Source organism: Serratia sp. CY29653 (genome assembly GCF_052169255.1).
GTDB classification, from domain to species: Bacteria; Pseudomonadota; Gammaproteobacteria; order Enterobacterales; family Enterobacteriaceae; genus Serratia; species Serratia sarumanii.
In genome coordinates this window covers 170,670-228,340 of the sequence record NZ_JBJNLC010000006.1, presented here as the reverse complement: position 1 = coordinate 228,340, position 57,671 = coordinate 170,670, and the positions used below count along the sequence as shown (strand labels likewise).

The following is a 57,671-nucleotide window of genomic DNA, read 5'->3' as shown; positions in this document are numbered from 1 at the left end:
TCCGGCACCAGCGCCTTCTCGGTCAGACCTTCCTCCATCGACGGCTGCACGCTGAAGTGCGCGCTGAACGTCAGGAATACCGGCTCGCCGGCGGTCTTGTATGCTTTGGCGTAACCTTGCTCCAGCGCGATGTTGTTGTCCACCGGGAAGGTTTTGCCGGTAGCGCAGTCCTTGAAGACCGCCGCGTCCGCCATATAGGTGTAGCTGCCTTTCAGCGTCATCGGCGTTTTAGGCAACGGCTTCTCAACCGGATCCAGACGGTAATTCAGCTTGGACTCGATCGGCACGCCGCTGCGATCCAGCATTTCCAGGCTCTTGCCCACCGGGCGGAAATAGCGTTTCTCGCCGTTGCTGTCGGTCAGCACCAGCTTATCCGCGGTGCGCGCCCATTTGCCGTAGTCGGCAAAGGTCTGATCGCCGTCTTTGGTGCCGCGATAGGTTTCCTGCAGCACGAAGGTGCCGTCCTCATCCAGGAACAGCGCCGTCTCCAGACCGCCGCAATCGGCGCAAGGCAACACCCCTTGATAGCTCTGCGGCATTGGCTGCAGCGGTTGTTCCTTCGGTTGATAATGATTGTTGCATCCCAACAACGAGAGTGCGCCTGCCGCGAGGAACAGGGCTACCGTAATTTTTTTCACAGTTATTCTCCTACTGTGTTCATGTATTCCTAAGTGCGAACCTTGCCACGCAGCGCCTTGGTGGCGCCTTTACGCGCCTTGCCTTCCAGGCGACGCAGTTTGGCCCCTTTTGTGGGCTTGGTCGCCTTGCGCGTTTTTTCCACCACCATCGCCTGCCGAATCAGCGCGGCCAGCCTGGCCAACGCCGCTTCGCGATTCAATTCCTGACTGCGATACTCTTGCGCCTTGATAATCACCACGCCATCGGCGGTAATGAGATGATGATTCAGCGCCAGCAGCCTTTCCTTATAATACTCTGGCAGGCTGGATGCCCGGATGTCAAAGCGCAAATGGATCGCCGTTGAGGTTTTGTTCACGTGCTGGCCGCCCGCGCCCTGCGCGCGGATCGCCGTCAATTCCAGCTCATTATCCGGTATGGCGACGTTTCTTGACAGTTCCAGCACCGGTTACACCTGCGCCAGCTGCCACTCGGCGAACTGGATTTCCAGACTATTCTGAGCATCGGACAGCCAAATAGTTCCCTCCTGCAACGTCGCCTGCAGCGTCATGGTGCGGCTGGCCAGCGCCGTCAGGCGCGCCAACTGCTCGTCGTCGAGGAAACGCACGCTCAGGTTCTTGTAGCCGGCCACCTTGCCCTGCATTCCCTGCCACCACACGTGCGCGGCGCGCTCGCCGTAGGCGTACAGCACCACGCGCGGCGACTGGTTGCAGGCCTTGCGGATGCGTTTTTCGTCGGGCAACCCCATCTCGATCCACATTTCCAGCCCATTGTGGTCGTTGCGCTGCCAGATCTCCGGCTCGTCGTCGGCGCTCAGCCCTTTGGTGAACACCAGCCGCTCGTCGGCATGGCAGATCCAGGCCAACAGGCGCAGCATCATGCGCTGCTCGTTTTCGGACGGGTGTTGCGCCAGCGTCAATGCGGCGTCGTGGTAGAAGTGACGATCCATATCAGCGATATTGACCGCGGCTTTATAAATGGTTGCTTTCAGCGCCATGGGTGACCTCGTTATTATCCGGCGACAGTGTACTTGATCAGGGCCGAACGCCGCCAGCGCGGCCCGGCCGCGGCAGTGCGAAAGGCATGCCGGGGTGCTGATAACTCCATAACAGCTGTGCTATAGTCGTCTGGGATAGGATAAAACTCCAAGAGCCTGCGCCTCATCGCGATAGTAGTCTTGATGATGCAGAGGTTCTTAAGGGAGGAAACTGTGCAACAATACTGTGAGTTAGTACGCCGTACTTACGCCGAGATTGGCAGTGGAGATCTTGGCTACGTGCCCGATGCGCTGGCTTGTGCGTTAAAGGCATTGGACGATGTCGCAGCGAACGATGCGCTACCGTCCTCCGTTAGGGAACAGGCGGCCTTTGCCGCCGCTAACTTATTGGTGAGCGACTATGTTGATGAATGATGAGTACCAACCCATCAATTGCGATGACTACGACAACCTGGAACTCGCCTGTCAGCATAAACTTATTCTGAAGCTGGAGTTACGCGACGGAGAAGTGATCGAGGCCAAGGCGATCGACCTGCTGCAAAAGAAACGCGTTGAGTATCTGACCATCGAACAGAATGGCCAACAGCGCGACCTGCGTCTGGACCATATCAGCAGTTTCAGTCATCCGGAAATCGGTACCGTGGTCGTCAGTCTGTCGGACTGAGCAGCGGTAACCCCATCCCAACAGGGCAGCCCAACGGCTGCCCTCGTCATTTACGGCTTCAGGCTGGCGTAAAAGGCCGCCAGATCGGCGATATCGTCATCCGACAGCCCCGACACGTAGGCCTTCATCACCTCGGCCTGGCCGCCGTTGCGCTCCCCTTTTTTGTACGCCTGCAGCGCGTGCTGCAGGTACATGGCGTTCTGCCCGGCCAGATTCGGGTACATCGGCACCGTCACCTTGCCCTGCGCGCCGTGGCACGCAGCACAGGCGGCGGCTTTCGCCTGGCCGGCCGCCGCATCCCCCGCCGCCAACGCCGGCAGGCTGAACAGGCCGGCGGCCAACAGCGTGATCCCCACAAACTTCATTATTGCTCCTCGCGATTATGATTTTTTTCCCAGCGCAGCCGCCACGGACGTTCGCCTTCCGGCACCTGCCCCGCCTCACAGACGAATACGCCCAGCGCGGCGATCAGCTGCTCATCATAATAAATCAACGGGATGCGTTCACGCTGCCAGGGCGGGATCCCCAGCTCCTGCCACAATTTTTTTATCGGCCGCGAATGGGCGCGCCCCACGATGCGCACCACGCCCTGCACGCCGCCGAAACGAATGCTGATCCGCTGCGACGGCTGCGGCGCGCGCAGCGCCAGCTCGCCCTCACCCGCGACAAGCCGCCCCAGCCCGTCCGGCAGCGCCAGCGGCTCGTCAGGCAGCCAGGGCAGATGCACATCGCGCAGCGCCGCCAGCGGCGGCAACAGGTGCAACCGGCCGCGGAAACGGCGAATCTGATAGGCACCGAGCTGCAGCTGCGGTTCGGCATCCTCCCGGCTGCGCGCCACCTCCTCCCACAGGCGCTGAAGCTGCTCACGCGCCGGCATGGTGACGTTAAACAACGCGATCCAGCGCCGCAGCAAGGCGAAGCGCCGCACCGGCGAACAGTCCGTCAGGCCGTCGATCGCCAATGAGCGATCCGCCGCCAACAGGCTTTGCAGCGGTTCCGCCAGCAGTTCGTCCAGCAGCTGCTCCTGCTCGGCGCACAGGCCGGCGCTGCGCGCCACCGCCGAGGCGAAGTGCGGCCAGCGCTGGTTGAGCTGCGGCAACACCTGCAAGCGCAGGAAATTGCGATCGAAGCGCGTATCCTGATTGCTGTCGTCATCTATCCAGGTTAGGGCGTGGCGTTGCGCGTAGTTTTCCAACGTCTGGCGTGAGCAACCCAACAGCGGCCGCAACAGCAGGTGCTCGCCCAACGCGGCGCGCGCCGCCATCGCCGACAGCCCCGCCGGCCCGCTGCCGCGCTTGAGCGCCAGCAGGAAGGTTTCGCTTTGATCGTCGAGGTGTTGGGCGGTGAGCAGCGCTTCGCCCTCCGTTAGCGCGGCGCTGAAGGCGGCATAGCGCGCCGCGCGCGCCGCCGCTTCGATGCCGCCCTGGCGGGCGTCCACCTGCACGTGCGTCACCGTCAGCGGGATCTGCCAGTCGGCGCAGCGGCTGCGGCAATGCTCAACCCAGCGGTCGGCGAAGGCGCTCAGGCCGTGATGCACATGCAGCGCGCGCAGTTGCATTCCCGGACGCCGGCGGCGCAACGCCGCCAGCACATGCAGCAGTACGCTGGAATCCAGGCCGCCGCTGAACGCCACCAGCAGCCGCTGCTGCGCGCCCAACTGGTCTGCCACCCGCGTCGTTAATTGATCAGTATTCATCGGTCGGCTTTGTCACTTCTACATAGCTGCACGTTAACCCCGCCTACCGTCATCAATCAAGCATTAACCGTCCGTGCCTGGCGCCGCGTCAGCAGCCACCAACCGCCCAGCACCGCGATCACCGCCAGCGCGCATCCGGCCGCTCCCCAGCCAATCTGGGCGAAAATGCGGCCATACGCCTGCATCGCCGCCCCCTCGATGTGATCTTCGGCGGTCTGATTGGCGATAATGCCCGCCAGGTAGTTGGCGATCGAGCCGGTCGCCAGCATATAGATGCCGGTCAGCACGCCGGTGGCGCCGGGGATATTCAGCCGGGTGATCTGCGCCATCGCCACCGGATCGATAAACAGTTCGGCGAAACCCATCACCGCCAGACCGGCGATCATCAGCCCCATCGATCCCGGCCCGTGCAGCCGCGTATTGAGTGCCATCAGCGTAAAGCCGACGCCGATCAACAGCAGACCGAAGGCGAACTTGCACCAAATGCGCAGCGTGCGATCGCCCGCACCGTCGCCGTTCGCCAGCCATGCCAGCGCCACGCCGCCCAGCATCACCGCGCAGGCGTTAACCGACTGGAACAGCGCGGTCGGCACCGTCCAGCCGAACCAGCGCCGATCGACGAAGTGATCGATAAACAGGCTGATGGAGCTGCCGCCCTGCTGGGCGAAAGCCCAGAACAGCGTGCCCAGCAGCATCAGCACAACAATCTGCCACAGCCCCCGGCGCTGGCCGGCGTCCGCACGCAGCATAATGCGCGCCACCAGCACCACCGCCGCCACGCACACCAGCCCGAGCAAATAGCCGGCCCAGTCGTGCACAAACAGCAGCGTGAAGAACAGCGGCGATGCCAGCAGCGCCGCCAACAGCCAACCCCAGTGCGGCAAGCCCAGGCTTTTGGCGCGCATCAGCGGTGCATTCACGCCGCGGGTATGGCGGAAGTGGCGCCCGCCGAGCAGGAAGATCGCCAGGCCGGCGAACATGCCGATCCCGGCCAACGCAAAGCCGACGTGCCAGCCATAGCGCTCGGCCGCCAGCCCGCAGGCGATCGGCGCCAAAATGGAACCGACGTTACCGGCGGCGTACAGCAGCGAGAAGCCCCCTTCGCGGCGCGAGTCGTGCGCCGGATACAGTTCGCCCAGCAGGCAGCTGATATTGGATTTGAACAGGCCGTAGCCGCAGATGATGATGGCCAGCGCCAGATAGAGCGACTGGGCGGAGACCGCGCTCAGGCCGAGCACGATATGCCCCAGCGTCATCAGCGCCGCGCCGGCAATCACCGCGACGCGATTGCCCAGCAGGCGGTCGGCGAGCCAGCCGCCCAAAATAGGAGTGACGTAAACTAACGAAGCGTAAGCGCTGTAGAGATCGATGGCGTGGCTGTCGGTATAGCCGAGTTGGTGGGTCAGATAGAGAATCAGTAACGCACGCATGCCGTAAAAGCTGAAATATTCCCAAATTTGTATGGCTACGACATAGTAGATTGCGCGCGGCTGTGAGGGTGTTTTCATGGAGGTCTCCCATCAGTCGGTGAACGGCAAAGGGGAAGCGCGAGCGCCTCCCCTGTTATTGGCTGCGGTTATTTCGCCTTCAGCACTTTCACCCGATAACGTCCGTCCGCCTGACGATAGGCGCCGTGAATGTCGGTTTCAAAGCCCGGATAATGCGCGCCGATTTCGCACAGCATCTGCAGGAACTCCAGCACCGGCCGGCTCTCCTCGGTCAGCATTTCGCCCGGCATCACCAGCGGCACGCCCGGTGGGTATGGGAGGATCATATTGGCGTTGACCTTGCCGACCATCTCTTCCAGATAGACTTCTTCCACTTCGCCGTGCAGCTCTTTCTGGAACGCCTGGTATGGGTTCATCACCATGGTTGGCAGCACTTCGAACGCGCGGTACATCAGGTCCGGCAGGTTGTGCTGCTCCACCAGGCGGTGAATGTTCTGCGCCAGATCCTGAATGCGCATGTTTTCATAGAAATCAGGCGCTTCGTGATACAGCGAAGGCAGCATGTTTTTCACCCGCAGGTTCAGATCGAACGAGCGTTTGAAGTCGGTCATCGCGCGCAGCAGGCTGAGCGCCTTGGTTTTGTCAATGCCGATGCTGAACAGGAACAGCAGGTTGTACGGCCCGGTTTTCTCGACGATGATGCCGCGTTCGTCGAGGTATTTCGCCACGATGCTGGCCGGGATGCCGAACGGCTGCATCTCGCCTTCCTTGCTCATCCCCGGCGTCAGAATGGTGACCTTGATCGGGTCGAGATACATGTGTTCGTTATCGATGTTCTTGAAGCCGTGCCAGGCGCTGTCGGAACGCAGCGGCCAGCATTCCGGCTCATCGATATGCTCCGGCTGCCAGACGTCGAAGAACCAGCCGTCGGACTCGACTTTCAGGCGTTTGATCTCTTTGCGGAACTTGATCGCGCGCTCGATAGAGCCGTTGATCAGGCGCTTGCCGGCGTTGCCTTTCATCATCGCCGCGGCGGTTTCGGTCGACGCCACGATGCCGTAGTGCGGCGAGGTGGTGGTGTGCATCATGTAGGCTTCGTTGAAGGTTTCTTCGTTGATGTCGCCCTTCACATGAATCATCGAAGCCTGCGAGAAGGCCGCCAGCAGTTTGTGGGTGGACTGGGTTTCATAGATCACCTTGCCCTCCACGCGGCCGCCGCTCATGCCGCACTTGCCTTTATAGATCGGGTGGAAGTTGGTGTAAGGCACCCAGGCGGAATCGAAGTGGATAGACTTCACGTCCAGGGTGTTCTTGATAAAGTCGGTGTTGTACAGCAGGCCGTCATAGGTGGAGTTGGTGATCACCGCGTGTACCGGCCAGGTGGCGTTCGGGGTCTCCTTCACGCGTTTGGCGATGGTGGCGCGCTGGAACTCGCTCTGCGGAATGCCGCCGAGGATGCCGTAGGCGTTGCGGGTCGGGCGGAAGTAGATCGGCGTGATGTCGCTCATCATCATCAGGTGAGTCAGTGACTTGTGGCAGTTACGGTCAATCAGCACCGTGCTGCCCGCCGGCGCCGAATACATGCCGACGATCTTGTTGGCGGTGGAGGTGCCGTTGGTGACCATGTAGCTGCGTTCGGCGTTGAACACGCGGGAAATGTACTCTTCCGCCTCTTTGTGCGGGCCGGAGTGATCCAGCAGCGATCCCAGTTCGGACACCGAAATCGAGATATCCGACTTCATGGTGTTCGGGCCGAAGAAATCGTAGAACAGGCTGCCCACCGGGCTTTTCTGAAACGCGGTGCCGCCCATGTGGCCCGGCGTACAGAAGGTGTATTTGCCTTCGCGCACGTATTTGAACAGCGCCTTGGTCAACGGCGGCAGGATGGTGTCGATGTACTCGTCGGTGTTCTGTTTGATCTTGGCGGCGATGTCGGTTGCCGCGCCGAGCGCATATTCGAAGAAGCGCACCTGCATGCGCAGATCGTTCAGGCTGACGTCCAGCGTCGAATAGGTGTTAGCGAACGCGTACAGCGGCATGTATTCGTTCAGCTGGCTGATCTCTTCGCACAGCTCCAGGTTGTATTTGTCCCAGTCGAAGATCACCCCGCACAAGCGGGCGTTGTTCTCGATCAGTTTCAGCAGGTCTTCGCGATCGTTAGGGTAAACGATGCGGAAATCCAGACTTTCCAGCGCCTGATGCAGTTCACGGATAGGCTCTTCTTTGAAGTAGACACCCATGTGATTCATGATGGCGATAACGTTCATATGCATTTCTCCTGGCAAAGCAAGCCCCTTCCCGTCGCGGCTGACAGGTCGGAAAGAAAGGGGCTGGGTAAATTCAGTCGGTCAGCGGACGCGAATCAGTGCGCTTTGGCCGTGGTGTTTTCATCGACCGCCGCTGCGTTGGCAGCCTGGCGGGTATTCATTTTCCGGGCGTAGAACATCAGGATAATCAGGCTGATGATAAAGGTGCCGGACAGTTCGAATGAGTTGGCGCCCATCAGCGCGATGAAGCAGAAGCCGCAGCCGCACACCGAAGCGATCAGGCTCAGCAGGTTGCGCACGTTGACCCCTTCGAAGCGGATCAGGTCTACGCAGGAGTAGAAGTAAGGCAGCATGGTCAGCAGCACCGCGATGCCGGTCAGTTCGCCGAACAGGTCGGACGCTTTGCCGCCGGCGGAGCTCATCAGGGTGATCAGCACCATTAGCGCAGTCATTTTGCAGCCGGCCAGCAGCAGGCCTTTCTTCGGAATGCCGTTTTTATCCAGCTCGCCGTACACTTTCGGGAAGTTGCCGTCGTTGGCGGCGCGTACCCCGGCCTGGCCGACCAGCATCATCCACGAACCGAGCGACGTCAGGCAGGCGAAGGCAGTGAAGGCGGAAACCATCGGTGCGGCCCAGTTGCCCATAATCGCCGAGGCGCTGATGGCGAACGGCGCGCCGCTGGCGGCCATTTCAGACGCCGGGAACATACCGCTGATCACCTGAGTGGCGGCGATGTAGATAATGCCCGCCAGGCCGGTGCCGAGCATGGTCGCCAGCGGCACGGTGCGTTTCGGATTTTTCACCATGCCGGTGCTGACCGCTGCGGATTCCACACCGATAAACGCCCACAGGCACAGCAGGATACTTTTAATCACCGCATGGCTGTCGGTGGTGCCGGAGGTATTCCAGTTAGCCTGGTAGGTGGCGGCGTCAAACCAGTGCCAACCGAGGGTGGCAGTCACGATCACCGGGATCAGCACCAGCACCAGGCCCAGGGTGGTCAAACGGCTGACCCAGGTTCCGCCCAGCATGTTGACGAAGGTGAAGATCCACACGATGGCGATACAGGCGATGCCGGCAGGTACCGGGTTATTCAGCGCCGGGAAGAAGGTGGAGAGATAAGAAACGGCGGTAATGCCGATGGCCAGGTTACCGATCCAGTTGGCATGGTAATAAAGCACGCCGGTCTGGAAACCGAAGGCCGGGGAAATTTCACCCGCATAAGCGATAGGGCCGCCCTGCTGCGGGTTTTTGGTGGCGAGGCGGGCATACACATAGGCCAGCGACATCGCCCCGATAATCGAGATCACCCATCCCCAAATGGCGATAGATCCGAGACTCGCCAGGTTGGCGGGCAATAAGGCAATCCCGCTCCCCATCATATTACCGGCGACGACGCCGGTGCAGGCAATAAGCCCTATTTTCTTGGGTGAAGCCATGGTCAGTTTCTCCTGATTTACGTTTCTTATAAGCCACACCCATAAATGAAAGATTTTAATGAGCCGGCTTGATAGTCAGGATGCTAACCATCGGGGGGAATAAAGTCCTAAAGATAAAGTGAGATTACGCTCATGATTATACAAATGATAACCTGAGGTTTTTCATTAACACATCAAGATAAAAAGGTAAGCTAAAGAAAAGATAAACATCATTTAAAAACAGCAAAATAGCGAGGTTAATCACGCATAACAAACGGCAAAAAAAGAGCAATATTGCGCAGAAAAATAATACATTCATGCAACATGACTTTACCAATAAATAACGCCACCATGATCCCCGGAGAATAATGGCGGCGTGATAGCGGTTAATTATTGGCGCTGATAGTTATTTAAATAAGGCACCACGTTGGTCAATGACGTCTGGAATACGCCATTGGTGATCCAATGCAATGTGTCTTCGCCGGGGCGAAGATTGAATGCGGTAATATAAGAATCCGCCGCCAAATGGTTCTGCCCCTGCATTTCATACACTTTCCCCAGCAGCACATAATTCAGCCACGACATTTGCAATTCAATCCCCAGATCGATCGCCCGGTGCGCCTCGTCAATGCGCCCCTGCGTCAATGCATCTACCGCCAGAACTTGCTGCATGATTGGCGTGTTTTTCAATTCCGGGATGGTCGCCAAATGACTGATATCGGCGCGCAGTTGCGCCAAGGCCTGGCTGTCGAACGGTTGATAAGAATTGCGCAGCAGGTCCACCAGCGCTTTTTCCGCCAGCAGGTAGTGGAAGTTCGGCGCGCTTTTAATCAACTCGCTCAGCTGGGCGCTGGCGCGGGTCAACGAATCGGCGTCGCCGTGGATCAGCAACTGATGCGCCTGGTAGAAACGCTGCAGCAGCGGCCCGTTGTCGGGCAGCAGCTGCGCCAGACGCTGCTCCAGCTGTGGCGGCCAGGGCTGCTTCAGCGCTGCGGACAGGCTGGTGAGGAAGTCGGTCTGGATCTTCAGCTGGTTATCGGCGGTAATGAAGTAACGCTTGTCCAGCATGACTGAGCTGTCGGCGTTATCCACCAGCCGCACGGACAGGAAACACTGCTGGGCGCGGTAGTGGCGCTGATTGACGAACTCGATATACAGCGACTTGCCCGAGTTGCTGGGGCCGGAATAGTTGTAGTTGGTCTGGTCGTGCACCAGGAAGGTCGAGTAGGTGTTCAGCGAATCGGTGATCAGCTCGCTGACGCCCACCACATAAGAGAGCTGCGGCATCCAGTTGCTGCAGCTCTCGCCGCCCTGGATGCGAATATCGATATCGCGCGGGTTGAGCAGCACCGGCATGGTCGATACCGGCACGCGCTGCGACAGCGTGGCGATGCCGACAAACGCCACGCAGACGCTGAGCGCCGCCAGAAACGCCAGCCACACCCAGAAGGTTGAGCGGCGATAAAAGCGCGGCTTCTTTTCGCCGGGCGCGGCAACCGGCGCGCTTGCCCGGCGCGGCGGCACATACGGCGTTTCGTCTTCCTCGCTGCCGTCTTCCGGTTCATGCATGATCACCGCAATCTGCGGCGCCGGTGCGGGAGCGGGTTGCGCCTCCCCTTCTTCACACCAGATCACCGACGTCGCCAGCTTATACCCGCGCTTAGGCACGGTGATAATGTATTCAGGGCTGTCGCTGTCGCCGTCTTTCAGGTATTTGCGCAGTTCCGAAATACATTGGGTCACCACGTGGTTGGTGACGATATTGCGCTTCCAGACGTTGTCGATCAGCTCGTCGCGGCTCAGCACCACGTCGGGATGGCGGGCGAAATAGCACAGCATGTCGATCAGGCGCGGTTCCAGCGTTTTTAGGCGTCCGTCGCGGCTGATGGTGTTGTCGGCAGGGGTAACCAGCCACTCCCCGACGCGAAAAGCAGGCTCTTGCATGGCGGAAATAACTCTGTAGGCATGTAGGGCAAGGGCGCGATCATAGCATAACCGCCCCCGGCTGTGGCCGCCGGGAGGCGATTAAGCCGTTAACTCTCGTATAATTCTAACGGTAAACCATCGGGATCGCTGAAAAAGGTAAAGCGGGATTGGGTGTAAGGATCGACGCGTACCGGTTCGCAGGCGACGCCGGCCGCCTGCAGATGGGCGATGGCCTGGTCAATGTCGTCAACGCTGAACGCCAAATGGCGCAGGCCGCAGGCCTCCGGGCGGCTGACGCGAGCCGGCGGCGAAGGGAAAGAAAACAGCTCGATGGCGTATTGCCCGTTGAGCGCCAGATCCGCTTTCCAGGAGTCGCGCTCCTCGCGGTAGACCTCGCTCAGCAGGGTGAATCCGAGAATGTCGCAGTAAAAATGCTTACTGGCGGCGTAATCCGCGCCAATGATCGCGATATGGTGTACCTGACGTAACGCCAGCATGGTGGCCGCTCCTGTTCGGTCTGATGAGGCAAGGTATCCGGCGGCGGTGATGCCGTCAATGGGAACGCCCGGCATATCTTTCCAAACCGCCGGGCGTGTTATGCATTATGGCTGTGGGGCTTTCAACACCTTCACCAGATAGCGCCCGTCCTCCGTCAGCCTGGCGCCGTGGATGTCGGTTTCAAAACCGGGGTAACGTTCGCCGATCGAGCACAGCATCAGCAGAAAATCGAGCACCGCCCGGCTCTCTTCGGTAATCATTTCCCCCGGCATCACCAGCGGCACGCCCGGCGGATACGGCAGGATCATATTGGCCGCCACCTTGCCCACCAGCTGATCCAGCTCACAGGTTTCCACGTTGCCCCGCACCTGCTCCTGGAACATCTGGTGCGGCGTCAGCTTCATTTCCGGCAGCACGTCGAACGCCCGCTGCATCAGGCGCGGCAGATCGTGCTGGCAGATCAGGCGATGAATGCCGGCGGCCAGATCCTGAATGCGCATGTTGCGATAGAAATCCGGATCCTCGGCGTACAGATCCGGCAGCATGTTCTTCACCCGCAGGTTGAGATCGTAGGCGCGCTTGAAGTCGGTCAGGCCGCGCAGCAGGCTCATCGCCTTGGTTTTGTCGATGCCGATGCTGAACAGGAACAGCAGGTTGTACGGCCCGGTCTTCTCCACCACGATGCCGCGCTCGTCGAGGTACTTCGCCACCAGCGCCGCCGGGATCCCCTCCTCCTCCAGCGCACCCAGCTCGTTCATGCCCGGCGTCAGGATCGTCACCTTGATCGGATCGAGGTATATGTGATCGCGATCGGTCTGGCCGAAACCGTGCCAGTTGTCGTCCGGATCCAGTGGCCAGCATTGCGCCTCATCGATCTCTTCCGGCTGCCAAATGTCGAAGAACCAACTGTCGCTCTCCTCGCGCAGCCGCTGCACTTCACGGCGAAAATGCAGCGCGCGCTCCACCGAGCGGTTGATCAAGCGGCGCCCCGGGTTGCCGCGCAGCATGGCGGCCGCGGTCTCCATCGACGCCACGATGCCGTAGTGCGGCGAGGTGGTGGTGTGCATCATGTAGGCTTCGTTGAAGGTGCTCTCGTCGTAGTCGCCCTTGATATGAATCATCGAGGCCTGCGAGAAGGCCGCCAGCAGCTTGTGCGTCGACTGGGTCTCGTAGAAAACCTTACCGGGCACCCGCTCGCCGCTCATGCCGCTCTTGCCGTCGTAAATCGGATGGAAGTTGGTGTAAGGCACCCAGGCGGAGTCAAAGTGGATCGATGGCACCTCCAGCGTCTGCTTGATGTAGTCGGTGTTGTACAGCAGGCCGTCATAGGTGGAATTGGTGATCACCGCGTGCACCGGCCAGGTGGCGTTCTCGGTCTCCAGCACCCGGGCGGCGATGCTTTCGCGGGTGAACTCGCGCTGCGGAATGCCGCCGAGGATGCCGTAGGCGTTGCGCAGCGGGCGCAGATAGATCGGCACGATATCGCTCATCATCAGCAGGTGGCACAGCGATTTGTGGCAGTTGCGGTCGATCAGCACGGTGCTGCCGGCCGGCGCCGAATACATGCCGACGATCTTGTTGGCGGTGGAGGTGCCGTTGGTGACCAGATAGCTCTGCTCGGCGTTAAAGGTGCGCGCGATATACTCTTCGGCCTCCAGGTGCGGCCCGGTGTGATCCAGCAGCGAACCGAGCTCGGTAACCGAAATCGAGATGTCGGCCTTCAGGGTATTGGCGCCGAAAAAGTCATAGAACAGGCAGCCCACCGGGCTTTTTTGAAACGCGGTGCCGGCCATGTGGCCCGGCGTGCAGAAGGTGTACTTCCCTTCACGCACATAGTTGAACAGCGCCTTGGTCAGCGGCGGCGTAATGGTGTCGATGTATTCCGCAGTGTATTGCTGGATGCGCTGCGCGATATCGTCCGCCGCATTCAGGCCATACTCGAAGAAATAGAGCACCATGCGCATTTCATGCAGGCTGACGTCGAAGGTGGAATGGGTATTGATAAAGGCGTACAGCGGCAGGTATTCATTCAGCTCGTTGATTTCGCTGCACAGCTCCAGGCTGTAGTCGTCCCAGTCGAAGATCACCCCGCAGATGCGGGCGTTGGCTTCGATCAGCTTCAGCAGATCACCGCTGTTTTTGGGGTACACCAGTTGGAATCCCATGGCGGCCAGCGCCGCGTGGAGCTCGCGGATCGGCTCATCTTTGTAGTAGACGCCCGTCGGGCCCATGATGGCGATGATATTCATCGGCAGCTCCTGTCAGTTAACGGCCAAGTCTCTATAACACCACGAAAATCCGGTGGTGTGTAGCCAAAAAAAAACCGCCCGGAGGCGGTTTCTTGCAGCGAAGCACAGAACTCAGCAGTAGCCGTAATTCATCAGACGCTGATAGCGGCGGTTGAGCAACTCTTCGTCGTTCAGGCCGTCCAGATCTTTCAGATCGGCCAGCAGCTGCGCTTTCAGCGCGGCGGCCATTGCCGGCACGTCGCGGTGCGCGGAACCCAGCGGCTCCGGGATCACCGAGTCGATCAGCTTCAGCTCTTTCAGGCGCGGCGCGGTGATGCCCATCGCTTCTGCGGCCAGCGGCGCCTTATCGGCGCTCTTCCACAGGATGGAAGCACAGCCTTCCGGCGAAATCACCGAGTAGGTGCTGTACTGCAGCATGTTTACCTTATCGCCCACGCCGATCGCCAGCGCGCCGCCGGAGCCGCCTTCGCCGATGACGGTGCAGATGACCGGCACGTTCAGGCGCGACATCTCACGCAGGTTGCGCGCGATGGCTTCGGACTGGCCGCGCTCTTCCGCGCCCACGCCCGGATAAGCGCCCGGGGTATCGATAAAGGTGATGATCGGCATCTTGAAGCGCGCGGCCATTTCCATCAGGCGCAGCGCCTTGCGGTAGCCTTCCGGCGCCGGCATGCCGAAGTTGCGGCGGATCTTCTCTTTGGTTTCACGGCCTTTCTGGTGCCCGATGATCATCACCGGGCGGCCATCCAGGCGCGCAATACCGCCGACGATCGCTTTGTCGTCGGCGTAAGCGCGATCGCCCGCCAACTCTTCGAAGTCGGTAAAGATGTGTTTGATATAATCCAGGGTATAAGGACGGCGCGGGTGGCGTGCCAATTGGGCAATCTGCCAGGCCCCAAGATCGGCAAAAATCTTGCGCGTCAGCTCAACGCTCTTTTCACGCAGGCGCTGAACCTCTTCGTCCAGATTAATATCTAATTTTTCGTCTTGACGGCTGACTGCAGTCAGCGAGTCAATTTTCGCTTCCAGCTCTGCAATCGGCTGTTCAAAATCAAGAAAATTCAGACTCATAGCATTCCTATTTTAGTCAAATTCCAAGTCCACCTGCTCATTGCCTACCAACGTCCGCAAGTCGATCAACAAGCGGTCGGTGGGCGTCACGCGCCAGGTTGCGCCAAAACGCAGCTTGGCTCGCGCATCTTCCCGTTGATAGTAGAGATGCACTGGAATCGTCCCCGAGCGATGGGGTTCCAACGACTGACGGAGACGGTTCAAAAGCTGGTCATCAATTTGCCTGTCAGTCAGCGAGATAGCAAGCCCGCGAGCGTATTTTTCCCGGGCTTCACTGATGTCCATTACCTCGCGGGCCATCATTTTAAGCCCGCCGCTAAAGTCATCAAAGCTGACCTGTCCACTGGCGATAAGGATACGGTCTTTTTCCAACAAATGCTGGTATTTTTCTAACGCTTCGGTGAATAACATCACTTCCAGGCGGCCCGAACGGTCATCCAATGTACAGATGCCGATGCGGTTGCCGCGCTTGGTCACCATCACCCGCGCGGCGACCACCAGCCCGACGGCGGTGGTCATTTTGCCCCGATCCGTCGGGTGCATGTCTTTCAAACGCTGGCCACCGGCGTAACGTTCGATCTCCTTCAGGTACTGGGTGATCGGGTGGCCGGTCAGGTACAGCCCCAGCGTCTCCCGTTCCCCGTCCAGCACCACCTGCTCCGGCCAGGGCGCGATATTGGCGTAGGATTGCTCCACCTGCTCCGGCGCTTCCGCCAGCACGCCAAACATATCCACCTGGCCGATCGCTTCGGCTTTCGCATGCTGATCCGCCGCTTTCAACGCGTCGCCGAGCGAATTCATCAGCGCGGCGCGGTGCGGCCCGAGGCGATCGAACGCGCCGGACATGATCAGTTTTTCCAGAATGCGGCGGTTCAGTTTCTTGATGTCTGAGCGCGCGCAGAGATCGAACAGGTCTTTGAAGTAACCCTGCTCGCCGCTGTTGCGCGCCTCGATGATGGCTTCGATCGGCCCTTCCCCCACGCCCTTGATGGCGCCGATGCCGTAAACGATCTCGCCGTCGTCGTTGACGTGGAAGTGATACAGGCCGCTGTTGATGTCCGGCGGCAGGATCTTCAGCCCCATGCGCCAGCATTCGTCCACCAGCCCCACCACCTTATCGGTGTTGTCCATATCGGCGGTCATGACCGCCGCCATAAACTCGGCCGGGTAGTGCGCTTTCAGCCACAGCGTCTGATACGACACCAGCGCATAGGCGGCGGAGTGCGATTTGTTGAAGCCGTATCCGGCGAATTTCTCCACCAGGTCGAAGATTTTCACCGACAGTTCGCCGTCGATGCCGCGCGCTTTGGCGCCATCTTCAAAGCCGCCGCGCTGCTTGGCCATCTCGACCGGGTTCTTTTTACCCATCGCACGGCGCAGCATGTCCGCGCCGCCCAGCGTATAGCCCGCCAGCACCTGGGCAATCTGCATCACCTGTTCCTGATACAGGATGATGCCATAGGTGGGTTCCAGCACCGGCTTGAGCGACTCGTGCTGCCACTGGATGTCCGGGTAGGAGATCTCTTCGCGGCCGTGCTTGCGGTCGATGAAGTTATCCACCATCCCCGACTGCAGCGGCCCCGGACGGAACAGCGCCACCAGTGCGATCATGTCTTCGAAGCAGTCGGGCTTCAGACGTTTGATCAGGTCTTTCATGCCGCGCGATTCAAGCTGGAACACCGCCGTGGTTTCCGAGCGCTGCAGCATGTCGAAGCTTTTCTTGTCGTCGAGCGGAATGGCGGCGATGTCGATCGGCTCCAGCCCGGTCTTGGCGCGCCGGGCGTTGATCATCTCCAGCGCCCAGTCGATGATGGTCAGGGTGCGCAGACCGAGGAAGTCGAACTTCACCAGCCCGGCGTATTCCACGTCGTTCTTATCGAACTGGGTCACCGGGTGCTGCCCTTCGGCGTCGCAGTACAGCGGCGCGAAGTCGGTGATTTTGGTCGGCGCTATCACCACGCCCCCGGCGTGTTTACCGGCGTTACGCGTCACCCCTTCCAGCTTGCGCGCCATGTCGATCAGCGCCTTGACCTCTTCGTCTGCCTCGTAAATTTCCGGCAGCTGCGGTTCGGCAGCGAAGGCTTTTTCCAGCGTCATGCCCGGATCCGGCGGCACCAGCTTGGAGATGCGATCGACGAAGCCGTACGGGTGCCCCAGCACGCGGCCCACGTCGCGGATAACCGCTTTCGCCGCCATGGTGCCGAAGGTGATGATCTGCGATACCGCTTCGCGGCCGTACATCTCCGCCACGTGCTCAATTACCTGATCGCGCTTCTCCATGCAGAAGTCGACGTCGAAGTCGGGCATCGAGACACGTTCCGGGTTCAGGAAACGTTCGAACAGCAGGTCGAACTCCAGCGGATCGAGGTCGGTGATTTTCAACGCATAGGCCACCAGCGAACCGGCGCCGGAACCGCGCCCCGGGCCCACCGGCACGTTGTTGTCCTTCGACCACTGGATAAACTCCATCACGATCAGGAAGTAGCCGGGGAACCCCATCTGGTTGATCACCTTCAGCTCGACGTCCAGACGCTCGTCGTATTCCGGGCGGCGCTGCGCGCGCACTTCAGGATCGGGGAACAGGAACTCGAGACGCTCTTCCAGCCCCTCTTTCGATTTGAGTACCAGGAAGTCCTCGGTGCTCATGTCGCCGGTCGGGAACTGCGGCAGGAAGTATTCGCCGAGGCGAATGGTGACGTTGCAGCGCTTGGCGATTTCGACGCTGTTCAGCAGCGCTTCGGGGATGTCGGCGAACAGCTCGCACATCTCGTCTTCGCTGCGCATGTATTGCTGCGGGCTGTAGTTGCGCGGCCGCTTGGGATCGTCCAGCGTAAAGCCGTCGTGGATGGCGACGCGAATTTCATGGGCGTCGAAGTCGTCTTCCACTAGGAAGCGCACGTCGTTGGTGGCCACCACCGGCAAACCGCGCTCGGTGGCCAGCGCCACCGCCGCATGCAGGTAGTTCTCTTCGTCCGGGCGGCCGGTGCGGATCAGTTCCAGGTAGTAACAGTCCGGGAAGTACTGCTGGTAGAAGTCCAGACACTGATCCACCTGCGCCTGGTTGCCGCGCAGCAGAAACTTGCCGACGTCGCCCTGACGCGCGCCGGAGAGCAGAATCAGCCCTTCGCGATGTTCAATCAGCCAGTCGCGATCGATGATCGGGCCGGCGGCGCCGTAGCCGCGCTGATAGGCGCGGGAAATCAGCAGCGTCAGGTTCTGGTAGCCTTCGTTGTTGCTGGCCAGCACCGTCAGCTGAGCCAGCTCGTCGCCCAGCTCTTCGCTTTGCACATGGAAATCCGCGCCGATGATCGGTTTGATCCCGGCGCCGTGCGCGCTGCCGTAGAACTTCACCAATCCGCACAGGTTGGTGAAATCGGTGATTGCCAGAGCAGGCATGGCTAACGCGGCGGCTCTTTTCACCAGCGGCGCCGTCTTGGCCAATCCATCAATCATGGAATAGTCACTGTGGACGCGCAGGTGAATAAAACGAGGTTCGGCCATCTCCAGATACCTGATTGAAGGGGCTCAGCAGGCTGAACCCGGGTTAATGCTATCGTCGGGCCTGGTCAACCAGGCCCGCAGGCTACAGCGCCAGCGCCCTTTTCACCGGCGCGAAGCTGCGGCGGTGATGCTCGGTGGCGCCCAGCGCGGCCAGCCGCTCCAGGTGGAAGGCGGTCGGGTAACCCTTATGCTGCGCGAAACCGTAGTCCGGGAACTCGCTGTCCAGCGCGGCCATTTCACGATCGCGCGTGACCTTCGCCAGAATGGACGCCGCGCTGATCTCCGCCACGCGGCTGTCGCCCTTCACCACCGCCTGCGAACGCATCGGCAGGTTCGGGCAACGGTTACCGTCGATTAAAACCATGTCCGGCGCGATATGCAACCCGGCCACCGCGCGCTGCATCGCCAGCATGGTGGCGTGCAAAATGTTCAGCTGGTCGATTTCTGCCGGCTCGGCGCGCCCCAGGCTCCAGGAGAGCGCCTTGGCGACGATTTCGTCATACAGCGCCAGGCGGCGTTTTTCACTGAGTTTCTTGGAATCCGCCAGCCCGACGATCGGCTGCGCCGGATCGAGGATCACGGCGGCGGTGACCACCGCACCGACCAACGGCCCGCGGCCCACTTCGTCCACGCCGGCAATCAGCGTGGCAGCGGGATAGATAAAGGGTTCAATCATGCTTTCGCCAGCTCCAACACAGCCTGAGCGGCCTGTTCGTCCGCACCGCAACGGATGCTTTGGTGCAAGGTAAGGAAAGTCTGTTTCAGCGCTTCGGTTTGCGGGCTCTCTTCCAGCAGCGGCATCACGGCGGCGGCCAGTTTGTCCGGCACGCAGTCATGCTGCAGCAGCTCGGTAACGAGCTCCCGCCCCGCCAGCAGATTCGGCAGCGAAACGTAAGGCGTTTTCACCAGTTTCTGCGCCAGCCAGAAAGTGAACGGCTTCATGCGATAGCCCACCACCATCGGGCACTTGGCCAGCATGCACTCCAGCGCCGCCGTGCCGGATGCCAGCAGCGCCGCGTCGCTGGCGATCATCGCCTCGCGCCCCTGGCCGTTCAGCAGGTGTACGGTCAGATCCGGCGCCACTTCCGCCTTGATGCGCTCAAACTGCTCGCGCCGTTTGGCGTTGACCAGCGGCACCACCACTTCCAGCTCGGGATAACGGGTGCGCAGCAGCTGCGCGGTCTTGAGGAAGTCGGCGCTCAGCATCTCGACTTCGGCGCCGCGGCTGCCCGGCAGCAACGCCAGGCAGCGCGCCTGCGGATCGATGCCAAGCTGAGCGCGCGCCGCCAGCCGATCGGGCTGCAACGGCATGGCGTCCGCCATGGTGTGGCCGATAAACCGGCAGGGCACGTTGAAACGATCGTAAAACGCTTTTTCGAAAGGGAGAAAGGCCAGCACCAGATCGGTGGCTTTGCCAATTTTGAAAACGCGCTTTTGCCGCCAGGCCCACACGGAAGGGCTGACGTAGTGAATGGTACGGATACCGCGCTGCTTGAGGCGGCCTTCCAGCGTGATGTTGAAGTCCGGCGCGTCGATGCCGACAAACACGTCCGGCCGCAGCTCGCCGAAGCGGCGGGTAAGATCCTTGCGGATCTTCAACAGGCGTGGCAAACGCTCGAGCACTTCCACCACGCCCATTACCGCCAGCTCTTCCATTTCGTACCAGGCTTCACAGCCTTCGGCCTGCATCAGCGGGCCGGCGACGCCAACAAAACGCGCGTCGGGGATCTGCGCCTTGAGCGCGCGGATCAAACCGGCGCCGAGAATGTCACCGGAGGTTTCTCCGGCGACCAATCCGATAGTCAATGGACGATTCGACATAACTCAGCGAATGATACCGCGGGTGGAACGGGTAAAGAAATCGAGGTATTGCTGCACCACCGGCTGTTCTTTGGCCAGGGCTTCGATTTCCGCTTTCGCTTCATCCAGCGTTTTCTCGCTGCGATACAGGATCTTGTAGGCGTTGCGGATCGCCTGCATTTCATCCTTGTCAAAACCGCGACGCTTCAGGCCGACCGCGTTGACGCCGAACGGCGTCGCGTGGTTACCCTGAGCGATGACGAAGGGAGGCACGTCCTGAGCGACGCCGGAACAACCGCCTACCATCACATGCGCGCCGATAATGCAGAACTGGTGGATCGCCGTCATGCCGCCGATGATGGCGTGATCGTCGATTTCCACATGCCCCGCCAGCGTGGCGTTGTTGGCCAGCACGCAAGCGTTGCCGACCACGCAGTCGTGGGCGACGTGCACGTTGACCATCAGCAGGTTGTCATTGCCCACCTTGGTCAGGCCGGTGCCCTGCGCGGTGCCGCGGTGAATGGTCACGCTTTCGCGGATGCGGTTGCGATCGCCCACTTCAACGCGCGTCGGTTCGCCCGCGTATTTCAGATCCTGGTTCACTTCACCGATGGAAGCGAACTGATAAATCTGGTTATCGCAGCCAATCTTGGTAATGCCGTTCACCACCACGTGGGATTTCAGCACCGTGCCGGCGCCGATTTCCACCTGGGAGCCGACGTAGCAGAAAGGGCCGATATGCACGTTGGCGCCGATCACGGCGCCTTCTTCGACTATCGCGCTAGGATGGATAAAGGCGGTTTGGTCAATCACGGATTAAGCCTCCCGGCTGCGGGCACACATCATGGTTGCTTCGCAGACAATTTTACCGTCAACGGTCGCCACGCCTTTGAAGCGAGTCAGGCCGCGGCGAGTTTTCTCGAAGGTGACTTCCATGACCATCTGATCGCCTGGCACCACAGGGCGTTTGAAGCGTGCTTCGTCGATACCGGCGAAGTAATACAGCTCGCCCGGCTCCAGTTTGCCGACGCTTTTAAACGCCAGGATACCGGTGGCCTGCGCCATGGCTTCCAGAATCAATACGCCTGGGAAAATCGGTTTGCCAGGGAAGTGGCCCTGGAAAAACGGTTCGTTCACCGATACGTTCTTCACCGCACGCAGATATTTGTGCTCTTCAAACTCGAGGACGCGGTCGACCAGCAAGAACGGGTAACGGTGAGGAAGCAGATCCAAAATTTCTGCAATATCCAGAGTATGAGTGTCAGTAGTCAAAATACTCTTCCTGTCTCTAAAAACTGATGGCATCAACAACACGGCCTGCGCTGACCCCAAAAGGAGATCATTATGCAGGCCGCAAATTAACATCTCTTTGCGCTTTTGGTCTCACGACCAACGCGTTTCGTTTTGTACCCGCGAAGGCAGGCGGCAATGATTAGTCTTTTCCGACTTTACGTTCGACAGCTTTCAAGCGTTTGCTGATCTCATCGATATTCATCACCAACGCAGCGGTTTTACGCCAAACCTTGTTAGGCTGCAACGGAATGCCCGAAGAGTATACCCCAGGTTCGGTGATTGGTCGCATAACCATTCCCATTCCGGTAACAACAACCTTGTCGGCAATTTCCATGTGACCGTTGATCACGCTGGCACCGCCGATCTGGCAGTAGCGGCCGATTTTCAGGCTGCCGGCCATGATCACACCGCCGGCGACGGCGGTATTGTCGCCAATCACGACGTTATGTGCAATCTGGCATTGGTTGTCGATGATAACACCATTCCCGATTTGGGTGTTATCCAAAGCGCCGCGGTCGATGGTAGTGCAGGCGCCGATTTCGACGCGATCGCCGATAATCACCGTGCCCAACTGAGGGATTTTGATCCACTCGCCGCGCTCATTGGCATAGCCGAAACCGTCCGCGCCGATCACGGTGCCGGACTGGATCAGGCAGCGCTGGCCGATTTCAACCGCATGATAAATCGTGACGTTCGCCCACAGACGCGTTCCCGCGCCGATGCGTGCGTGTTTGCCGATGAAGCAGCCCGGGCCGATAACCACGTTATCGCCAAGCACCGCACCCGACTCAATCACCGCGTTCGCCCCAATGGCGATGTTCTGCCCCAGTTGCGCTTCAGGCGAGACAACCGCGCTTGGCGCAATATCCTGCGCCGGCGCCGGCGTGGTGTCCATCAGCTGCGCCATGCGCGCGTAGGTCAGGTAAGGGTTTTTAACCACCAGCGCCGCAGTACGGCAGTGTGGTAAATCCGCTTCGGTAAGCACCACGGCGCTTGCCTGGCAGGAAGACAGCTGCTCTTGATAGCGGCTGTTTGACAAAAACGTGATTTGGCCAGGCTGTGCCGAATGCATAGAAGCAATGCCGGTGATGACGAGATCGCCATCACCGTGCAATTGTGCATCCAACTGCTGCGCTAAATCAGCCAGTCGAATTGAAAGCATGTGTTATTTAACCTGTTTCAGCACGTCAGCAGTGATATCTTTGGAAGAGTCTGCATAGGCAACGGCGTTGGCGTCGATCACCACGTCATAACCGCCTTTGCTGGCGACAGATTTCACAGCGTCCTGAATGCGGCTCAGGATCTTGTTACGCTCTTCCATCTGGCGACGACGGTTGTCCTGCTCGAAAGCCTGGGCTTTCTGAGAGAACTGCTCGCGCTGCGCCATCACGTCTTTTTCCAACTTGCTGCGATCGCTGGCTTTCATGGTAGCGCCGTCACGCTGCAGACGTTGCATTTTGGTCTGCAGGCTACGTTCCATGTTCTGGAGTTCGCTTGCACGGCCTTTAAACTCGTTTTCCAGCTGTTTAGCGACCGCTTCGCGGGCCGGCAGCTGTTGGAAAATGCTGGAGACGTTAACGACAGCGATCTTATCTGCTGCCTGAACGCCAGTTGAAGCAGCCATTGCTAAACCGAGGCCTGCGGCACACAACCACTTTTTCACTATAAACTCCTTACCATCACCCATTTGTGTCATATGACACTGAAGTACACAATTTGCCAGACTTATCCCACCAAACAATGAGAATCATCTCCCTCTGCCGGCGGGCGCCTGGCCATTGCGATTCTTAATAACTTTTATGCCCAGAGGCGAGACCCGTTACCAGGTCTTACCGATGTTAAACTGGAACTGTTCGGACTTGTCGCCTTCGTATTTCTTGATCGGATTGGCGTAAGAGAACACCAACGGCCCCAGCGGCGACATCCACTGCAGCGCGATACCGGCGGAAGAACGAATATTGCTGGCCTTGCTGTAGTCCGGCACGCCGTACATCAGCGTTTCGTTGGTATTCTTCCACTTGGTATCCCACACGGTACCGGCATCGATGAACAGCGACGTCCGCACTGAGTTGGCGTATTTCTCGCTGATGAACGGCGTCGGGGTGATCAGCTCCAGGCTGGCGACCGCCATGGCGTTACCGCCCACCGCGTCATCCGAGCTACAGATGTTCTGACGCGTGGTCGTGCTGCCGGCGTTGAACTGACACTGGTACGAGTTGGAATTGTAGTACACCGCCTTCGGACCAATGGTGTTGGACTGGAAGCCACGCACGGTGCTAGAACCACCGGCGTAGAAGTTCTCGTAGAACGGCATTTCCTTGCCGCCCAAGCCATCCGCGTAACCCAGACGGCCACGGCCCAACAGCACCCAGGTGCGATCGTCGTTGATCGGCACGTACTGTACGCTGTCCAGCGTCACCTTGTAGTATTCGTTGTCCGAGCCCGGAATGGTGACCTTGCCGTTCAACGTGGTGCGGTTACCCGACGTCGGGAAGTAGCCGCGGTCCAGGTTGTTGTAGGTCCAACCCAGGTTCAACGTAAAGTCGTCCGTCGAGTAGCTGGCGCGGTCGGTCTTGTTCGCATCCACGCCCATCGAGTCGAGGTAACGCCACATGGCGATCTGCGGCTGCATGTTCGACAGGCCGTTGTGGACGTAGCCCAGGCCGGTACGCAACGAGTTGTTTTCGTTGATCGGGAAGCCCAGCGTGCCGTCGATACCGTAACTCTTGTTGGTATAGTCCGACAGATCCGCGTCATCCGCCTTAAAGTCGTTGTAGAAGATGCGGCCGCCCAGGCTCACACCGTCAACGGTGAAGTACGGGTTGGTGACCGACAGTTCCGTATAAGTCTGGTAGTCGTTCTTGGTGCCGCTGATGCCCACCGAGTAGCCGGTACCCAACCAGTTATCCTGCTGCACGCCCGCCTGGAAGCTGACACCGCTCTCGGTGCCGTAACCGACGCCGAAGTTGAAGGTACCGGTGTTGCGCTCTTTCACCTTGTAGGTGACGTCGACCTGATCGGCGGTGCCCGGCACGCGCTGGGTTTCCACGTCAACCGTTTCGAAGTAGCCCAGACGGTTCAGACGCTCCTTGCCCTGCTCGACCTGCTCGTTGCCGAGCCAGGCGCCTTCCATCTGGCGCATTTCGCGACGCAGTACGGAATCCTTGCTGGTGTCGTTGCCTTCGAACTTGATGCGACGCACGTAGAAGCGGTTGCCCGCGTCGACGTTGACGTGCAGTTTGACGGTTTTATCCGCGTCGTTGATCTCAGGCTGAGTGCCGACGCGCGGGTAAGCGTAACCATAACGGCCCAACATCGTTTTGATGTTGTCTTCCATTTTGGTCACCTTGCTGCCGTTGTACAGCTCGCCCGGTTCGATTTTGGTGATCTGAGCGACTTCCGCCGAGTGGCCGGCCAGGTTGCCGTTCACGACAACATCGGAAAGCTTGTACTGATCGCCTTCGGTGATGTTGATGGTGATGTAGATGCCTTTTTTATCCGGCGTCAGGCTCACCTGGGTAGAATCGATGTTAAAGCGGGCATAGCCGCGATCCAGATAGAAGCTGCGCAGGGTTTCGAGATCGCCCGCCAGTTTCTGCTTCTGGTATTTGCGATCGCCGACCAGGTTCCACCACGGCACTTCGTCACGCAGCTGGAAGCGCGAGATCAGTTCGTCGTTGGTGAAGGCATGGTTGCCGACGATGTTGATTTGTTGAATCTTGGCGGAGACCCCTTCCGTGAACACCAGTTTCAGGTCGACACGGTTGCGCGGCAGCGGCGTGACTACGGCTTTCACCGAGGCGCTGTATTTACCGACGCTGTAGTAGAAGTCTTCCAGCCCTTTTTCAATGCTGGAGATCGTGGTGCGGTCGAGCGCCTCGCCCACCCGGACGCCGGAGGCTTCCAGGTTCTGCTTGAGCATGTCATCTTTCACCGACTTGTTGCCGGAGAAAGTGATGCTGGCGATGGTAGGACGTTCCTTCACCTGCACGATCAAGGTATTACCATCGCGCAGTACGCGCACGTCCTCGAAGTTGCCGGTGGCAAACAAGGCACGGATGGTATTACTGATGTCATCGTCAGTGACGGTATCGCCGACGCGAACCGGCATGTTGAGTAACGCCGCACCGACGGCGACTCGCTGCAGGCCTTCGAAATGAATATCTTTCACTACGAACCCGTCTGCACCGTATACGGTGGCGCTGCCAAACAGCAGCGACGCTATGAGCAACTTTTTCATCGCCATCGTTGTTATGCGTTCTTCCTAACCTATCCCCGCCCCTAGAGGCGGGAAAAATCATTGAAAAGTGCAAGACCCATCAACAACACCAGCACGATCGAACCTATGCGGTAGCTGTAGTCCTGTACTCGCTCGGAAACCGGCCCACCCTTCAGCTTTTCTATCGCCAGGAAGAGGAGATGCCCACCATCTAACACCGGTAATGGGAACAGGTTGATGATACCCAGGTTGACGCTAATCAACGCCAGGAACATCAGATAATACACGAACCCGACTCCGGCTGACGCCCCTGCTCCCTGTGCAATCGAGATCGGGCCACTCAGGTTGTTCAGCTTTACATCACCGGTTATTAATTTGCCCAGCATGTTGACCGTCAGCCGCATCAGCTGCCAGGTCTTGTCGCCGGCCTGATACAGCGCCGGGAACGGTCCATACTGGCGAATCGTTTTATACTCGTCCGGCAGCGGCAGCACCTTTGGAATGATGCCTGCAAACCCCACCGATTTGTCTTTTCCCACCGGCTTTGTATCCGGTATCAGCGTCAAAGACAAGGGGGCGCCGTTTCTTTCAATCTCCAAAGCCAGCGGTTGCCCCGGGCCATCGTGGATACGCTTCACCAGCGTCTGCCAACGACCCAACGGCTGACCATCGACTTTAACGATCCTGTCCCCCGCTTGTAAACCCGCCTTTTGCGCCGCCGAGTTAGGCTGCACTTCCGCCAACACGGATTCTATCTGCGGGCCGCGCGGCATAATGCCCAACGCGACAACGGGATCCTGCTTGTCCGGTTCAAAGTTCCACTGGCGCAAATCCAGGGTTTTGGTCACCACCTGCGAAGAGCCGAACGGCGCGACGCCGACTTCGGTTTGCGCATCGCCAATCTTCGCCACCAGCGCCAGACGAACTGACTCCCAATCAGGCGTTTCGATACCGTCAACCGACTTTAGTTCCATGCCAGACGAAATTTCAGCCTTGGCGGCAATGGATTGCGGCGCGATTTCACCGATCACCGGACGGAAACTCGGCACGCCGATGATGAACACCAGCCAATAGGCAAGGATAGCAAACAGGAAGTTGGCGATGGGGCCGGCGCTGATGATGGCCGCGCGCTGCCAGACGGTTTTGTTGTTGAAGGCCTGATGGCGCATTTCCGGCGCCACCGACTCCACGCGCTCGTCCAGCATCTTCACGTAGCCGCCGAGCGGAATCAAGGCGATGACGTACTCGGTGCCCTGGCGATCGGTGCGGCGCCACAGCGCCCGGCCGAAGCCGATGGAGAAGCGTTCAACGCGCACGCCGCAACGGCGGGCAACCCAAAAGTGTCCGAACTCGTGCACGGTGATCAAAATACCGAGCGCAATCAGAAACGCCACCAGGTTCCAAAGCACGCTGACCATCATCCCTCACTTTCCGTCATCGACGGATTAAAACACCAACAGCATCAGGCAGGCAAACACCGGCACCGCCGCGGTCAGGCTGTCGATACGATCCAGTATGCCGCCGTGACCGGGGATCAAGTGACCGCTGTCCTTGATGCCCGCTTCGCGTTTGAACATGCTTTCGGTCAAATCGCCCAGCACCGAAGCCAGCGCGGCGATCACCGAACAGGCCAACAGCGTGGTCGGCACCACGTTCAGCGGCGCGTAGCGGCCGAACAGCCAGGAAATGACCGCCGACGTCAGCAGCCCGCCAATCAGCCCTTCCCAGGTTTTACCCGGAGAGACCTTCGGCGCCAGCTTATGCTTGCCGAACAGCTTGCCGAACATATAGGCGCCGGAATCCGCGCCCCACACCAGCAGCATCACGTACAGCAGCCACCAGGCGCCGGTAAACGGGTTTTGCTCGTAGCCGAACTGGCGCAGCGCCAGCATGCCCCAGAAGAACGGCACGATGGTCAGCAGGCCGAACAGCAGGCGCAGCGGGCGCGAGTTGCGCCAGATGGCGGCCGAGCCGGGGTAGAACAGCACCAGCAGCAGCGCCGCCAGCCACCAGGCCAGCGACAGCCACAGCGAGCCGCTCACCTGCGGCACGGATTGATGGTACGCGGGAACGCTGAGCATCATCAGCGCCAGCAGAAAACCGCACAGTATCGCCAGCCAGATGCGCTGCGAACGGGAGGTAAAACCGGCCAGTTGGCCCCACTCCCAGGCTGCTAACATGCACACGACGAGCGTTACCAGAGCAAAGGCCAGCGGCGGCAACAGGAACAGCGCCGCGATAACGATCGGGATTAAAATCAGAGCAGTTATGAGGCGATACTTCAGCAAAAGTTCTCCCTAGGACGCATCGGCGCCGATAGGTGTTGTTCCCCCGAAGCGGCGCTCACGTTGTGCAAATGCATTCAGCGCACCTTCAAAGACAAGTTCATCGAAATCAGGCCAGAGCACATCAGTAAAGTAAAGTTCAGCATAGGCGATTTGCCACAGCAGGAAGTTACTGATGCGATGCTCGCCACCGGTGCGGATAACCAGATCCACCGGCGCCAGGTCGCTCATGCAAACCCGCTCGTTCAATAATTCCTCGCTGATCTGATCCGGGTGCAACTCCCCCACCCGTACCCGTTCGGCCAGTTCCCTTACTCCCTGAATGATATCCCAACGGCCACCGTAGTTGGCAGCGATATTGAGCGTCAGGCCATCGTTATTTTCCGTCAGTGCTTCAGAGCGGCGGATCCGCTCCTGCAAACGCGAGCTGAAGCGGCTGATATCGCCGATCACCCGCAGCCTGACGTTATGTTTATGCAGGCTTTTTACTTCACTATCCAGAGCACGGACAAAAAGCTCCATCAGGGCGGAGACTTCCTGCACCGGACGGTTCCAGTTTTCGCTGCTGAAGGCATAAAGCGTGAGCGCATCTAAATGGTGGCTGGCGGCAAAACTGACCGCGCGGCGAACCGATTTCACCCCTGCTTTATGACCGAAGACACGTAACTTGCCCTGACGTTTGGCCCAGCGTCCGTTACCGTCCATGATAATGGCGACATGGCGCGGCCCCGGGGAAGATGGATTAGCCTCTTGTTGGTTTGCGGACGACATAACTCGTACTTATTTCCTCAATAGAAATATAACTGCCTTTCCGGAACATCAGGCCCTTACGCGCAAAAAAAGCCGTGTGCCCGACACGGCTTTCAGCCAGCCCTCGCGATGCCCGGCGCAGCCGGGCCGCCATTGGCGCACAAGGCGCCAATCAGGCCATAATTCAACGGTATAACCGCTGACAGGTGGCGCAGACTATACCACCTCAGCGGGGCATGAACAAACGGCCCCGCTGCGGCACGCGTGAATTACGAGCAAAATCGGATAATCGCCGTCCTCAACCGCGCAACGCGCGAACGCGCTCCTCGGCGGCGGCGCGCGCCTGGCGGTCAATGTCTAAGACCGCTTCGATGCTGGTCGGTTCCTGCAGCGCAAGGCGCTCCACCACCTGGCGGTTGACCGCCGCAATGTCGGTGAAGCGAATCTGCTGCTGCAAAAATGCCGCCACGGCGATTTCGTTGGCCGCGTTCAGCGCAGTGGTCGCCGCCTGGCCGGCATCGAACGCTTCAATCGCCAAATACAGGCAAGGATAACGCTCGCGCTCCGGTTCGGCGAAGGTCAACGAACCGATGCGACAGAAGTCCAGCGCCTCCACGCCGGAGTTCACGCGCTGCGGATACGCCATCGCGTGGGCGATCGGCGTGCGCATATCCGGCGTACCCAGCTGCGCCAGCACGCTGCCGTCGGCATAGCGCACCATCGAGTGAATCACCGACTGCGGATGCAGGATCACTTCCATTTGCTCGGCCGAGGCGTTAAACAGCCAGCGGGCCTCAATGTATTCCAGACCTTTGTTCATCATGGTGGCGGAATCCACCGAGATCTTGCGCCCCATCGACCAGTTCGGGTGGGCGCAGGCTTGATCCGGGGTCATCGCGGCGAACTGCTCCAGCGGCGTGGTGCGGAACGGGCCGCCGGAGCCGGTAAGCACGATGCGCGAAACACCATGACTGTCCAGGGAAGAGTATCCCAACTGACGCTGAATGCTCTCAGGCAAACTCTGAAAAATCGCGTTGTGCTCGCTGTCGAGCGGCAGCAACTGCGCCTGGCTTTGGCGCACCGCATCCATAAACAGACGGCCGCAGGTGACCAGCGACTCTTTGTTGGCCAGCAGCACCTGCTTGCCTGCACGGATCGCCGCCAGCGTCGGCAACAGCCCCGCGGCACCGACGATGGCCGCCGTCACTTGATCGACGTCGTCCAACGCCGCCAGTTCGCAGGCCGCTTGCTCCCCGGCCAATACCTCGGTAGCGACGCCGTTTTCCGCCAGAATGGCGCGCAGCTCGCGCGCGGCGCTTTCATCCGCCATCGCGGCGAAGGCGGGCCGAAATTCCATGCATTGCTGCGCCATGACCGCGACGTTGCGGCCGGCCACCAGCGCTTTGATCGCAAAAAGGTCGGGATTTGCCCTGACCACGGCCAGGGTGCTGGTCCCTACCGAGCCGGTCGAGCCAAGAATGGTCAGTTGCTTCATGAGTTCACTCTGAATAACTGTCTGATGAGATCGGAGGTGTTCCAGTGTGGAACCTTGGACACCGCTTGTCCATGATCTTTCAGTACGATGAAACGGGATCTGCGCCACAAAAAACAAAGCGCCGCCCAGGCGACGCTTTTTTTCTGCGCGATGCTGATTAGAAATCCATCAGCTCTTTTTCTTTCTCCGCCAGCGCGGCGTCGACCAGCTTGATATAAGCGTCGGTCATTTTCTGAATCTCGTCTTGTGAACGACGTTCTTCGTCTTCGCTGATCTCTTTGTCTTTCAGCAGCGCCTTGACCTTGTCGTTGGCGTCGCGACGCACGTTACGCACCGCTACGCGGCCCTGCTCAGCTTCGCCGCGCACGATCTTGATCAGATCCTTACGACGTTCTTCGGTCAGCGGAGGCAGCGGAACGCGAATGTCAGAACCCGCGGAAGACGGGTTGAGGCCCAGATCGGAGCTCATGATCGCTTTCTCAACGGCCTGGCTCAGGCTGCGGTCGAACACGTTGATTTTCAGCGTGCGGGAGTCTTCCACGGTCACGTTGGCCAGCTGGCGCAGCGGCGTAGCGGCGCCGTAGTATTCCACCATGATGCCGTCCAGAATGCTTGGAGAAGCGCGGCCGGTGCGGATCTTGCTGATTTGGTTTTTGAATGCTTCTACGCTTTTTTCCATGCGTGAATCAGCATCTTTTCTGATTTCATTAGTCACGTTGCAAACCCTTGGAAGCTGGTTACTTGGCAGGCGATACTCAAGTATAGCCCGTAATCGTACTCGGAGAGCGCGCGGCGCATGGCGTCACGCGCACCGAAAAAGGGGTGTGAACAGCCTTATTTGCTGATCAGCGTACCTTCGTTCTCACCCATCACCACGCGGCGCAGCGCGCCAGGCTTGTTCATGTTGAACACGCGGATCGGCAGACCGTGATCGCGGGCCAGCGTAAACGCAGCCAGATCCATCACTTTCAGCTCGCGCTCCAGCACGTCCTGATAGGTTAATTGTTCATACAGCGTCGCATCCGGGTTTTTCACCGGATCGGCGGAGTATACGCCATCCACTTTGGTGGCTTTCAGCACCACGTCCGCTTCGATCTCGATGCCGCGCAGGCAAGCGGCGGAATCGGTGGTGAAGAACGGGTTACCGGTACCGGCGGAGAAGATCACCACGCGGTTGTTGCGCAGCAGGCTGATCGCCTCTGCCCAGCTGTAATTGTCACACACGCCGTTCAGCGGGATCGCCGACATCAGGCGGGCGTTCACATAGGCACGGTGCAGTGCATCACGCATAGCCAGGCCGTTCATCACGGTAGCCAGCATTCCCATGTGGTCGCCCACTACGCGGTTCATGCCGGCTTGCGCCAGGCCCGCGCCGCGGAACAGGTTCCCGCCGCCAATAACTACACCGACCTGAATTCCCAGTTCGACCAGCTCTTTCACTTCCTGAGCCATGCGATCCAAAACGCTGGCGTCGATACCAAAACCTTCTGCACCTTGCAGGGCTTCGCCACTCAGTTTAAGCAGAATACGCTGATATACGGGTTTTGCATTGGTTGCCATGGTGTTCTGTCCTAAGAAGCAGTATTAGTATTGGGGATTTCAGCCGATGAAACGCGCCTGAGGTGAGCATCACGCTGCAGGGCCTGCCACCGGTGTAATTCTGGCTGGATAGTATGGAACCGCCAGACGGCGGTTCCATCGACAGTCATTAAGACTGTTTGCTCATCGCGGCAACTTCAGCAGCGAAGTCGGTCTCGACTTTCTCGATGCCTTCGCCCACTTCGAAGCGAATGAAGTTGGTCACGTCAGCGTTGTGCTCTTTCAGCACCTGAGCAACGGATTTGCTCGGATCCATAACGAAAGGCTGACCGGTCAGAGAAACTTCGCCGGTGAATTTCTTCATGCGGCCTTCAACCATTTTCTCTGCGATTTCTTTCGGCTTGCCGGACTGCATGGCGATGTCCAGCTGAACCTGGTACTCTTTTTCTACCACTTCAGCAGACACGTCTTCCGGCTTCACGAACTCTGGCTTGCTTGCCGCAATGTGCATTGCGATTTGCTTAACCAGCTCTTCGTCAGCGCCTTTAGCCGCAACCAGAACGCCGATACGCGCGCCGTGCAGGTAGCTGCCCAGCACTTCGCCTTCCAGGGAAGCAACGCGACGAATGTTGATGTTTTCGCCGATTTTTGCCACCAGCGCTACGCGCTCTTCTTCGAACTGTGCTTTCAGCACGTCAACGTCAGTGATTTTGCCGGCCATGGCCGCATCCAGCACTTTGTCGGCGAACGCCTGGAAACCGGCGTCTTTCGCTACGAAGTCAGTCTGGCAGTTAACTTCCAGAATGATGCCGTAGTTGCCTTCGATCTTGGTTTTGATCACGCCGTCAGCAGCTACGTTGCCTGCTTTTTTAGCGGCTTTGATCGCACCGGACTTACGCATGTTTTCGATTGCCAGTTCGATGTCGCCGTTGGATTCAACCAGCGCCTTCTTGCAATCCATCATGCCAGCGCCGGTACGCTCGCGCAGTTCTTTTACCAGGGCAGCGGTAATATCAGCCATTTATTTTTCCTCGGTTATCTCGCGTGGAGACAGTTCTCATTCAGATAAGCAAAGGGGGCCTTAACAGGCCCCCCTAACCAACATATGTCAATACCTGGTTAATAAGGGCTCAGTGACGAGCTTGCCTTATTATTCAGCTTCTACGAAGCCTTCTTCCGCCTGAACGGCCAGATCTTGAGAACGACCTTCACGCACAGCGGCAGCAACGGCAGTCAGGTACAGGTTTACTGCACGGATTGCGTCGTCGTTACCAGGGATGATGAAGTCAACGCCGTCTGGGTTGGAGTTGGTATCAACGATAGAGAATACCGGGATACCCAGGTTGTTGGCTTCTTTGATCGCGATGTGCTCGTGATCGGCATCGATAACGAACAGTGCGTCTGGCAGACCGCCCATATCTTTGATACCGCCCAGGGAGTTTTCCAGCTTGGCCAGTTCACGAGTGCGCATCAGCGCTTCTTTCTTGGTCAGCTTGTCCAGGGTGCCGTCTTGAGACTGGATTTCCAGATCTTTCAAACGCTTGATGGACTGACGAACGGTTTTCCAGTTAGTCAGCATGCCGCCCAACCAGCGGTGGTTCACGAAGAACTGGTCACAGCTGTTAGCAGCGTCTTTTACCGCTTCGCTTGCTGCGCGCTTGGTACCTACGAACAGGATCTTGCCTTTACGGGAAGAGATCTTGCTCAGTTCAGCCAGAGCGGCGTTGAACATTGGTACGGTCTGCTCCAGGTTGATGATGTGAACCTTGTTACGAGCGCCGAAGATGAAAGGCTTCATTTTCGGGTTCCAGTAACGGGTCTGGTGACCGAAGTGAACACCAGCCTTGAGCATGTCGCGCATGGAAACAGTTGCCATGATTAAACCTCTATAGATTAATTGGGGTTATGCCTCCACGTATCCCATAACGCCGACCCTGGCGGCGACAAGTCACCTCAGGGCACCCCGGCGGATGTGCCGATACGTGTGTGTTATTTACACAAAATGAGTGCAGTTAAAGTATTTTCGGCCAATTCCTGCCAGGTCACAAGAACCAAGTCGCGGATCGCCGGCGCGCTTTATACCATAAACCCGCAGCCGACACCAACTTTTGTTGCTTTGCGCCGGGCATCGGGAAATGAAATTTGGCAGCCCCCGGCCGGGCTGATACCATAAGTCACTGCTTCTTATTGTCGACGATAACGACACCTGCGGACGAATTTCATGGCAATCTCAATTAAAACACCTGATGACATCCAAAAAATGCGCGTGGCCGGCCGCCTGGCCGCCGAAGTGCTGGAAATCATCGAGCCGCACGTCAAACCTGGCGTGACCACCGGCGAGCTGGACCGTATCTGTCACGAGTACATCACCAACGAGCAGCAGGCCATCTCCGCCTGCCTCGGCTACCACGGCTTCCCGAAATCCGTGTGCATCTCGGTGAACGAAGTGGTGTGCCACGGCATCCCGAGCGACGACAAAACGCTGAAAGACGGCGACATCGTCAATATCGACGTGACCGTGATTAAAGATGGCTTCCACGGCGACACCTCGAAGATGTTCATCGTCGGCAAACCGACCATTCTGGGCGAGCGCCTGTGCCGCGTCACTCAGGAAAGCCTGTATCTGGCGCTGAAGATGGTCAAGCCGGGCATCCGCCTGCGCACCCTGGGCAAGGCTATCCAGCAATTCGTCGAGGCCGAGAAATTCTCCGTGGTGCGCGAGTACTGCGGCCACGGCATCGGCGAAGTGTTCCACGAAGAGCCGCAGGTGCTGCACTATGATGCCGACGATGGCGGCGTGGTGCTGCAGGCGGGCATGGCCTTCACCATCGAACCGATGGTCAACGCCGGCGACTACCGCATCCGCACCATGAAAGACGGCTGGACGGTAAAAACCAAAGATCGCAGCTTGTCGGCGCAGTATGAGCATACTATTGTGGTCACTGATAACGGCTGCGAGATAATGACGTTGCGCAAGGATGACACCATCCCCAACATCATTACGCACGAGATGTAAGCACCGCGGCGCACGCCGCGTGCAGAATATCACCAGGCCGGCTTTTGCCGGCCTTTTTTATGGGCTGCGCACTATGTCTGACAATCTCCTTCAACAGGCGGCCCCGGCCGTGCCGATGCCGCCCGCCTCCCCCAGCACCTACGGCGACGAAGAGCTCACCTGCCCGATGCTGAAACAGCGGCTGGAGCAGTTCCAGCTGTGGCTGGCGGCGGCGTTCGACGCCGGCTCCAGCGCCGAAAGCCTGGTGGCGGCGCGCAGCGACTTTATCGATCGCCTGCTACGCCGGCTGTGGACGTTCTACGGCTTCGAAGATATCCCGGAAACGGCGCTGGTGGCGGTCGGCGGCTACGGCCGCGGCGAACTGCACCCGCTGTCGGACATCGACGTGCTGGTACTCAGCCAGCGCCGGCTGACGGAACAGCAGTCGCAGCGGGTCGGCGAATTCATCACCCTGCTGTGGGATCTCAAGCTGGAAGTGGGCCACAGCGTGCGCACTCTGGAAGAGTGCCTGCTGGAAGGGTTGGCGGATCTGACCGTGGCCACCAACCTGATTGAATCGCGTATGATCTGCGGCGACGTCGCGCTGTTCCTGCAGATGCAAAAACATATCTTCAGCGACGGCTTCTGGCCTTCGCCGCAGTTTTTCCACGCCAAGATCAACGAGCAGCAGGAGCGCCATCAGCGCTACCACGGCACCAGCTATAACCTGGAGCCGGATATCAAAAGCAGCCCCGGCGGCCTGCGTGACATCCACACGCTGCTGTGGGTGGCGCGCCGCCACTTCGGCGCCACCTCGCTGGACGAAATGGTCGGCTTCGGTTTCCTCACCCAGGCCGAGCGCAACGAGCTGAACGAGTGCCAGAGCTTCCTGTGGCGCATCCGCTTCGCGCTGCACCTGGTGCTGCCGCGTTACGACAACCGCCTGCTGTTCGATCGCCAGCTCAGCGTCGCGCAGCTGCTGCGCTATGAAGGCGAAGGCAACGAGCCGGTCGAACGCATGATGAAAGACTTCTACCGCATGACGCGGCGCGTCAGCGAACTGAACCACATGCTGCTGCAGCTGTTCGACGAGGCCATTCTGGCGCTGGACGCCACCGAGAAGCCGCGCCCGCTGAACGACGATTTCCAGCTGCGCGGCGATCTGATCGACCTGCGCGACGAAACGCTGTTTATCCGCGAGCCGCAGGCCATCATGCGCATGTTCTACCTGATGGTGCGCAACCGCGAGATCAAGGGCATTTATTCCACCACCGTGCGCCAGCTGCGTCACGCGCGCCGCCACCTGAAGCAGCCGCTGTGCACCATTCCGGAAGCGCGCGATCTGTTTATGGCCATCCTGCGCCATCCCGGCGCGGTATCGCGCGCACTGGTGCCGATGCACCGTCACAGCGTGCTGTGGGCCTATATGCCGCAGTGGGGCAAGATCGTCGGGCAGATGCAGTTCGACCTGTTCCACGCCTATACCGTCGATGAACACACCATCCGCGTGCTGCAGAAGCTGGAGAGTTTCGCTGACGACCAGACTCGGCCGCGCCATCCGCTGTGCGTGGAGCTGTATCCGCGCCTGCCGCACCCGGAACTGCTGCTGCTGGCGGCGTTGTTCCACGATATCGCCAAAGGGCGCGGCGGCGACCACTCGATCCTCGGCGCGGAAGACGTGGTGGAGTTCGCCGAACTTCACGGCCTCAACTCGCGTGAAACCCAGCTGGTGGCCTGGCTGGTGCGCTGCCACCTGCTGATGTCGGTCACCGCGCAGCGCCGCGATATCCAGGATCCGACGGTGATCCAGCAGTTCAGCAGCGAAGTGCAGAGCGAAACCCGCCTGCGCTATCTGGTATGCCTGACGGTGGCCGACATCTGCGCCACCAACGAAACCCTGTGGAACAGCTGGAAGCAGAGCCTGCTGCGCGAGCTGTATTTCGCCACCGAGAAGCAGCTGCGCCGCGGCATGCAAAACAGCCCGGATCTGCGCGAACGCGTGCGCCATCACCGCCTGCAGGCGCTGGCGCTGCTACGCATGGACAACATCGACGAAGAGGCGCTGCACCGCATCTGGAGCCGCTGCCGAGCCGACTATTTCCTGCGCCACTCGCCGAATCAGCTGGCCTGGCACGCCCGCCACCTGCTGGCCCACGATTCCACCCAGCCGCTGGTGCTGGTCAGCCGCCAGGCGACGCGCGGCGGCACCGAGATCTTCATCTGGAGCCCGGACCGCCCTTATCTGTTCGCCGCCGTCGCCGGGGAGATGGATCGCCGCAATCTGAGCGTGCACGACGCCCAGATCTTCACCAACCGCGACGGCATGGCAATGGACACCTTTATCGTGCTGGAGCCGGACGGCAGCCCGCTGGCGCAGGATCGCCACGCGGCGATCCGCCAGGCGCTGCTGCAGGCCATCACCCAGCGGGAGTATCAGCCGCCGCGCGTGCGCCGGCCCTCTTCCAAGCTGCGTCACTTCAGCGTGCCGACCGAGGTCACTTTCCTGCCGACCCATACCGATCGCCGCAGCTACCTGGAGCTGACCGCACTCGACCAGCCCGGCCTGCTGGCGCGGGTGGGCGAAGTGTTCGCCGACCTGGGGCTGTCGCTGCACGGCGCGCGCATTTCCACCATCGGCGAGCGGGTCGAGGATTTGTTTATCCTGGCCGACGGCGAGCGGCGCGCGCTCGACCAGGAAACGCGCAGAAAGTTGGAGCAACGGTTGACAGAGGCCCTCACCCCAAACGATAAAATGTGATACAAGTAACTTTTTACCGACAACATCAGGAAAGAGAACAGCATGCAGCAATTACAGAACGTTATTGAAAGCGCCTTCGAGCGCCGTGCGGACATCACCCCGGCGAACGTAGACACCGTAACGCGCGAAGCGGTAAACCAGGTGATCGGCCTGCTGGACAGCGGCGCCCTGCGCGTCGCCGAGAAGATCGACGGTCAATGGGTCACCCATCAGTGGCTGAAGAAAGCCGTGCTGCTCTCTTTCCGCATCAACGACAACAAGGTGATGGACGGCGCGGAAACCCGCTACTACGACAAGGTGCCGATGAAGTTCGCCGACTACGACGAAGCGCGCTTCCAGAAGGAAGGTTTCCGCGTCGTGCCGCCGGCCACCGTGCGCCAGGGCGCGTTCATCGCGCGCAACACCGTGCTGATGCCGTCTTACGTTAACATCGGCGCCTACGTCGACGAAGGCACCATGGTCGACACCTGGGCCACCGTCGGTTCTTGCGCGCAGATCGGCAAAAACGTTCACCTGTCCGGCGGCGTCGGCATCGGCGGCGTGCTGGAGCCGCTGCAGGCCAACCCGACCATCATCGAAGACAACTGCTTCATCGGCGCGCGCTCCGAAGTGGTGGAAGGCGTGATCGTGGAAGAAGGCTCGGTGATTTCGATGGGCGTGTACCTCGGCCAGAGCACCCGTATCTATGACCGCGAGACCGGCGAAATCCATTACGGCCGCGTGCCAGCGGGTTCGGTGGTGGTTTCCGGCAACCTGCCGTCGAAAGACGGTTCCTACAGCCTGTACTGCGCGGTGATCGTCAAGAAAGTCGACGCCAAAACGCGCGGTAAAGTCGGCATTAATGAGTTATTGCGCACTATCGACTAAATTGAAATAGCGGGTGATTCACCCGCTATTTTTTTGTCTGCGTTTCGCTGGCAGTCACAGTCGCAGACCTCGCTTTCCGCCATAATCGCAGTCGTGGAATATAACGATCACATCTAAAGAGGGCGCAGTATGTACGATAACTTGAAGAGTTTGGGCATCAATCAACCGGAAGACGTCGATCGCTATAGCCTGCGTCAAGAGGCCAACAACGACATCCTCAAGATCTATTTCCGCAAGGACAAGGGCGAGTTCTTCGCTAAAAGCGTGAAGTTCAAGTACCCGCGCCAGCGTAAAACCGTGGTGGCGGACAACGCCGGCCAGGGCTACAAGGAAATTCACGAGATCAACCCGAACCTGCGTTACGTGATCGACGAACTGGATCAGCTGTGCCAACGCGATCAGGTGGAAGTGGATCTGAAGCGTAAAATCCTCGACGACCTGCGCCATCTCGAAGGCGTGGTGTCGCACAAGATTGCCGAGATCGAAGCCGATCTGGAAAAACTCACCCGCGGCAAGTAATGCGGATCGGTTGATCCGCATCATCGCCAAGGCGCCCTTTCGCGGCGCCTTTTTACTTTACGATTGCAGCAGCGTGCCCCACTGCTCGACCCACGGGCAGGCGACCACTTCCGGCTCCGGCTGTTCCATCGCATCGATCTCCAACACTTCGCCAACGCGGGTGGCGCCCTGCTCCTGCAGCAGCGCGTCGAACGCGCGCCCGGCGCCGCAGAAGTTGTCATAGCTGCTGTCGCCGAGGGCGATCAGCCCATAGCGCAGCTCCGGCTGATAGCCAACCTGATCGCGAATGGCGTGGAACAGCGGCGCGATGCTGTCCGGCAGATCGCCCTGCCCGGTGGTGGAGGTAATCACCAGCGCGTAGTGCTGACGATAATACTGCCAGGCCTCCAGCGTGCCCTCTTCGAACAGTTTGACCTCATGGCCCTGTTCGCTGAGGATGTTTTGCGCCTCTTCCGCCACCAGCAGCGAATTGCCGTAGACCGTTCCCACGAAGATACCAACCTGAGCCATGGCTCCTACTCCCTTCATTACCTTTAAAAATTGTCAGCTATCCTGACCGTTAGCCGCGCTAAACTCAACCCCGGCAAGTTCAGGGAATACTCCCGCCCAGCCGAACTGCGTCATCACCCCTTGCCAGTCTTCGTCCCAGCGCGCCGTCACCCGCAGCGCCTCACCGGTCACCGGGTGCGTCAGCTGCTGATGGCTGGCGTGCAGCATCAGGCGCGGGCAGCCGAAATGCTGCGCCATGCCGCGGTTCTGCCGCAGATCGCCGTGCTTGCTGTCGCCGATGATCGGATGGCGAAGATGCGCCATGTGGCGCCGCAGCTGGTGCTTGCGGCCGGTTTCCGGCTGCAGCTCCACCAGGCTGTAGCGCGCGCTGTCGTAGCGGCCGACCGCCACCGGCATCTCTACCTGCGCCAGCGGCCGGTAGTGCGTCACCGCCGGCTGCGGCCCTTTATCGGCATCGGCATGTTTATCGGCGATTTTGTCCAGCTCCGCCGTCAGCGGATAGTCGAGGGTCGCCCCTTCCTGCACGTAGCCGCGCACCACCGCATGGTAGGTTTTCTGCACCTGATGCTGCTCGAACTGCTGCGACAGCAGACGCGCCACCTCGCTGGAGAGCGCCATCAGCAGCACGCCGGAAGTCGGGCGATCGAGACGGTGCACGGTAAAGACGTGCTGCCCGAGCTGATCGCGCACCGTCTGCATCATAAAGCGGGTCTCATGACGATCCAGCCAACTGCGGTGCACCAACCAGCCCGACGGCTTGTTCACCGCCACCAGGTGTTCATCCTGATACAAAATCTCAATCACATCGCTTTCCCAGGTAAATAGCCGTTTCGGGCGCGAGTATAACAGGCGTGCGGCTCAGCGCTAGTTCACCCATTCGATGGTCACCAGCCGCGTATCGGCACGGCCGCGATCGTCCACCGCCCGAATGCGGTAGCGCCCGTTGTCGATCGGCCGCCAGTCGATCGGCTTTTTGCTGGCGCTACTGCCGAGATAGATATCATCGACGAACCAGTACACCGTCTTGCTGTCGGCGTCCGTCACCGCGTTGAAGGCGATTTTATCTCGCCCCTGCTGCGACTGGCGCAGGGTATAGGTGGTGTTTTTCAGCGGCGAAGTGATGCGCGGCGCGTTGCCGCCGACGGCGATGCCGTTGTCCTTGCAGCGGTTGACCGGCGGCGTCCGTTTCGGCAGCCCGGCCTGGGCGAACACGTTGGCCAGATCGGAAGGCCAGAACTCAAAGATTTCGGTACGGGTCTGCGCCGCGTCATACGGCGGGCAAACGACCTCGCCGCTGTGAATATCCAGCACCACCGGCCGATAGACGCTGTCGACCTTGATCGGCGACTTGCCGGGAATGAACCAGGTCTTGCCCTTCTGCTGGCACCACGGCGTCGGCAGATCGCCGCTGGCGAGGCAAATATCCACCCGCCGCAGCCGTTGGGGGAACGGGTGCTTCGGTTCCCGCAGGCCGGGGTAGCTGGCATTGACGCTGTCGATGATGTTGAAGAACAGCGGCGCGGCCGCCTCGGCGCCGACCAACGCATTGTTGCCGCGCCCGTCGAAGTTGCCTTCCCACACCACCAGCACGTAAGGACCGAAAATCCCGACGCTCCAGGCGTCGCGAAAGCCCCAGGAAGTGCCGGTCTTCCAGTACACCGGCAGCGAAGAAGAACGCTGCGCCAGCGTATCGCCCGGCCGCCGGTGCTGGCGCAGCATATCCAGCGTGATGAAACTGGCCTCCTCGCTCAGCAGCCGCACCGGCGTCGATTCGGCCTCGTTCAGCTGCATACGAAGCGGTCGCAGCTCGCCGCGGTTCGCCAGCAACGCATACAGCTTCGCCAATTCCTGCGCCGTCACCTCGCCGCCGCCCAGCACCAGCGACAGCCCGTAGTGGCTTTCGTTGGCCATATTGGCGACGCCGGTCAGGCGCAAAAACTGATAAAAGGTCGGCTGGCGCAGCTGCGAGGCGACATACACCGCCGGGATGTTGCGGCTGAAATTCAGCGCGTCGGTGGCGGTCACCGGGCCGAGAAAGCGCCGGTCGAAATTTTCCGGCGCATAGGCGCCGAACGACGAAGGCACGTCCTTCAGGATGGTCATCGGATGCAGCACGCCCTGCTCCATGCCCAGCGCGTAGATGAACGGTTTGAGCGTCGAACCCGGCGAGCGCTTGGCGTTGGTGCCGTTCACCTGCCCCTGGATCGGCCGATTGTAATAATCCGCCGATCCCACCAGCGCGCGCACCCCCATATCGCGGCTGTCCACCAGCAGCACCGCGGCGTTTTGGATGCCGCGGCTGCGGTTGCGGGCGATAAAGGCATTGACCTGCCGCTCAACCAGCCGCTGCAACCCGGCGTCCAGCGTGGTGTCGACGCGGGTATCGCGCTGCACCAGTTGCTGCGTCTGCTGGCGCAGCTGTTCGATAAAGTGCGGCGCGATATAGGGCACTTGTTCGGGCTGGCGCAGCGCCAGCGGCAGGCGGAACAGCGTTTGCTGGCTGGCGTCGGTGGGGTAAACCCGCTGCCAGCGCTGGAACAGACGGTTGCGCGCCTGGGTCAACGCGGTGCCGAGCACGCCGGTTTTCGGCTCCAGACGGTAGCTGGGCGACTGCGGCAGCACCGCCAGCGTCAGCGCCTCCGGCAGGGTCAAATCCTTCGGCGACTTGGCGAAATAGATCAGGCTGGCGGCGCCGATGCTTTCGATGTTGCGGCCGTAAGGGGCGTAATTCAGGTAGGCTTCCAGGATATCGCGCTTGGAGTAGCTCAGTTCCAGCTGCACCGCACGCAGCACCTGCAGCAGCTTGCCGCCCGGCGTGCGGGTGTTGAGATGCCAGCGCATGCGCGCCAGCTGCATGCTGATGGTCGATCCGCCCTGCATTTTGCCGCCGGCGACATAGCTGCGCCAGAAGCCGCGCATCAGGCTGACGGGGTTAAAACCGGGGTTGTAGTAGAACCAGCGGTCTTCGTGCAGCAGCAGCCCGCGCACCGCCAACGGCGACACCTGCTCCAGCGGCGTCCACAGCCGGTAGCGGTCGTCGTTGGCCAGGGTGATGCGCAGCAGCGCGCCGTGCCTGTCGTAATAGACGGAAGACTGCGGCAGCCCCTGCCACAGGGGCGGATGCGGCCACAGCCGAATCGCGGCCAGCAGCAGCGCCAGTAAAAACACCGCCATCAAGCCGTTTTGCAGCACGCGCCCGGTCAGGATCTTCATACGTTCTCACCACCCCGGCGCCAGACGCTGGCCTGGCGCCGGAGCCGGCCTAGTCGTTGCCCGCCGGCACCACCACCAGCTTGCCGCCGCCGGCCGACATCGCCTGCACTTCACGGTCATACATGGCTTCGCCGTAGGCCGGTGGAACAATAAAGCTGCCGGTATTGGTGGCCTTGATCTGATAGACGAACTCCTGTACCTCGGTGCCGGCGCTGCCGTAGATAATCACCCGATCTTCACGGGTATCACTGTAATCCGGCGCCCAAGTGGAGCCGGTAGCGGCCAGCGGCGACTGCCAACCGCCGCGGTCTTCGCTCTCCTCGCCGGCATCGGCCGGTTCCGGCGGCGTCTGCTGCACCACTTCGAACCCGCCCGGCAGCAGATCGACGATCGCCAGGTTGCTCTGCCCCTCTTTCGAGTTGGCGCGCACCTTCAGATGGACATTGATCTTCTGCCCCAGCGTCACCTGCGTCACCGGCTTGCCCTGTTCGTCGGTGTAATCGCGGACGATCTCAATGCCGCGCGACAGCGCTTTTTGCGGCGCATTCAGGTCGTAACCGGCCTGCGTCACCACATACCAGGCCGGCGCATTGCCGCCGTTGGTGAAGCGCACCGCGGTGGCATCGGCGTTGAACTGCCCCTGAACGAACAGCCCCTGCAGCTCACTGATGCGCTGCGGCTCGCCGCCGCTTTTGCCTACCTGCACGATGCCCAAGGCATCCGCATTGGCGGATTGCGCCGCCACCTGGGCCGAATAGCTTTCCAGCGCCAGAATGCTCATCGCGGAGGAGTAGGTGGTGTAACGCTCTTCTTTCAGCGCCTTGACCATATTCTCCAGCACCTGCGGCGGGATCGACGCCACCTTCTCCGGGAAGTGACGGGTAATCAGATACAGCCGCGTCGCATCCTGCACCAGCGGATCGAAATAATTCTGCGTCCACCAGGCGCTGTCATACGCCTTGCTCAGCTGCTGCCAGCTCGGTTGCAACAGCGCGGCGGCTTCGTCGTCCATCTTCAACAACCGATAAGAAGAAGCCAGATACAGCGCGCTCAGATCGGTTTTCCACCCTTCGCCATAGCGTTTTTGCAGCGTATCCTGCACCGCCGCCAGCGAGTTGGTGGTCACTTCGCCCTGCAGCGTCAACAGGTAAACTGCCCAGCTGCGCAGGCGCAGCAGATACAGATCGTCGAATCCGCTGGCCGCCAGTTCGCGCAATGCGCCGTTGGCCTCGTCCAGCATGCCTTCCGGCAGGGCGTAGCCCGCCGCTTTGGCTTCGAGCAGATACTGCACCACATAAGGCGTGACGAAAGGATCGGCATCCGGCGACGAACGCCAGGTGCCGATCGCTCCGCTGTCGTTCTGGCGCGCACGCAGCACGCCAAGCAGGTTGCGCAGCTGCTTGCTGACTTCCGCCTGGCTCAGGCTGCTTTTCATCTCGGGGTGGCGGCTCTGCAGCATCAGCGGAATGGAGCGGCTGACGATCTGCTCGGAACAGTAATACGGGTAATCCGCCAGGTACTGCGCCAGCCCGCTGGTCAGCACCAGCGGCGAATTCGATACCGCCGCCCGGCGCTGCGCAAAAGCGTCGAACATCTGGCGCAAGCCATCGACGTTCTGACTGCCGCCGCTCATGCGCCCCATCACCGACTGGGTACGGTACGGCGCCGCCGGCCGCACCGAGGTGCTGACGGTACGGCGGCTGGCCTGGTCGCCGTAACGGGCGTCGAACACCAGCGGCGCATCGCCCAGCACGGCTTTGGCGCGCAGGCGGAAAGCGATCACGCCTTCGCGTTTTTCCGCCAGCGTCAGGCTTTGCGTCGCGTTGCCCACCACCTCCAACTGCGGCGGCGGCGTCAACAGAACGTTGATGGCCACCGACTGGCCGTTCAGCCCGTCGAGGTTGTTGCTGACGCCCACGCTGACGTCGAACTCGTCGCCCGGCGCCACCATCGCCGGCACGTTCGGCGTCATGATGAAATTGTCGCGCACCGTGGCGGCGGTTTGCGCCTTGCCGATTTTCTCCGGGGTCACCGAAATCGCCATCACGCGGATCTTGCCGTTGAAGTAGTCCGGCACCGGGTAGACGAACTGCTTCTCGCCGCTGACCTCGGTAATGCCGGACCAATAGGCCACCGGCTTGTCGCGCTTGCGCTTGAACGGGTTGAGGTTGAGATCCAGCCCCTCGCCCGCATCGCCGCCCGGCGCCGCGGTCAGCGCCATCAGCTTGCTGAACTCCGGCAGGATCAGATCGAGGATCTGCGAGCTGCTCACGTTCAGTTCGCGCTTGCTGAAGAAGAACTCCAGCGGATCCTTCAGGCGGTAGCGCGCCACCTGCAGAATGCCCTCATCGACGGCGAACAGCGCCACCTGCTGCGGCGCGTCGGTCTTGACCGTCATCGTCAGGTTTTCACCCGGCTTGATGACCTCCGGCGCCGTCACCTCGAGGCTGTTTTGCCGCGCCTTGGTGCTGATCTTGAACGGCATCACGCCATAGCTCAGCGGGCTCATGAAGATCTCGCTGGAGTTGATATCGCGCACGAACTGCACGTTGATGTAGCCGTTGCCCTCCATGCCGGCCGGCACGCGGATCTTCTGCACCGAGCTGGTGGTGTCGGTGTGGAACCACTGCCAGGCGTAAACCCTGTCCTTCTCGATGGTGATCAAGCCGCTGCCGGTATAAGGCGCGTTGATCGCCACCTCGATCTCTTCGCCCGGCTGATATTCCGCCTGGTTCAGTTTCAGCTTCAGTTCGGCGTTGCGATCCAGCGAACGGCTCAGGTTGGCGTTGCCGGCCACGCTGTAGGCGACGCGATTGAGCGTTTTGCCCTGCGTATCTTCAATCACCAGCACGAAGTCGCCCGGCTTATCGGTCGCCAGCCGCAGATCCGCGCCCTGCGCGCTCAGCGCCAGCGGCTGTTCCGACAGCTGCACTTCCTTCATCTTCGACTGGTATTTGTAAACGCCCGAATCCTGTTTGGTCAGCACCGAAATGTATTTCTGCTCGATCAACACCTGCTTCAGATTCGGCAGGGCGATCTGTTGCAGATTCGGATCGATGGCGATCACGTTCAGATGCCGCTCCGCGTCGCGGTTGATGTAGCCCAGATCGCCGTCCGCCTTCACCCCGATCAGGTAATCGTAAGGCGAAACCAGCGTGCGGGCGGTCGCCGCCACCGAGCGCCCGCCGCCGGCGACGAACGCCTCCGACAGCAGCTGCAGCTGATAAGTGGCGTCGGCGTAGGATTTCAGATCGAGCGGGATATCGGCCGCGCCGTGCTCATCGGTGGTGCGATCTTCCAGCTCGGTTTCGAACCCGTCGCTGTTTTGCCGATTTTCATAGAACGCATAATCCGGGAAGCGATCGAAGCTCGGATACATCGGCCGCAGCGTCAGCCTGGTGCTCACGCGGCGATCCTGCGCCGGAGTGCCGAACAGGTTCTGCACATCGATGCTGGCCTTCAGCTCGGACGGTTTGACCCAGCCTTGCTGGCGGTTTGGCGTCAGCGCCAGCTTCACTTTCAGCTGATCCGGTTCGAACTCCTTCACATTGACCGCGGTATGGCCGAGCAGCGTGGAGGTATCGTTGTTTTTGCCGATCAGATACAGATAGACGTTCCACTCGCCGGTAGGCGAGTTTTCATCGGTGGTATAGCTCAGCTCGTTGAAACCGCTGGCGCCCAGCGTCAGCGGCACGGTGGTCATCAGCTTGTCGCGCGGATCGCGGATTTCGGCGCGCACCGGCACGCCAGCCAGGCCAACGCCCCAGTCGGCGGCGCGGGTGATCAGGCCGATGTTAAAGGTATCCCCCGGCCGATAAACGCCGCGATCGGAGAACAGGTAACTGCCGAGCGTGCGCGGATCGGTCGGCGTTTGTTCACCGGCGACGTCGAAGCGCGAGAAGTCCAGCCCGCGATCGTTATAGCTGCCGGTCGGCAGGAAGGAGACATCCCCCTCCTTTTCCACCAGGAACATCACCGGCTGGCGCTCGTTGGTGTACACATCGAGCGCCGGGAAACGCACGTGGCCGTCGGCCCCGGTGGTTTGGCTGAGCAGCGTCACGCCATTTTTGGCCACCACCGACACGTTGGCGCCGCTAACCGGCGCGCCGCTTTGAATCGACTGCACAAAGACGTCGCGCGTCTTATCCTGCGAGCTCTTGGCGACGATGCCCAGATCGGTCACCACCACAAAGCGCGAATCGCCGACATCGGGCTGATCATCCCCGGTGCTCTCGTCCGGTTCCTGTTCTGGCTCGGCGCCCGCCTCTTCCGCCGCCGGTTTCCGGTTCGGCTGCCATTCGGACAGCGTCAGCAGGAATACTCCGCGATGGGAACTGGCGTTGGTGGAGAGATAGCGGGAGAGATCGATGCCCTGATAGTTCACTTCCCCCGGCCGCTCGTTGTTGAGCGCCGTCTGGTATTTGAAATGCTCGGTGAAATATTCGTCGTTGAGCCGGTTGAATTCCGTTGACGAGTATTCCCGGCTTTTGAAGGAGACGATGTGCTGCAGCTGACTCGGGATCACCCGCTTGATGTCCAGCCGCAGGCCCGCCACGTTGCGCGCCGCCACGCTGATCTGTTTGTCGCCGTTGACCGACAGCAGCGAGCCTGCGGACATGAACTGCAGCGATTTCGGGAACTCCGGCACTTCGACCACTCGATAAACCTTCTTCGGCATTTTGTAACCGCCGACGGAGACCAGCTGGTTGTCTATCTCGATCAGCACGAAGCGGTGCGCCGGAGCTTCAAAGCGGAAGCTGAACTGCGGCTGGTAGGCCTCTTCCGCCTCGTTAAGCGTCAATGGCAATGCCGTCGCCTGCGCCAGCACGTTTTTACCGACGCTGTCGACCGTCCATTGATAGAAATCTTCAGCATCGTTGGCGGTCTCGGCATCGCTCGGATCGTGCTGCGGCAGCAGCCAGGCTTTGGTGGCCCGCGCCAGCTCTTTATCCTTCACCGCATCGCTGAAGCCGACCACCAGCGCACGCTGCCCTTGGCCGCCGTCGGTATCCACCACCTGGGCGCTGGCGTCGCTCAGCGCCAGGCTGTACAGCGTCGGTACTTTGACCCAGTTGCTTTTCGCCTCAGCGACCGCATTGCCGGCCGCCGTCGATTTAACGCCTTTGCCGACGGTCAGATGCACAGCACCGCCCTGATCCAGCGCCTGCAGCGGCTCGGAATGCACCCAGGCGTTCAGTTTTTTCTCGTCATAGACCAGGGAGAAGTTCAGCTTTTTCTCGGAGGAAGCGCTGCCCTCCTTCAATCCCAGCGAAATCTGTTTTTCAAAGCTGGCGACGTCGACCGGCGCATTGAACTGCAAATTGAAAATCGCGCTGCGTTTCTGCGCATCTTGCGGATCGCGGTAATACTCGGCCTGCCCCAGGCGGTAATCGAACGCGGGCACGGTGAAGGCATAGCGGGTTTTGGCGAGCTTGACCTGCGGCGCCAGCAAGGTGGCGGGCTCGAGGGTTACGTCATATTTCGCGCCCATCGGCAGCGGTTTTTTCGGCGTGAACACCAGCGTCGACTCATTGCGCCACGCCCACTGCCCTTCTGCAGCCGGTTTGAGGATGATGCCGGCGCTCACGGTTTTACCCACCGCGCTTATTGCCGCGGCCGAGCCGCTGAAGGTCAGGCTCACCGTTTGCGGCGCCTGCCGGGCGGCGGCGTAGTCTATCGGCTCGGGGTTGGCCAACTCGGCGCTGATCTCCTGAACCGCCATTGGCGCCGGTTCGATGGGCTGGGGGCGGTTTTGCCACCAGTGCCAGCCGTAAAACGCGCCGCCTGTGGCGCCCGCCAGCAGCAGCAAGCCCAAACCGATCGCTTTCGGGTGTTTATCTACGCCGCTTTCGAGCCGCAAAAAACCGCGCGGCAGCGCAGCCCACCAGGCCGGCGCACGCCAACTGAGGTTGCCGACCAGCGGTCTCAGCAACCGCCCCAACAGCGACAAAATCCCGCCCAGCAGGCGGCAAACGCCCTTAACCAGGGTAAAAGGCAAACGCAGGATAAACCTTAATAAATCCATTATTGCAGCACCTCATCATCCTAATGCAGCCCCCGGTCAACCGCCGCGGTTCTACCGAGCCGAAAGACGCCTTCGGCTCTCCTGCCCGGCATCCGCGCGAGTACTCTACACTGCCGGGCGGCAAAAATCTGCGCGCCGCCGGCGAATTACGGCGCTTTATTCAACATCAAATCCAGCTGTTGCAGCAGCACCAGCAGCGGCAGGCTGCTCGGTTCACGATCTTTCAACGCCTCTTCGAAATAAGGCGTGATGGCGAAGCGCGTCGGCAGCGGCGCTTCGGCGTCCAGCAACGCATACATGCGCGGCAAGAACACCCACTGCAGCCAGGCTTCGGCCGACATGCTGTCGATGCAGAACGGCTCGGTGCTGGAGAAGGCCTCATGATCAGGCGGCGCGGCCTGCCACAGCGCCAGATCGCGCATGGATTGTTCAATCGCCTGCAAACTGCGGCGCACCTGGTTATGTATACTCATCTGCATTCCCGATCTCTTTTCATCATGGTATTCAGCGCGCTGGCTGAAAGGCGGCAAAGCATAGCATTTTTATAGCCCAAATTCGGCGCGTCTGAGACAGCCCGCCGTTTTTATCTGGTGGCGTCCGCCGCCGCGCGGCACAATAGGCCCACCGAGTTCACCACACAGATAAAGATTCATGTCCGTAATAACAGAGAAAAAAAACCACGCGACGCCCGGTAAGGCCATGCTGGCTTCGGTCACCGGTTACGCCATGGACGGGTTTGACCTGCTGATCCTCGGCTTTATGCTGCCGGCCATCAGCAGCGAATTAGGATTAACCTCATCGGCCGCCGGTTCGCTGGTCACCTGGACGCTGATCGGCGCGGTGCTGGGCGGCGTGATCTTCGGCCACCTCAGCGATCGCTTCGGCCGAATCCGGGTGCTCACGATCACCATCCTGATGTTTTCCCTGTTCACCGGTCTGTGCGCCGTGGCGCAAGGATATTGGGATCTGCTGGCCTATCGCACCCTGGCGGGCATCGGGCTGGGCGGCGAGTTCGGCATCGGCATGGCGCTGATCGCCGAAGCCTGGCCGGCGGAGAAGCGCAACCGCGCTTCGGCTTACGTCGGCATGGGCTGGCAACTGGGCGTGCTGGCGGCCGCCTTCCTGACGCCGCTGCTGCTGGAACACATCGGCTGGCGCGGCATGTTTTTGGTCGGCCTGCTGCCGGCGCTGGCGTCATTCCTGATCCGCCGCACTCTGGGTGAACCGGAGGAATTCGTACGGCAGAAAGACGCTGGGCAATCGCTCTCCTTCCTGCAGCGTTTGCGCCTGCTGTTTAAGGATCGCGCCACCAGCAAGGCCAGCATCGGCATCTTCATTCTCTGTTCGGTGCAGAACTTCGGCTACTACGGGCTGATGATCTGGATGCCGACTTACCTGGCGAAAAACTTCGGCTTCTCGCTCACCAAGTCCAGCCTGTGGACGGCGGTGACGGTGGTCGGCATGACGTTCGGCATCTGGCTGTTTGGCGTGCTGGCCGATCGCTTTCCCCGCTGGAAGATCTTCGTGCTGTATCAGGTCGGCGCCGTGGTGATGGTGATCGGTTACGCCCAGTTGAGCGACCCGACGCTGATGCTGTTCGCCGGCGCCGTGATGGGCATGTTCGTCAACGGCATGATCGGCGGCTACGGCGCGTTAATTTCCGATACCTACCCGGTGCAGGCGCGCGCCACCGCGCAGAACATCCTGTTCAATCTGGGGCGCGGCGTCGGCGGCCTGGGGCCATTGGTAATCGGTGCGCTGGTGACGCAAGTGTCGTTTACCGCGGCCATCAGTCTGCTGGCGGCGATTTACCTGCTGGATATCTACGCCACGCTGTTCCTGCTGCCGAAAAAACAGGGCGCAGGCGATACGCTGGGCGCGATTGGTTAACGCTGAAGAGGGATTAAGGCAGGGCCGCACGCGCGGCGGAATGGAACAAAAAGTTGGGGGCACTGCGTTAACAGTGCCCCCGGTTCGTTTTATAGCTATCCCGCTACACAGCGTGCTCCCTGCTCAATCCTTGAAAACTTTTCCTGCGGCCATCCTGACCAAGCGGTCCTTGCATCATCCTGCAGCATCGTCCTGACACGGTTCCTCAGCCTTCCTGACCCGCCGACAGTCCTGTGCCGGCTCTCAATCTCCGTCCTGGAGGTGTCCCTGGTTTCTATCCTGAAACATCCTGGGCATCTCCTGACGCCATCCTTCGCTCTTGCCTGAGCGCATCCCTTTCTTCTTCCTGAAGCTGCATCATCCTGATGCTTTCCTGCTCCGCCGGTTCCGTTCCGGTAACGATAAGATCGCTTAAATTCCCCGGAATCACAAGGGTTTGGGAGGTGTCTCACACTAAATTAAGCCTAAGAGTTATCCTAAAGAAATTCTAACCAATTGATCTGGATAACAATAATCTCATCGCCTGGAGAAAGGCGGGAAAAATTAAGAGCGATCTCTCACAGCCCGTGTGAGAGATCTCGCACACGGGCGACGGCGAATCCGTCGCCATTTAGTCCAGCACCGGGCGCAGCGCATCGAGGAAATTCCCCAGCGTCGCCGCCAGCAGGGTACGCTTATCGCTGCCGAACTGTTCCAGCACCACGTTGCCGCTGACGTTGCACAACGACACCATCGTCATCTCGGATTCGGTGGTCGCCAGGAACAGCGTTGGCGGCAGCTTGAGGCGCTTTTGCGTCACCAGATGGCCGATCAGGTTCTCCTGCAGGCGGATAAAATCCTCTTCGCTCCAGACCTGCAGCAGGCTCAGACGATGCTCGCCGAACTGTGCGCTCATGTCGCCGGCGTATTGCTGCGTGTAGAAACGGTGCGCGTCCGGCTGCAAACGCAGCTCCAGCGCGGCTTCTACCTTTTCCAACGTCGCCGCCGGTTCGAAAGGCTGTGGCAACCACAACACTTCGTCCTCGCGGTTCTCCACGATGCAGGGCGACGGCACGCCGAACAGCGCCTGGCTGGCCGGTGCGTGGCCGCGCTCTTGCTGCCACAACTCGACATAGCGTTGAGTGAATTCACGCAGAGCGTGCGATACATCATGGTCCATATTCTTTCCCGCATACGTTAAACTGACGGCCATTGTACCTATCTCTGACCAAGGTGACAGCAGATGTCCTCATATCAAGACCACCAGGCCCTGTCGGGGCTGACGCTGGGCAAACCCACCGCCTACCGCGATCGCTACGACGCCTCGCTGCTGCAGGCGGTGCCGCGCAGCATGAACCGCGAGCCGCTGGGGCTGTACCCCGATAACCTCCCCTTCCACGGCGCGGACATCTGGACGCTGTACGAGCTCTCCTGGCTGAACGCCAACGGGCTGCCGCAGGTGGCGGTCGGTGAAATCAGCCTCAACGCCGACAGCCTGAACCTGATCGAATCGAAAAGCTTCAAGCTGTATCTCAACAGCTTCAACCAAACCCCGTTCGCCAATTGGGAAACGGTGCGCAGCACGCTGCAGCGCGATCTGTCCGCCTGCGCCCAGGGCGAGGTGAGCGTCACCCTGTTCAGCGTCGAGCAGTTGGAAGGCACGCCGATCGCCCGCCTGGCCGGCGACTGCATCGATCAGCAGGATATTCGCATCGACAATTATGAGTTCAACGCCGACTACCTGTTGAACGCCGCCGGTGAAGAGGTGGTGGAAGAGCAATTGGTCAGCCACCTGCTGAAGTCCAACTGCCTGATCACCCATCAACCAGACTGGGGCTCGGTGCAGATAAGCTACCGCGGCGGCAAGATCGATCGCGAAGCGCTGCTGCGCTACCTGGTCTCCTTCCGCCACCACAACGAATTCCACGAGCAGTGCGTCGAGCGCATCTTTAACGATTTGATGCGCTACTGCCGGCCGCAAAGCCTGACGGTTTACGCCCGCTACACCCGCCGCGGCGGGCTGGATATCAACCCGTGGCGCAGCAACGTCGAATTCGCTCCCGAACGCGGCCGCCTGGCGCGCCAATAAGTGCGAAACATTGCTCAACAACTGAGCTAACGAGCGGTTTATGTTGGTAAAAGCGCAGGGACGGCGGTAAGGTTAAAACGAGGCTGCGGCCGGGCGGAGCGCCCGCTGCGCCGCAGCACGCCAACCATAACGAGATGCTGTTTTGCTGCGTATGGATTACTACCGCCCCGCACCGGGTGCAAAGGAGTTACCTTGATTACACACATCAGCCCGCTTGGCTCTATGGATTTATTGTCGCAGCTGGAAGTAGACATGCTGAAGCGTACCGCCAGCAGCGACCTGTACCGCCTGTTCCGCAACTGTTCGCTGGCCGTGTTGAACTCCGGCAGCCAAACCGACAACAGCAAACAGCTGCTGTCACGCTATGAAACCTTCGACATCAACGTGCTGCGCCGCGAACGCGGGGTGAAGCTGGAGCTGGTCAACCCGCCGGAAGAGGCGTTCGTCGACGGCCGCATCATCCGCTCGCTGCAGGCCAACCTGTTCGCCGTACTGCGCGACATCCTGTTCGTACACGGCCAAATCGCCAGCGCCGGCCGTTTCCAGCACCTGAACCTGGAAAACTCGGCCCACATCACCAACCTGGTATTCTCGATCCTGCGCAATGCACGCACGCTGCATCTGGATGAAGATCCCAATATGGTGGTGTGCTGGGGCGGCCACTCGATCAACGAGAACGAATACCTGTACGCGCGCAAGGTCGGCAGCCAACTGGGCCTGCGCGAGCTGAACATCTGCACCGGCTGCGGGCCGGGCGCGATGGAAGCGCCGATGAAAGGCGCGGCGGTCGGTCACGCGCAGCAGCGTTACCGCAACAGCCGCTTCATCGGCATGACCGAGCCGTCGATCATCGCCGCCGAGCCGCCAAACCCGCTGGTGAACGAGCTGGTGATCATGCCGGACATCGAAAAGCGCCTGGAAGCCTTCGTGCGCATCGCGCACGGCATCATCATCTTCCCGGGCGGCGTCGGCACCGCCGAAGAGCTGCTGTACCTGCTGGGTATCCTGATGAACCCGGAGAACAGCGAACAGGTGCTGCCGCTGATCCTGACCGGGCCGAAAGAGAGCGCCGATTACTTCCGCGTGCTGGACGAGTTCATCATGAACACGCTGGGCGATGCCGCGCGCCGTCACTACACCATCATCATCGACGATCCGGCGGAAGTGGCGCGGCAGATGAAGAAAGCCATGCCGCTGGTGAAGGAAAACCGCCGCAACACCGGCGACGCCTACAGCTTCAACTGGTCGATCCGCATCGCGCCGGATCTGCAGCTGCCGTTCGAGCCGACCCATGAGAACATGGCGAACCTCAACCTGTATCCGAACCAGCCGCCGGAGCAATTGGCCGCCGCGCTGCGCCGCGCGTTCTCAGGCATCGTGGCCGGCAACGTGAAGGAAAACGGCATCCACGCCATCGAGCAGTTCGGCCCGTACAAGCTGCACGGCGAGCCGCAGATGATGAAACAGATGGACAGCCTGCTGCAGGGCTTTGTCGCCCAGCACCGCATGAAGCTGCCGGGCAGCGCCTATGTGCCCTGCTACGAAATCGTCGCCTGATCCTCAATCCCGGGCGGCGTAACGGCCGCCCCGTTTTCTGACCTTGCCGCCCATGATGATACACCTACTGATTGTCGACGCCCTGAACCTCATCCGCCGCATTCACGCCGTGCAGGGTTCCCCTTGCGTCAACGCCTGCCGCCACGCGCTGCAGCAGTTGATCCAGCACAGCCGCCCGACCCACGCGGTGGCGGTCTTCGACGAGGACGATCGCCGCGACAGCTGGCGTCACCAAATTCTGCCGGACTACAAGGCCGGGCGTTCGCCGATGCCGGAAAACCTGCAGCAGGAGATGCCGCAGCTGCGCGAGGCCTTCGCCGAACTGGGCGTCGCCAGCTGGCATTCTCCCGGCAACGAGGCGGACGATCTGGCGGCCACGCTGGCGGCGAAGGTCGCCGGCGGCGGCCACCAGGTGACCATCGTCTCCACCGACAAAGGCTACTGCCAGCTGCTGGCGCCGAACGTGCAGATCCGCGATTACTTCCAGAAACGCTGGCTGGATATGCCTTTCGTGCAACAGGAATTCGGCGTGCAGCCGCAGCAGCTGCCGGACTATTGGGGGCTGGCGGGGATCGGCAGCAGCAAGATCCCCGGCGTGGCCGGTATCGGGCCGAAAACCGCCGTGCTGCTGTTGCAGCAGTCGGGCAGCCTGGATGGGCTCTATCAGCAGTTGGAACAGGTGCCGGAGAAATGGCGCGGCAAGCTGGAGCGGCACCGCGAGCTGGCCTACGTCAGCAAACAAGTCGCCACGCTGCGCACCGATCTGTCGCTGGACGGCAACCTGCAGCAGCTGCGCCTGCCGATACCATAAGGGCGCTGCAAGCAGCGCCCTTCATCAAGCTTAACGCGATTAATCGCGCTCGTCGCGCCGGCCCGGCACCGCCGACCACATGCGGCGCACGTGTACGGTGATCTCTTCGCGGTCGTGATACAGCTGCTTGGCATGCACTTCGACGCTGACACCGGCAGCGCCCAGCGCTTCGCGGATGCTCATCAGGTTCTGCGACACTTCCTCATAGCGCTTTTTCATCGGCAGCTTGAGGTTAAAAATCGCTTCGCGGCACCAGCCTTTCACCAACCACTGGATCATCAGGCTGGTTACCTTCGCCGGCTTCTCCACCATGTCGCACACCAGCCAGTAGATCTTGCTGCTGTTCGGCTCGAACTTGAAGCCGTCGGCGCGGTGGTGCGTCACCTGGCCGGTTTCCATCAGGCTCGGCGCCATCGGGCCGTTATCCACCGAATGCACCATCATGCTGCGTTTCACCAGCTGATAGGTCCAGCCGCCCGGGCAGGCCCCCAGATCGACCGCGTGCATGCCGCTGGCCAGGCGTTCGTCCCACTCGTCGGCGGGGATGAACACGTGGAACGCTTCTTCCAGCTTCAGCGTCGAACGGCTCGGCGCATCGGCCGGGAAGCGCAGACGCGGAATGCCCATGTAGAACGGCGAGTTGTTGTTGCTGTAGGAGTAACCGACGTAGCAGCAGCCCGGCGCGATGAAGAACACGTGCACCACCGGGCGAGTGGGGTTCTCACGCGCCATCAGCACCTTCTGCTCGCGCATCGCGGCGCGCAGCGGCACCGTCAGCTTGCGGCAGAACTTCATCAGCTCTTTGCTTTCGTTGGTGTCCGGCACTTCCACCCGCAGCTCGCCGCCGCGGTCAACCACGCCGATCAGCATGCCGACGATCGGCGATACCCGATCTTCCGGCGGCAGATCGCGCAGCAGCTCGCCCACCACGATCATCTGGCGGGCGAAAATCAGTTCGCGGAACGGAATTTCCCGCGCCAGGCGATCGGCATCGTCCGGCTGATAGCATTCGAACAACACGTAACCGCTGTGCTCTTTTACCCGCGCAAAGCCGAAAATCTCCCGCTGGGCGGCTTTGTCGGTGATCTCCGCCGCACACTCTTTTTCAAAGCCAGGGCGGCAGTACAACGCAATCTTATTCATGGCGCTCGGCCTTTTTCCTCAGACGCAAAGCGCCAATCAACATCAATATCCAGCCGATCAGGAAGCACACGCCGCCAACCGGCGTGATGTATACCCAGACCTTCAGGTGCGACAGCGCCAGGCAATAGAGGCTGCCGCTGAACAACACGGTGCCGAACGCCAACAGCGCTCCGCTCCAGTAAAACCACAGGCTCACGCGGCGCTGCATCGCGACCGCCAGCGCCAGGATGGCCAGGGTGTGGAACCCCTGATACTCCAGCCCGGTGCGGATCCAGGCCATTTCGTTGGCGCCGAGCGTGCCGCTTAATACATGCGCGCCGAATGCGCCCAACGCGACAAACACAAAGCCGCTGATAGCGGCGAAAACCAGCATGGAACGGCTGCTCATCGTGATTTATCCCATTTAAAATCACCGGCCGCGGCAAGGCGGCGGCCGGTCTTATTGTTCGTAGCGGAAGCGGAACTTCTCTTGTTCGCTGGCGGCGCGCGCCAGGATCCACTGCCGGAAGGCGGCTATTTTACCCAGTTCTGCCTGGCTGTCATGACATACCAGATAAAAAGCGTTTTTACTGACCAGCACATCGTTGAACGGGCACACCAGGCGACCGGCTTCGATCTCGGTTTGCGCCATCACATTGTTCACCAGCGCCACGCCCTGGCCGTGCACCGCCGCCTGCACCACCATCGCGCTATGGCTGAAGATCGGCCCCTGCTGCACATTAATGTGCTGCAACCCCAGCTGGCGCGTATAGGCCAGCCAGTCGCGGCGTGAAACGTCATGCAGCAGCGTATGATAAGCCAGATCCTCTGCGGTTTTCAGCGGATGATCGCCGGTCAGCAGGCTCGGCGAACACACCGGCAGCAGATATTCCGCATACAGGCGCTCGGCGCGCAGCCCCGGCCAGTTGCCGCGGCCGTAGAAAATCGCCACGTCGACGTCGTCCGCCAGCTTGTCTTCTTCGCGATCCACCGCCTGGATGCGCACGTCGATCCCCGGATAAGCTGAGTTAAAGCCGGACAGGCGCGGCACCAGCCACTGAATGGCGAAGCTCGGCGGCAAACTGACGGTCAATGCCCCCTTGGCGCTGCGCGCCTGCAGCTTGCGCGTCGCCTCGTTGATCGAAGAGAAGATCTCCTTGATATCGAGGTAGTAACTTTGCCCCTCTTCGGTCAGCAGCAGCGAGCGGTTACGCCGGCGAAACAGCTTCAGCCCGAGGAAGTCCTCCAGCGACTTGATCTGGTGGCTCACCGCGGCCTGGGTCACGAACAACTCTTCCGCCGCCTTGGTGAAACTCAGGTGGCGAGCGGCCGCATCGAACACGCGCAGCGCATTGAGGGGAGGTAAGCGTTTAGACATTAAATTAGCTACTTTTGTGTAACATTAATCCGAATGATTCGGCGCCGAAAATCGGGCGGCTTTGTGTGGCAAGCCATCGGTAAACGCTAACGGCGTATTGCCATTAGTTTTTTTAATCCGAGCCATTATAATTTGTCCGTTGAGGATGCGCCAGCAAATACCTATAGTGGCGGCACTTCCCGGGCCGGAACGAAAAGGGAGTGGGT

General features: G+C 60.3%; 47 protein-coding genes (1 of these 47 only partly in view). 10 read left to right on the top strand and 37 right to left on the bottom strand.

What is annotated here, in order from left to right; translation table 11 throughout:
- The 3 genes in view from nlpE to ACJ8HN_RS22110 are tightly spaced (at most 29 nt apart) and all read right to left on the bottom strand, a layout consistent with a single transcriptional unit that may run on beyond the window.
- Nucleotides 1-638: the 5' portion of an envelope stress response activation lipoprotein NlpE gene (gene nlpE, locus ACJ8HN_RS22120; protein ID WP_033655310.1), read on the bottom strand. Its footprint begins 46 nt before the window's first position; the window shows 638 of its 684 coding nt (coding positions 1-638); the start codon lies at nt 636-638; its stop codon lies off the left edge, out of view.
- Nucleotides 639-667: 29 nt separating this feature from the next.
- Nucleotides 668-1,081, bottom strand: a complete 414-nt coding sequence (arfB, locus tag ACJ8HN_RS22115; RefSeq protein ID WP_028127523.1) for an alternative ribosome rescue aminoacyl-tRNA hydrolase ArfB — start codon at nt 1,079-1,081, stop codon at nt 668-670.
- Between the two features lie 3 nt (nt 1,082-1,084).
- The gene (locus ACJ8HN_RS22110) at nt 1,085-1,633 is read right to left on the bottom strand and encodes a YaeQ family protein (RefSeq protein ID WP_060419424.1); all 549 of its coding nucleotides are present in this window, start codon (nt 1,631-1,633) and stop codon (nt 1,085-1,087) included.
- A 213-nt stretch (nt 1,634-1,846) separates the two neighbouring features.
- Here ACJ8HN_RS22110 and ACJ8HN_RS22105 point away from each other — a divergent pair, with 213 nt between their 5' ends.
- Both ACJ8HN_RS22105 and rof read left to right on the top strand, forming a co-directional pair.
- Entirely contained in the window at nt 1,847-2,047 is a 201-nt protein-coding gene (locus ACJ8HN_RS22105; protein ID WP_004931993.1) for a YaeP family protein, read from the top strand.
- Nucleotides 2,034-2,297, top strand: coding sequence for a Rho-binding antiterminator (gene rof, locus ACJ8HN_RS22100; RefSeq protein WP_004931991.1), 264 nt, complete (start codon nt 2,034-2,036; stop codon nt 2,295-2,297). Before ACJ8HN_RS22105 ends, rof begins: the two co-directional genes overlap by 14 nt.
- Before the next feature lie 50 nt (nt 2,298-2,347).
- On the opposite strand, the gene ACJ8HN_RS22095 is transcribed toward rof, so the two are convergent.
- The 25 genes from ACJ8HN_RS22095 to rpsB all read right to left on the bottom strand — a co-directional run bounded on the left by ACJ8HN_RS22095 (nt 2,348) and on the right by rpsB (nt 33,628).
- Nucleotides 2,348-2,662: a c-type cytochrome gene (locus ACJ8HN_RS22095; protein WP_033635721.1), complete on the bottom strand. Its 315-nt coding sequence runs from the start codon at nt 2,660-2,662 to the stop codon at nt 2,348-2,350.
- Nucleotides 2,662-3,993, bottom strand: coding sequence for a tRNA lysidine(34) synthetase TilS (gene tilS, locus ACJ8HN_RS22090; RefSeq protein ID WP_442523954.1), 1,332 nt, complete (start codon nt 3,991-3,993; stop codon nt 2,662-2,664). Before tilS ends, ACJ8HN_RS22095 begins: the two co-directional genes overlap by 1 nt.
- A 56-nt stretch (nt 3,994-4,049) precedes the next feature.
- Nucleotides 4,050-5,501: a dipeptide permease DtpD gene (dtpD, locus tag ACJ8HN_RS22085; protein WP_197803272.1), complete on the bottom strand. Its 1,452-nt coding sequence runs from the start codon at nt 5,499-5,501 to the stop codon at nt 4,050-4,052.
- A gap of 68 nt (nt 5,502-5,569) precedes the next feature.
- Nucleotides 5,570-7,708: a lysine decarboxylase CadA gene (gene cadA / locus ACJ8HN_RS22080; protein WP_043139919.1), complete on the bottom strand. Its 2,139-nt coding sequence runs from the start codon at nt 7,706-7,708 to the stop codon at nt 5,570-5,572.
- 95 nt (nt 7,709-7,803) lie between these two features.
- The gene (cadB, locus tag ACJ8HN_RS22075; protein ID WP_033635727.1) at nt 7,804-9,147 is read right to left on the bottom strand and encodes a cadaverine/lysine antiporter; all 1,344 of its coding nucleotides are present in this window, start codon (nt 9,145-9,147) and stop codon (nt 7,804-7,806) included.
- A gap of 369 nt (nt 9,148-9,516) precedes the next feature.
- Complete coding sequence (gene cadC / locus ACJ8HN_RS22070) at nt 9,517-11,070, bottom strand: lysine decarboxylation/transport transcriptional activator CadC (RefSeq protein WP_197750745.1); 1,554 nt, start codon at nt 11,068-11,070, stop codon at nt 9,517-9,519.
- A gap of 89 nt (nt 11,071-11,159) precedes the next feature.
- The gene (locus ACJ8HN_RS22065; protein WP_126191707.1) at nt 11,160-11,549 is read right to left on the bottom strand and encodes a VOC family protein; all 390 of its coding nucleotides are present in this window, start codon (nt 11,547-11,549) and stop codon (nt 11,160-11,162) included.
- 105 nt (nt 11,550-11,654) lie between these two features.
- The gene (locus ACJ8HN_RS22060) at nt 11,655-13,799 is read right to left on the bottom strand and encodes a lysine decarboxylase LdcC (RefSeq protein WP_442523951.1); all 2,145 of its coding nucleotides are present in this window, start codon (nt 13,797-13,799) and stop codon (nt 11,655-11,657) included.
- 111 nt (nt 13,800-13,910) lie between these two features.
- Nucleotides 13,911-14,870: an acetyl-CoA carboxylase carboxyl transferase subunit alpha gene (gene accA / locus ACJ8HN_RS22055; RefSeq protein ID WP_004931972.1), complete on the bottom strand. Its 960-nt coding sequence runs from the start codon at nt 14,868-14,870 to the stop codon at nt 13,911-13,913.
- 12 nt (nt 14,871-14,882) lie between these two features.
- Nucleotides 14,883-18,371 carry a DNA polymerase III subunit alpha gene (dnaE, locus tag ACJ8HN_RS22050; RefSeq protein WP_060388404.1) on the bottom strand — a complete coding sequence of 1,163 codons (3,489 nt, stop codon included), beginning with the start codon at nt 18,369-18,371 and terminating at the stop codon, nt 14,883-14,885.
- An 82-nt stretch (nt 18,372-18,453) separates the two neighbouring features.
- Complete coding sequence (gene rnhB / locus ACJ8HN_RS22045) at nt 18,454-19,047, bottom strand: ribonuclease HII (protein WP_033635733.1); 594 nt, start codon at nt 19,045-19,047, stop codon at nt 18,454-18,456.
- Complete coding sequence (gene lpxB / locus ACJ8HN_RS22040) at nt 19,044-20,192, bottom strand: lipid-A-disaccharide synthase (protein WP_442523950.1); 1,149 nt, start codon at nt 20,190-20,192, stop codon at nt 19,044-19,046. Before lpxB ends, rnhB begins: the two co-directional genes overlap by 4 nt.
- A 3-nt stretch (nt 20,193-20,195) precedes the next feature.
- On the bottom strand, nt 20,196-20,984 hold the full coding sequence (gene lpxA, locus ACJ8HN_RS22035) for an acyl-ACP--UDP-N-acetylglucosamine O-acyltransferase (protein ID WP_004931964.1): 789 nt from the start codon (nt 20,982-20,984) through the stop codon (nt 20,196-20,198).
- Nucleotides 20,985-20,987: 3 nt separating this feature from the next.
- Nucleotides 20,988-21,443 (bottom strand): 3-hydroxyacyl-ACP dehydratase FabZ, encoded by a 456-nt coding sequence (fabZ, locus tag ACJ8HN_RS22030; RefSeq protein WP_004931962.1) that lies wholly within the window; start codon nt 21,441-21,443, stop codon nt 20,988-20,990.
- Nucleotides 21,444-21,603: 160 nt separating this feature from the next.
- Nucleotides 21,604-22,626 carry a UDP-3-O-(3-hydroxymyristoyl)glucosamine N-acyltransferase gene (gene lpxD / locus ACJ8HN_RS22025; RefSeq protein WP_442523949.1) on the bottom strand — a complete coding sequence of 341 codons (1,023 nt, stop codon included), beginning with the start codon at nt 22,624-22,626 and terminating at the stop codon, nt 21,604-21,606.
- A gap of 3 nt (nt 22,627-22,629) precedes the next feature.
- Entirely contained in the window at nt 22,630-23,127 is a 498-nt protein-coding gene (gene skp / locus ACJ8HN_RS22020) for a molecular chaperone Skp (RefSeq protein ID WP_342177546.1), read from the bottom strand.
- Nucleotides 23,128-23,283: 156 nt separating this feature from the next.
- Entirely contained in the window at nt 23,284-25,710 is a 2,427-nt protein-coding gene (gene bamA, locus ACJ8HN_RS22015; protein WP_033635736.1) for an outer membrane protein assembly factor BamA, read from the bottom strand.
- 35 nt (nt 25,711-25,745) lie between these two features.
- Nucleotides 25,746-27,101 carry a sigma E protease regulator RseP gene (rseP, locus tag ACJ8HN_RS22010; protein ID WP_004931952.1) on the bottom strand — a complete coding sequence of 452 codons (1,356 nt, stop codon included), beginning with the start codon at nt 27,099-27,101 and terminating at the stop codon, nt 25,746-25,748.
- A 27-nt stretch (nt 27,102-27,128) separates the two neighbouring features.
- On the bottom strand, nt 27,129-27,971 hold the full coding sequence (cdsA, locus tag ACJ8HN_RS22005; protein WP_004931949.1) for a phosphatidate cytidylyltransferase: 843 nt from the start codon (nt 27,969-27,971) through the stop codon (nt 27,129-27,131).
- 9 nt (nt 27,972-27,980) lie between these two features.
- Complete coding sequence (gene ispU, locus ACJ8HN_RS22000; protein ID WP_033635737.1) at nt 27,981-28,739, bottom strand: (2E,6E)-farnesyl-diphosphate-specific ditrans,polycis-undecaprenyl-diphosphate synthase; 759 nt, start codon at nt 28,737-28,739, stop codon at nt 27,981-27,983.
- A gap of 277 nt (nt 28,740-29,016) precedes the next feature.
- Entirely contained in the window at nt 29,017-30,213 is a 1,197-nt protein-coding gene (gene ispC / locus ACJ8HN_RS21995) for a 1-deoxy-D-xylulose-5-phosphate reductoisomerase (RefSeq protein WP_033654123.1), read from the bottom strand.
- A 157-nt stretch (nt 30,214-30,370) separates the two neighbouring features.
- Nucleotides 30,371-30,928, bottom strand: coding sequence for a ribosome recycling factor (gene frr / locus ACJ8HN_RS21990; protein WP_004931943.1), 558 nt, complete (start codon nt 30,926-30,928; stop codon nt 30,371-30,373).
- Between the two features lie 119 nt (nt 30,929-31,047).
- On the bottom strand, nt 31,048-31,773 hold the full coding sequence (gene pyrH, locus ACJ8HN_RS21985; RefSeq protein ID WP_004931940.1) for a UMP kinase: 726 nt from the start codon (nt 31,771-31,773) through the stop codon (nt 31,048-31,050).
- A 148-nt stretch (nt 31,774-31,921) separates the two neighbouring features.
- Nucleotides 31,922-32,773 carry a translation elongation factor Ts gene (gene tsf, locus ACJ8HN_RS21980; RefSeq protein WP_033635739.1) on the bottom strand — a complete coding sequence of 284 codons (852 nt, stop codon included), beginning with the start codon at nt 32,771-32,773 and terminating at the stop codon, nt 31,922-31,924.
- Nucleotides 32,774-32,902: 129 nt separating this feature from the next.
- The gene (gene rpsB, locus ACJ8HN_RS21975) at nt 32,903-33,628 is read right to left on the bottom strand and encodes a 30S ribosomal protein S2 (protein ID WP_016929891.1); all 726 of its coding nucleotides are present in this window, start codon (nt 33,626-33,628) and stop codon (nt 32,903-32,905) included.
- A gap of 345 nt (nt 33,629-33,973) precedes the next feature.
- On the opposite strand from rpsB, the gene map reads away from it, so the two are divergent.
- The 4 genes from map (at nt 33,974) to ACJ8HN_RS21955 (ending at nt 38,891) form a co-directional block, all read left to right on the top strand.
- Nucleotides 33,974-34,768 (top strand): type I methionyl aminopeptidase, encoded by a 795-nt coding sequence (gene map, locus ACJ8HN_RS21970; protein ID WP_004931936.1) that lies wholly within the window; start codon nt 33,974-33,976, stop codon nt 34,766-34,768.
- Nucleotides 34,769-34,841: 73 nt separating this feature from the next.
- Nucleotides 34,842-37,505, top strand: coding sequence for a bifunctional uridylyltransferase/uridylyl-removing protein GlnD (gene glnD / locus ACJ8HN_RS21965; RefSeq protein WP_033649826.1), 2,664 nt, complete (start codon nt 34,842-34,844; stop codon nt 37,503-37,505).
- A gap of 42 nt (nt 37,506-37,547) precedes the next feature.
- Entirely contained in the window at nt 37,548-38,372 is an 825-nt protein-coding gene (gene dapD / locus ACJ8HN_RS21960; RefSeq protein WP_004931932.1) for a 2,3,4,5-tetrahydropyridine-2,6-dicarboxylate N-succinyltransferase, read from the top strand.
- Nucleotides 38,373-38,501: 129 nt separating this feature from the next.
- On the top strand, nt 38,502-38,891 hold the full coding sequence (locus ACJ8HN_RS21955) for a DUF3461 family protein (RefSeq protein ID WP_004931929.1): 390 nt from the start codon (nt 38,502-38,504) through the stop codon (nt 38,889-38,891).
- Nucleotides 38,892-38,948: 57 nt separating this feature from the next.
- Here ACJ8HN_RS21955 and ACJ8HN_RS21950 read toward each other — a convergent pair whose 3' ends face one another.
- The 5 genes from ACJ8HN_RS21950 to ACJ8HN_RS21930 form a co-directional block, all read right to left on the bottom strand.
- Complete coding sequence (locus ACJ8HN_RS21950) at nt 38,949-39,401, bottom strand: flavodoxin (protein ID WP_048321895.1); 453 nt, start codon at nt 39,399-39,401, stop codon at nt 38,949-38,951.
- A 33-nt stretch (nt 39,402-39,434) separates the two neighbouring features.
- Nucleotides 39,435-40,205, bottom strand: coding sequence for a tRNA pseudouridine(65) synthase TruC (gene truC / locus ACJ8HN_RS21945; protein ID WP_442523948.1), 771 nt, complete (start codon nt 40,203-40,205; stop codon nt 39,435-39,437).
- 60 nt (nt 40,206-40,265) lie between these two features.
- The gene (gene pbpC, locus ACJ8HN_RS21940; protein ID WP_442523947.1) at nt 40,266-42,614 is read right to left on the bottom strand and encodes a penicillin-binding protein 1C; all 2,349 of its coding nucleotides are present in this window, start codon (nt 42,612-42,614) and stop codon (nt 40,266-40,268) included.
- A gap of 49 nt (nt 42,615-42,663) precedes the next feature.
- Nucleotides 42,664-48,639: an alpha-2-macroglobulin family protein gene (locus ACJ8HN_RS21935; RefSeq protein WP_442523946.1), complete on the bottom strand. Its 5,976-nt coding sequence runs from the start codon at nt 48,637-48,639 to the stop codon at nt 42,664-42,666.
- 146 nt (nt 48,640-48,785) lie between these two features.
- Nucleotides 48,786-49,112, bottom strand: a complete 327-nt coding sequence (locus ACJ8HN_RS21930; RefSeq protein ID WP_033654135.1) for a YqcC family protein — start codon at nt 49,110-49,112, stop codon at nt 48,786-48,788.
- Between the two features lie 178 nt (nt 49,113-49,290).
- On the opposite strand from ACJ8HN_RS21930, the gene ACJ8HN_RS21925 reads away from it, so the two are divergent.
- Complete coding sequence (locus ACJ8HN_RS21925) at nt 49,291-50,529, top strand: MFS transporter (protein WP_442523945.1); 1,239 nt, start codon at nt 49,291-49,293, stop codon at nt 50,527-50,529.
- Nucleotides 50,530-51,139: 610 nt separating this feature from the next.
- Here the strand turns inward: ACJ8HN_RS21925 and syd are convergent.
- Nucleotides 51,140-51,688 carry a SecY-interacting protein gene (gene syd, locus ACJ8HN_RS21920; protein WP_442523944.1) on the bottom strand — a complete coding sequence of 183 codons (549 nt, stop codon included), beginning with the start codon at nt 51,686-51,688 and terminating at the stop codon, nt 51,140-51,142.
- 63 nt (nt 51,689-51,751) lie between these two features.
- On the opposite strand from syd, the gene queF reads away from it, so the two are divergent.
- From queF to xni, 3 genes are all read left to right on the top strand, one after another.
- Nucleotides 51,752-52,597: an NADPH-dependent 7-cyano-7-deazaguanine reductase QueF gene (gene queF / locus ACJ8HN_RS21915; RefSeq protein WP_442523943.1), complete on the top strand. Its 846-nt coding sequence runs from the start codon at nt 51,752-51,754 to the stop codon at nt 52,595-52,597.
- 192 nt (nt 52,598-52,789) lie between these two features.
- A complete protein-coding gene (gene ppnN, locus ACJ8HN_RS21910) occupies nt 52,790-54,154 on the top strand; it encodes a nucleotide 5'-monophosphate nucleosidase PpnN (protein WP_019455737.1) in 1,365 nt (454 codons plus the stop codon).
- Nucleotides 54,155-54,206: 52 nt separating this feature from the next.
- A complete protein-coding gene (xni, locus tag ACJ8HN_RS21905) occupies nt 54,207-54,965 on the top strand; it encodes a flap endonuclease Xni (RefSeq protein WP_033635747.1) in 759 nt (252 codons plus the stop codon).
- A 39-nt stretch (nt 54,966-55,004) separates the two neighbouring features.
- Here xni and rlmM read toward each other — a convergent pair whose 3' ends face one another.
- From rlmM to ACJ8HN_RS21890, 3 genes are read right to left on the bottom strand one after another with little or no spacing between them, the layout of a single operon-like run.
- A complete protein-coding gene (gene rlmM, locus ACJ8HN_RS21900; RefSeq protein WP_033635748.1) occupies nt 55,005-56,108 on the bottom strand; it encodes a 23S rRNA (cytidine(2498)-2'-O)-methyltransferase RlmM in 1,104 nt (367 codons plus the stop codon).
- Nucleotides 56,101-56,496 carry a DUF423 domain-containing protein gene (locus tag ACJ8HN_RS21895; protein WP_004931896.1) on the bottom strand — a complete coding sequence of 132 codons (396 nt, stop codon included), beginning with the start codon at nt 56,494-56,496 and terminating at the stop codon, nt 56,101-56,103. The genes rlmM and ACJ8HN_RS21895 overlap by 8 nt, the downstream gene beginning before the upstream one ends.
- A gap of 51 nt (nt 56,497-56,547) precedes the next feature.
- Nucleotides 56,548-57,465 carry a transcriptional regulator GcvA gene (locus tag ACJ8HN_RS21890; RefSeq protein WP_025304049.1) on the bottom strand — a complete coding sequence of 306 codons (918 nt, stop codon included), beginning with the start codon at nt 57,463-57,465 and terminating at the stop codon, nt 56,548-56,550.
- Nucleotides 57,466-57,671 lie beyond the last annotated feature (206 nt).

Excerpts from the sequence above, each read along its gene's own strand:
- rof (WP_004931991.1), top strand. The coding sequence starts at position 2,034 with ATGTTGATGAATGATGAGTACCAACCCATCAATTGCGATGACTACGAC.
- ispU (WP_033635737.1), bottom strand. The coding sequence starts at position 28,739 with ATGTCGTCCGCAAACCAACAAGAGGCTAATCCATCTTCCCCGGGGCCG.
- tilS (WP_442523954.1), bottom strand. The coding sequence starts at position 3,993 with ATGAATACTGATCAATTAACGACGCGGGTGGCAGACCAGTTGGGCGCG.
- ACJ8HN_RS21955 (WP_004931929.1), top strand. The coding sequence starts at position 38,502 with ATGTACGATAACTTGAAGAGTTTGGGCATCAATCAACCGGAAGACGTC.
- lpxD (WP_442523949.1), bottom strand. The coding sequence starts at position 22,626 with ATGCTTTCAATTCGACTGGCTGATTTAGCGCAGCAGTTGGATGCACAA.
- cadB (WP_033635727.1), bottom strand. The coding sequence starts at position 9,147 with ATGGCTTCACCCAAGAAAATAGGGCTTATTGCCTGCACCGGCGTCGTC.
- ACJ8HN_RS21930 (WP_033654135.1), bottom strand. The coding sequence starts at position 49,112 with ATGAGTATACATAACCAGGTGCGCCGCAGTTTGCAGGCGATTGAACAA.
- ACJ8HN_RS22065 (WP_126191707.1), bottom strand. The coding sequence starts at position 11,549 with ATGCTGGCGTTACGTCAGGTACACCATATCGCGATCATTGGCGCGGAT.
- dtpD (WP_197803272.1), bottom strand. The coding sequence starts at position 5,501 with ATGAAAACACCCTCACAGCCGCGCGCAATCTACTATGTCGTAGCCATA.
- ispC (WP_033654123.1), bottom strand. The coding sequence starts at position 30,213 with ATGAAGCAACTGACCATTCTTGGCTCGACCGGCTCGGTAGGGACCAGC.
- ACJ8HN_RS21890 (WP_025304049.1), bottom strand. The coding sequence starts at position 57,465 with ATGTCTAAACGCTTACCTCCCCTCAATGCGCTGCGCGTGTTCGATGCG.
- rnhB (WP_033635733.1), bottom strand. The coding sequence starts at position 19,047 with ATGATTGAACCCTTTATCTATCCCGCTGCCACGCTGATTGCCGGCGTG.
- glnD (WP_033649826.1), top strand. The coding sequence starts at position 34,842 with ATGTCTGACAATCTCCTTCAACAGGCGGCCCCGGCCGTGCCGATGCCG.
- tsf (WP_033635739.1), bottom strand. The coding sequence starts at position 32,773 with ATGGCTGATATTACCGCTGCCCTGGTAAAAGAACTGCGCGAGCGTACC.
- ACJ8HN_RS21950 (WP_048321895.1), bottom strand. The coding sequence starts at position 39,401 with ATGGCTCAGGTTGGTATCTTCGTGGGAACGGTCTACGGCAATTCGCTG.
- ACJ8HN_RS21935 (WP_442523946.1), bottom strand. The coding sequence starts at position 48,639 with ATGGATTTATTAAGGTTTATCCTGCGTTTGCCTTTTACCCTGGTTAAG.
- cadC (WP_197750745.1), bottom strand. The coding sequence starts at position 11,070 with ATGCAAGAGCCTGCTTTTCGCGTCGGGGAGTGGCTGGTTACCCCTGCC.
- dnaE (WP_060388404.1), bottom strand. The coding sequence starts at position 18,371 with ATGGCCGAACCTCGTTTTATTCACCTGCGCGTCCACAGTGACTATTCC.
- ACJ8HN_RS22095 (WP_033635721.1), bottom strand. The coding sequence starts at position 2,662 with ATGAAGTTTGTGGGGATCACGCTGTTGGCCGCCGGCCTGTTCAGCCTG.
- ACJ8HN_RS22110 (WP_060419424.1), bottom strand. The coding sequence starts at position 1,633 with ATGGCGCTGAAAGCAACCATTTATAAAGCCGCGGTCAATATCGCTGAT.
- accA (WP_004931972.1), bottom strand. The coding sequence starts at position 14,870 with ATGAGTCTGAATTTTCTTGATTTTGAACAGCCGATTGCAGAGCTGGAA.
- syd (WP_442523944.1), bottom strand. The coding sequence starts at position 51,688 with ATGGACCATGATGTATCGCACGCTCTGCGTGAATTCACTCAACGCTAT.
- pyrH (WP_004931940.1), bottom strand. The coding sequence starts at position 31,773 with ATGGCAACCAATGCAAAACCCGTATATCAGCGTATTCTGCTTAAACTG.
- lpxB (WP_442523950.1), bottom strand. The coding sequence starts at position 20,192 with ATGTCGAATCGTCCATTGACTATCGGATTGGTCGCCGGAGAAACCTCC.
- xni (WP_033635747.1), top strand. The coding sequence starts at position 54,207 with ATGATGATACACCTACTGATTGTCGACGCCCTGAACCTCATCCGCCGC.
- map (WP_004931936.1), top strand. The coding sequence starts at position 33,974 with ATGGCAATCTCAATTAAAACACCTGATGACATCCAAAAAATGCGCGTG.
- ACJ8HN_RS21925 (WP_442523945.1), top strand. The coding sequence starts at position 49,291 with ATGTCCGTAATAACAGAGAAAAAAAACCACGCGACGCCCGGTAAGGCC.
- ACJ8HN_RS22060 (WP_442523951.1), bottom strand. The coding sequence starts at position 13,799 with ATGAATATCATCGCCATCATGGGCCCGACGGGCGTCTACTACAAAGAT.
- queF (WP_442523943.1), top strand. The coding sequence starts at position 51,752 with ATGTCCTCATATCAAGACCACCAGGCCCTGTCGGGGCTGACGCTGGGC.
- ACJ8HN_RS21895 (WP_004931896.1), bottom strand. The coding sequence starts at position 56,496 with ATGAGCAGCCGTTCCATGCTGGTTTTCGCCGCTATCAGCGGCTTTGTG.
- rseP (WP_004931952.1), bottom strand. The coding sequence starts at position 27,101 with ATGGTCAGCGTGCTTTGGAACCTGGTGGCGTTTCTGATTGCGCTCGGT.
- pbpC (WP_442523947.1), bottom strand. The coding sequence starts at position 42,614 with ATGAAGATCCTGACCGGGCGCGTGCTGCAAAACGGCTTGATGGCGGTG.
- cadA (WP_043139919.1), bottom strand. The coding sequence starts at position 7,708 with ATGAACGTTATCGCCATCATGAATCACATGGGTGTCTACTTCAAAGAA.
- rpsB (WP_016929891.1), bottom strand. The coding sequence starts at position 33,628 with ATGGCAACTGTTTCCATGCGCGACATGCTCAAGGCTGGTGTTCACTTC.
- bamA (WP_033635736.1), bottom strand. The coding sequence starts at position 25,710 with ATGGCGATGAAAAAGTTGCTCATAGCGTCGCTGCTGTTTGGCAGCGCC.
- rlmM (WP_033635748.1), bottom strand. The coding sequence starts at position 56,108 with ATGAATAAGATTGCGTTGTACTGCCGCCCTGGCTTTGAAAAAGAGTGT.
- dapD (WP_004931932.1), top strand. The coding sequence starts at position 37,548 with ATGCAGCAATTACAGAACGTTATTGAAAGCGCCTTCGAGCGCCGTGCG.